Genomic DNA, 57,671 nt, shown 5'->3' with positions numbered 1-57,671 from the left:
TAAAAAACTCTGAAATATTGCTTGTAGATTGTCCAGTTAACCACTAAAATACGCCTCCACAATTTTGTATAACTACGTATGGTGCCAGACTTCGGGTTTGGAGAGCGATACGGCCTTAACTAGAGGTTGCTATGAAAGAAGGTATTCACCCTAATTACGAGACGATCACAGCATCGTGCTCTTGCGGTAACAAGTTCGAAACTCGTTCAACGCTTTGTAAAGATATTCACCTAGACGTATGTTCTGCGTGTCACCCGTTCTACACAGGTAAGCAGAAGATCCTTGATACAGGTGGCCGTGTTGATCGCTTCAACAAGCGTTTCGGTGCACTTAGCAGCAAGAAGTAATCTTGCTGGTCTAGTCGAAAAAAGCACCCTAGGGTGCTTTTTTTGTGCCTACGGTTCAATAGCAATTATAATAATGTATACAAATAGGCAGTGTTTGATTGCTTGTGCTTGGTACGCCCCCGCCTTTTAAATCTTAAAATCAACTGATTTGGCAGCAAATCTTTACTGTAACCTAGAATAGAGTAATAGCTCTATTTCGCATGTTAATATTGGCTATTAATGAGCTTAAGTTGTGCCTAGGCAGAAAACGAATATATTTAATTATATTACTAGACACTATGCTTCGTAGTGGTAAATCGTGCTTTGTGCTTCTAAATGTCTCAATTGTGCAGTTAAATTTAGTAATAATTATAAATATTGCTCTTTAGTCATGGTATTTTACGCTAGTGCTATTTTTCATCACTTTGACTTGTCTTTAACCTCTTACTTGCTTACTTTTGCAGGTCTAAATTGTGAAATTTTTCTTAAAATTGAAGAGAACGTCGAAGAAAATACGAATAAATACCGTGTAAGTGGATAGACCTGATTTTACTTGAATAATGAAGAAAACTCGGTATTGTGTGATGACGGTCGATTACCTATATGTCCTATTGACATCTGCTTAAAGCACTGTGCTTTTGAGTACTTTTATGTCGTCGCTCATATAGTTAATCGCACTGTTTGTGGTTGTAAATATGGAAGCAACCGACACTCAGAATGCGAATGTTTAGCACACTCTCACATTAACTTCGTAGGAAAATATCGCGCCATGACAGATTTTCGTCAACAAGCTCTAGATTATCACGAGAAGCCCGTTCCAGGTAAAATCAGCGTAGAGCTGACTAAGCCTGCCGAGACCGTAAAAGACCTAGCACTCGCATACAGCCCTGGTGTTGCCGAGCCAGTACGTGAAATCGCGGCAGATCCTGCGAATGCCTATCGTTATACAGGTAAAGGGAACATGGTAGCTGTGATCAGTAATGGTACTGCTATTTTAGGACTAGGTAATTTAGGTCCTTTGGCTTCGAAACCAGTTATGGAAGGTAAGGCTCTGTTATTTAAACGCTTTGCTGGACTGGACTCGATTGATATTGAAGTTAAACATAACACCACTGAAGACTTCATCAATACAGTAGCGAATATTGCAGATACTTTTGGCGGGATTAACCTTGAAGATATCAAAGCGCCTGAGTGCTTTGAAATTGAGCGCGCGCTTATTGAACGCTGTGATATACCCGTTTTCCATGATGATCAACACGGTACTGCAATTGTGACTGCGGCTGGTATGCTCAATGCACTTGAGATCCAAGGTAAAGATATTCATGATGCGATCATCGTGTGTTTAGGAGCTGGTGCCGCTGCAATAGCGTGTATGGAGCTACTTATAAAATGTGGTGCACAAAGAGAGCATATTTATATGCTAGACAGAAAAGGCGTGATCCATACTCGTCGTGACGATCTTAACGAATACAAAGAGCTGTTTGCAAATAATACGGATAAGCGCACGTTACAGGATGTGATTGCAGAGGCTGACGTATTTGTTGGCGTTTCAGGCCCAGATCTTCTATCTGCTGAAGATTTAAAATTAATGGCTGATAAGCCAGTTGTATTTGCATGTTCGAACCCAGATCCTGAGATCAGCCCCGATGTTGCACATGGTGCTCGTGATGATTTGATTATGGCAACAGGTCGTTCTGATTATCCAAACCAAGTGAACAATGTGCTATGTTTTCCGTTCATCTTCCGTGGTGCACTAGATGTACGTGCTACAGCGATCAATGACGAAATGAAGATTGCGGCAGTTGAGGCTATTAGAAGTATTGCAAAAGAGCCAGTACCTGCAGAGGTGTTAAAAGCAGCTGATGTCGACAGCCTTGAGTTTGGTCCGCAATACATTATCCCTAAACCGATGGATCCTCGCTTGTTACCTCGAATAGCAAAAGCGGTTGCTACTGCTGCGGTTGAATCTGGCGTAGCGCAAATCGAGATGCCCTTGGGTTATATGGAATAAAATAACCTAAACTGGGTTAATAATTTGTTCTCTAGCAGTTGTTATCCCTTACTTCTGCGGTAAATTTGTTTGTAATAGGCCAGCTATTGACGCACAAATTTGCCTTGTATTAAGAAATAACTGCTTGTAGCGATTCCAGCTTAAGTATGAAAAAAGCCTCGATTGAGGCTTTTTTGTGTCTTTATTTCCGTGAAAAATGAAGAGTCGATATTATACCAATTTGACTTAATACTTGCTCAATTTGAAGGAGTAAATCTGACGCTAACAGCGTTAAAAATTTCTCATTTAGAACAACTAAATAGCAAAATTTTTGCCTAGTTATCGACAAGATTTTCTCGCCTCAAAATAAACCACTTAATTAAGAAAATTGGTATTATTCTTCGTTTATTTCAGGGATCTCTAAACCACGCTCTTCCATTATTTGTCTTACTTCTAACGGAATACGTTCTGGGTTGTCTTTTCTCAGGTCTTCATCACTTGGAAGTGGTTGACCCGTGAAAGCATGTAAAAAGGCTTCACATAATAGCTCGCTGTTTGTTGCATGGCGCAAGTTATTTACTTGACGACGTGTACGTTCATCAGTAAGCACTTTGAGTACGTTCAAAGGGATACTCACTGTGATTTTTTTTACTTGCTCTGCTTTTTTACCGTGTTCTGCATATGGGTGAATATACTCACCATTCCATTTTGCCATAATTGTGTACTTGCCTCAGTTACATCAATGCCAATATGACTGGGTTCTGATTGATATTGTTCAGCTAAGCAGGTGGAGCAGGGAAATCTTTAAAGAGTAAAGATAAAACCTGAACTTGAATAGTTGAGCAAATTAATCCGCTATGGCGAGAACTATAGATCTCTGCCATAGTTTTCAATAACTCAGTCGTATTAGCAACGCCTTAAGTGGCGAAATTTTATCGGTTTAAAAAAGATAGTCAAATACTAGTTATTTAGCCATTTAGCAGTATAAATGTTTTGACTTCTAGTTGTCGTTGCTCTAACCTTTTAGACGTCTAAACATCCAACTATCTAGGTGACCCTATGAGTCAAATTAACAAATCGACGGTTGCAGTGCGTCACGGTATAGAAGCTGATAAAGCACATGGTGCAGTGGTTCCGCCCCTTTATCTGTCGACGACCTATTCATTTGCAGATTTTGATACCAAGCGTGATTATGACTATGGCCGCAGTGGTAACTTTAATCGTGATGTGTTGGCACAAGCGTTAACCGAACTTGAAGGAGGTCAACGTGGCATTATTACCGCAACAGGTATGTCGGCTATTCACCTAGTAACTCAATTATTAAACCATGACGACACTTTAGTGATCCCCCACGATTGCTATGGTGGCAGTTATCGTTTATTTACGTCATTGGCAAAGCGTGGGCTACTCAAAGTAGAAGTAGTGGATTTAACCCAGCCAGAAAGCCTTGAGAAACTAGAAAAAATCCAGCCTAAACTTGTGTGGATAGAAACACCAAGTAATCCAATTTTACGATTAACCGATATTGAAGCAGTTGTAACCGCTGCGCATGCGGTCGGTGCTTTAGTTGCGGCAGACAATACCTTCTTGTCACCAGCATTACAAAACCCTATCGCTTTTGGAGTCGATATTGTTGTTCACTCAACCACTAAATATATTAACGGTCACTCCGATGTGGTAGGTGGTGCAGTGATAGCGCGCACGCAAGAGCTAGGAGATGAGTTGGCTTGGTGGGCAAATAACATTGGTATTACGGGCGCGCCTTTTGATAGTTATCTGACATTGCGTGGACTGCGCACACTTAACGTACGCTTACGCCAACATCAAGAGAATGCGCAACAGATTGCTGAATACTTAGAGAAGTCGCCGTATGTGAGTCAAGTATACTATCCCGGTCTCAAGTCGCATCCACAGCATGAGCTAGCAAAAAAACAACAACTAGGCTTTGGTGGTATGGTGAGCTTTGATATTAAGGGTGATCTACAGACATCGGCTAAATTTTTAACTTCGTTAAAGCAGTTCTCGCTCGCCGAATCACTAGGTGGAGTTGAAAGTTTAATCTGCCATCCTGCGACCATGACACACGCAGGAATGGAACCTCAGGCACGTCTCGAAGCTGGGGTTGGCGATACCTTAATTCGCATTTCAGTGGGCATTGAAGATGTGCAAGACTTAATCGCAGATCTTGAAGCCGGATTTTCCAGTATTGATGACAGCCAGGCAAGTGATGACGCGAAGTCATTTAAGCTTACGCCTGCACATACCGTTGCGTTGTGGTGAGTAAATGGCAAAAGTAGTACATAAGTTTGGTGGTTCTAGTTTAAGCTCTGCAGAGCGCTATCAGGCTGTTGCTAAGATAATATTAGAGCAGTGTCAGTTAGGTGATAGCGTAGTGGTTTCAGCTGCGGGAAAAACAACCAATACTTTGGTGAAGCTATGGCAGAGTTTTGAGCAGCAAGATGTGCGCGCTTTTAACGACGTCTTGTTACAAGTTGAAAACCATCAACGTGAATTAATAGATGCGTTGTTTACCGGCGATAGGCATGCTGCTTTGCTCAAGCAGCTCGTGAACGAATTGCAGGCCCTTGCGCAAGCGCGTGAAGCACGCACACTTCACTATGCCAGTCTACTGGCGCATGGGGAGTTGTGGTCGGCTCGTGTCCTAGCCAATTACTTAAGCTCACAAGGTATTGAAGCTCGGGATATTGACGCTAGAAAACTATTTGTGCAACAGGATGGTGTATTATTACATGCGTTGAATAAAGAGGTGTGTTACAGCGCAATTGGTGACAATGCTGTGCATATTGTTACCGGCTTTATTGCAGCAGATAGTCAAGGTGAAACTGTGACTTTGGGGCGCAATGGAAGCGATTACAGTGCGACTTTACTGGCCAATTATATTGATGCCACTCAGGTATCGATTTGGACAGATACCACAGGCGTATTTAGTACCGATCCACGTAAAGTCAGTAGTGCAATAAAATACGCTAAAGTATGTCGAAGTCAGGCTGAATTATTAGCACGTTTGGGGAACCCTGTCCTGCATGCAAAAACACTCTCTCCCTTGAAAGGTACTGATATAAAACTACAAGTGCGAAGTAGTTTTGACTCAGACGCACTAGGCACTGAAATTGTTAAAGCAGGTTATAGTAAAGAGAAGCGCTTTATCACTACTTTTGGACAACTAGATTTACTGCGTGTTGAAAAATTAAATAGTGGTGAAGTAAAACAGCTTAGCCAACTAATACAGCATAGTATTCATCATTTTATCAAAGGTGGAGAGGCGCATTTATTGGTGCCATCCGAGTTTAGCCATCTGGTTATCAATGCCTTAGAGCCTCGTGCAAATATCATTGAATCACAAGTGCAAGGCTTTGCTGTCGTTGCGCCAAGCCAAGATATCGCAGGGTTACATCTGCAAGCTTTAGAATTGCTAGACGACAATGCGATAGTGACCCGTTTTGTATTACAAGCACAAAACTATAGTTTAGTGCTGACTGATCAGTCTATTGATAGTGATGTTTTGGCAGTATTACATGAACGGCTTGTCAATAAAGGCAGAGAGCTCGCGGTCATCGTTGCAGGTGTTGGCAATGTGGGTGAGGTTTTTATTGAGCAGTGTAAAGATCAGTTTGACAAACTGAGTGAGCACTTTGATCTGAAGTTGGTAGGATTGTTGCGCTCAAAACAAATGTTGTTTTGTCCAAGCGGATTAAACTTAGCCCAATGGCAGCAGCAATGGCAAAATGAAGCCATAGAATATAACGAAGCTGAATTATTTACTCGCATAAAAGAGCTTGATTACGAACATAAAGTAATTATTGATATTACCGCAAGCGAGCGCTTTAGTGCATTATATCCACAGTTTGTAGAACATGACTGTCATCTGATCAGCGCCAATAAATACGCTGGTACAGCGAAGCACAGCTGGTACACACAACTACGGCAAAAACTGCAAGAACGTAACTTATTATGGCGTTATAACACCAGTGTTGGAGCTGGGTTGCCTGTTAACTTTGCCTTAGCGGATCTGCAAAATAGCGGCGACGAAATTGTGAGAATCGAGGGGGTTTTCTCTGGTACTCTATCTTGGCTGTGCAGTCGTTATGACGGCTCTGAGGCTTTTTCTGAGTTAGTACTGGGCGCACAAGCGCTTGGGTTTACCGAACCTGATCCAAGAGAAGACCTGTCTGGTCGTGATATGCAGAGAAAGTTGCTAATTTTGGCAAGAGAGTTGGGTATTGAACTTGAGTTAGATGAGATTGAACTAGAACCATTAATGCCAGATAACCTGGCGCAAGGCTCGTGGTTACAATTTTTGGAAAATCGCCAACAGCTTGATGACTTTTACGCTGAACACGACGCCAAAGCCCGTGAAAATGACGCTGTACTACGTTACACAGGGGCGCTGGAAATTGCGAACAATGGTCATGTCTGTGCAAAAGTTGGGATTGCACATGTACCCAATGGTGCCGCCATTGCTAATTTAACGCCCGGTGACAATATTTTTGTGATCCACACAAAATGGTATGAGCAAAACCCGCTGGTGATCCAAGGCCCTGGTGCCGGTAAAGAAGTGACCGCTGCTGGGATCCATTCAGATTTATTCTGGTTGACGCAAAATTTGAAATAACCTGAACTTCAGCTAGTTATATCAATTTGCTTATTAAGTGGTCTATTTTCTCGTCTTATAATAGACCAATTGATTAAGATAGTTGGTTCTAAATGTAATCCGTCAGTCCACTCTGTATCCTGGTCTTAACTACTAACAAAAATGCCGATACAGGCATCGGCATTTTTTGTTTAGAACAATTCTTCGTGTGTTGGTAGCGGCGCACTATTGTCAAATGGTGTGCTGCTATCAGTATCTAACACGTACTTAGTGGGAGCTGTACCTTGCTCGAAATATTCAAAGCGAGAGGTATGATCGTTCTTGCGAGACAAAAGCCCAGTTTTTAAATCAATGCGGGTTGAAATAAGACCCGGTGGCGGCTCTATTGGTGCTAAAGGTTCATCTTTGAGTGCTTCGCGCATAAAGTTTATCCAAGCCGGCTGCGCTGAAATCGCCCCAGCTTCGGCACCAACGAGCTGGTTTTTACCCAGATTAGCATTATACGCAGCGCGACCTAGTGATTTGCTAGCATCATCAAATCCAACCCATACTGTGGTGAGAACATTTCGATTAAAGCCGGTAAACCATGTATCAACTGAGTCATTCGTTGTACCTGTTTTGCCTGCAAGATCACGGCGCTTTAGCCACTGACCACGCCAACCTGTACCACTCCATCCTGTCTTGTGTTTCCAGCTACCACCGCCCCAAATTGCACTGTGTAAGGCATCAGCAATCAAAAAAGCATTTTGTTCAGAAATAATTTGTGGCGCACAGCGCTCAGGCTGCTCTTCTAGTTGTTGCTCATCACAAACAATCAGTGGTACTGCAGAGCCTAATTCAGTTCCAAATGAATCTGTGATCTTATCAATAAAATACGGTTCAATCAGATGCCCACCGTTAGCAAAAGTTGCCATTCCTCTTGCCATTTCAATGGGAGTGAGTGCTGCGCTGCCGAGCGCTAACGACTCGCTACGATTAATATCAGCATCTTGAAACCCAAATTTGAGTAGATGGTCTGCGGCCGTATTGATCCCAACACCTTTGATGAGACGCACCGAGACAACGTTTTTGGATTGAGCCAAAGCACGGCGGATCCGAATAGGTCCATTGTAGACCTCCGGGCTATTTTTTGGTCTCCACGCGACACCAACACTCTTATCCCAATGGTTAATTGGCGCATCATTGATAATAGTAGCAAGAGTGTAGCCCTGCTCTAATGCTGACGAGTAGATAAAAGGTTTAATATTTGAGCCAACTTGTCGTTTAGCTTGGGTTGCTCGGTTGTATTGGCTAAGTTCAAAACTATAGCCACCGACGATGGCTTTTACACGGCCATCATTAGGGTCGAGCGATACAAGCGCACTGGAAGCTTGAGGCAACTGACTTAGCATCCAAAGATTGTCTTGCTTGCGCACAAATACTTGCATACCAGGTGCAAGAATATCCGCTGTCGTTTTTGGTGGTAAACTTTGTCGTGTCTCGCTGATGTATTGTCGTGCCCAGCTTAAGCCTGGCCATGTTAGAGTTATTTGTTCACCACTTTTAAGCAGGACTTCAGCGCTTTGTTCAGTAATACTTAACACCACCGCAGCTTTTAATGATCCGATTTCATTGACTTTTCTGAGGCGGCTTACAATTCCTCCATGGCTTAACGGTGATTCACTCTGTGCGTTCCAGTAAATGGCTTCTGGGCCTCGAAAGCCATGACGCATGTCATACGCATGTAAGTTGTCGACTAACGCATGCTGCGCTGCTAGTTGTACTTCTGATTCAACACTTGTGTACACTCTCATGCCCGAGTTATAGGCTTTGTCTGTCCCGTAGCGCTCTACCATGTACGCGCGAACCATCTCTGAAATATAAGGGGCATACAGCTCGATTTCTGCACCATGAAATTTTGCCGTGATAGGGGCTTGAGTCGCTGCATTATATTCTGCTTGGGTAATATATTTTTCAGCTAACATACGGCCTAGTACAACATTGCGACGACTTTTTGCGCGCTCTGGATTGCGAATAGGGTTCAGTGCCGAAGGTGCTTTGGGTAACCCTGCTATCATGGCCATTTCAGGTAGAGTTAGTTCAGAAAGTGTGCGGCCATAATAAACTTGGGCTGCCGCACCAATACCAAAAGCACGATTTCCCAGCTCGATTTTGTTCAAATACAGCTCGAAAATTTCATCTTTTGTTAATAACTGCTCAATATGCAACGCAATAAAGATTTCCTTAACTTTACGAATATAGGCTTTCTCTCGTGTTAAGAAAAAGTTTCTCGCAAGTTGCATGGTCAATGTGCTTGCCCCTTGTTTCTTTTGACCGGTTGTGATCAGTACTAATGCTGATCTGACAATTCCTATTGGGTCTATTCCGAAATGATCATAAAAACGGTTATCTTCTGTGGCCAAAAAAGCGTTACGCATCGGTTCAGGAACATCTTGTAGACGTACAGGTATTCTGCGCTTCTCACCGAATTGATTGATTAATTTGCCGTCCCGTGTGAAGACTTGCATAGGGGTTTGTAATTGAACATCCTTCAAAACCTCTACACTTGGTATGTCAGATTTGACATAATAATAAAGGCTGATAAGTGTCAATACGCCTAAAAGGGTACAAACAAAAGCGAATTGTAAAAATCTTTTCAATAATTTCACGGAATTATCCCTAGTTAGACTCCCAATTACAGGTAGACACTGCTAGTATATCTTGATTAAAAAACGATTAATATTTTTGTGTGCTAAATTTTTATAGAACACAAACTGAAAAGGAAACGAGCGCTTCACATGCTGAGCAAACTACTAAAAAAACAAGCACCTCTGATGATTGGGATCGACATTGGTTCTCATTGTGTCAAAGCGGTGTTGCTGTCTAAAACCAGTTCCAGCTATCGTGTCGAAGCCGTTGCCATTGAGCCTATTCCTAAAGGCGCAGTAAATGAAAGAGCCATTCAAGATATTGAGGCTATTGGCAATGCGATCACTAAAATGAAGCGGCGCATTCCAAAACTTACACAATCTGCTGCAGTTGCTGTATCTGGTCAGACTGTCATTACCAAAGTGATCTTTATGGACGTGTCATTAACTGATGCTGAACTTGAGTCTCAGATAGCAATTGAAGCAGATAGCTTAATTCCATACCCATTAGACGAAGTAAGTCTAGACTTTGAAAAGATAGGTGTAAACGAAGCGGATCCCTCTAAGGTAAATGTCTTGTTATCAGCAGCACGAACTGAGAGTGTGCAGGCACGAGTTGGTGCTTTGGAGGAGGCTGGATATAAAGCGAAAGTCGTGGACGTTGAAAACTATGCGTTGAGTCGAGCGATGGATGTAATTTACCCTGAGTTACCAAACGATGCTTTTGATAAAGTCGTGGCGATGATAGACATTGGTGCTGTACTTACGCTCATCAGCGTTATTCAATCAGGAAAAACGATTTATACCCGAGATCAAGTGTTTGGCGGAGAACAGTATACCAATAGTATCGTGGCTTATTATAATAAGACATACGATGAAGCTGAACTTGCGAAAACGACAGGGGATTTGCCTCCTAACTATACGTTCGAGGTTCTGGCCCCTTTTCAAACCTCATTACTTCAACAGATACGTCGCGCAGTTCAGATGTTTATGACCACTAGTGGTAAAGATCACATTGATTATATTGTGTTAACTGGGGGGACGGCGCTGGTGGAAGGGCTAGATAAACTATTGATCGATGAGTTAGGTATCCACACGATTGTGGCTGATCCATTCACAGAAATGGAGATCGCACCTAAAGTGGACAGGCATGTTCTACAAAAGCACAAGGCTCAATTTGCGTTGGCTACGGGCTTGGCACTACGGAGCTTTTCATCATGCCACATATAAATCTACTTCCCTGGCGAGAGCAACAAAGACAAGCATCTCAGCAGATCTTTTTGACCATTATTGCGGCGATTATTGCAACTTGTTTACTTTTTATGTATCTAGCCGGTAGCTTCTATGATGGTTTAAAAACAGGACAAGAAATAAAAAACCGTTATCTAGAAAGTGAAATATCATTATTGGATACGCGTATTGTAGAAATTAATGATCTAAACAAGCAAAAAGAAAACTTGCAACGCCGTATTAGACTAATCGAAGAGTTGCAGCTAAATCGCAGCTTAGGGACACAAATCATAGATGAAATTGCTCGGGTTGTGCCCGCTGGGGTCTACCTCACTAGTCTTGATAGGCAAGGTAATATGATTAAAGTGATAGGTCGCAGTGAGTCTAACAACCGTTTGTCACAAATGTTAAGACAAGTTGAATCATCATACTTGCTTGAACGGCCAGTGATCCAAGGGATTGTAGCTGGCGAGCAGAGTTCAAAACTATTAAGTGATTTTACGATGCACTTTTATGTCAAATCTCATGATGACATTAGCCTAGCTGATAAAGCGAAATAGGGTGGAGGGTAAGTAGATGAGCTTTGACTTAAATAGTTTAAAAGAAATAGATTGGAATGAATTAGAGCTTGATAATATCGGTCACTGGCCGTTTCCTGTTAAAGTTTTATGTTCTATTTTGGTGGTCATTTTGATGATCATTCTAGGGTATAACTTGATGGTCTCAAGCTCCATTGATCGATATGAACAAGCGCTGAAAAAAGAGCAAGAGCTTAGAACGAGTTATCGTATCAAGTATGCAAGAGCAAATAACTTAGAGTTATATAAACAGCAAATGATTGATATGGAGGCGCAATTTACTGAGTTGTTACGACGCTTACCAAGTTCAAATGAAACCCCAGGATTACTTGACGATTTAACTTATGTTGGCACTTCTAGCGGTTTAACGTTTTTAAAAATCGGCTGGATGCCTGAAATACGTAAAGAGTTTTACACCGAATTACCCATTAAATTAGAAGTTATTGGTAAATACCATGAGTTTGGTGAATTTGTCAGTAAAGTGTCAGAATTACCTCGAATTGTTAGCTTACATGACTTTAGAATTGAGAATGCTGGCAATGGGGAGCTGGTTTTTAGCGTGGTGGCTAAGACGTACCGCTATGAACAAGGAGGCCAGAGATGATCCGACTGTTGCTCTGTACATTGTCGGTGTTGTTCATGTCAGGATGCAACGATAGCACTGCTGAACAAAAGGAGTTTATCGACCAAGTTAAGGCCAGCTCGATACCAAAGATAGAGCCTATTCCTGAAATGCAAAACTACGAGCCTTTTAAATATAGTGCATCTCAATTACGTAGCCCATTTGTAGCGCCGCAACCAGAAGTGATTGAGAACAAGATGGTTCAGGTCAAAAACTGTTTACATCCAGATCCTGATAGAAATAGATACCCACTAGAAAAGTATCCTTTAGACAATTTAAGAATGAAAGGGATAATTGCAAAAGAGAATGGTCGTTGGGCGCTAATCGAAGCGGCAACACAAGGCTTATATAGAATACAGCGCGGTGAATATATGGGACTTTACCATGGTAAAGTGCTCAGTGTACAAGCGGATCATTTAGAGCTGTTAGAATTAATTCCTGATGGAACGGGATGTTGGAAAGAACGACTAACCAAAGTGGAAATGTTAGAGGCAGAACAAGGTGGCTCGAGTGAATACTAACAATAATCAAAGAACATTAACGTATAGAGGCACTCGAACGATAATTCAGTCAGTGCTAGGAGCTGCATTTGTTGGCCTGTCATCAATTGCTCAGGCTATTCCAATGTTATATGACATTCGCTATAACCCGGTTCCAACTGGGGAAACTCAGCTTCAGCTGGTATTTGATGAAAAGCTGAGCGGTGAACCGAGTGTGAGTGTTAATGGTGAAAACACAAGTCTTGAACTGTTCTTTCAGCAAGCTGAATTTGAAGAAAGCTTAAAGATGCTGGAAATTAACAAAGCAGGTATCAAAGGTATCACCAGTCAACTGCGCGATGGCGGATTTACTGTTGCGATTAATATGGACGAACTCAAGCTCTACAAGACGGAAGTGAAAAATAATTTGGTGATTGTAGAGGTTTCTGGTCAACCTATTGTTTCAGAGCAAGATCAAAGCGAAAAAGTAACCTCTTTTATCAATCAAATTCAAGCGATTGACTTTCGCCGTGGTGAACAAGGCGAAGGTAAAATTTTAGCTTTTCTTGAACATAATCAAGCCGCTATTGATGTCCAAGAGCGTGGTGGCAAAATTATCGCTGATTTCCATCATATTGATATTGCAGAGGATCTGTTATACGAACTAGATGTATTAGACTTCGGTACTGTGGTGTCGCGCATTGAGACTTTCAAAGAAGAGAATAAAAGCCGCATCGTCATTGAACCAAATGCGGCATTTAAGTTCTCATATCAGCAGCTTGATAATATCTTTACATTGGCCGTAGAAAAAGATGAAGGTAACAAAACGTTTGGAGATCAGAAAGAGTATAAAGGTCAACCTATTACTTTGAATTTTCAAGATATTCCTATTCGTTCTGTGCTACAAATTATCGCCGACACTAATAACTTTAACTTAGTCACCAGTGATACTGTTTCTGGGAACATCACACTGCGCTTAGATGGGGTACCATGGGACCAGGCGCTTGATGTGGTGTTGCGGGTAAAAGGGTTAGATAAACGCATGGACGGCTCGATCTTAATGGTGGCACCATCGGAAGAGCTAGCTGCGAGAGAGGCGAAAGAGTTACAAGCACGTCAGCAAGTTGAAGAGCTGGAGCCATTATATAGCGAATATATTCAGCTCAATTACGCAAAAGCGGAAGAATTTGCTGATTTGCTGAAAACCGACATTAACTCTATTATTAGCCATCGAGGCAGTGTCTCTGTGGATAAGCGTACCAACACCCTATTGATAAAAGACACATCGCGTAGTATTGAAAGCATCCGCCGTATGGTTGAAACTCTGGATGTACCTGTGAAGCAAGTGCGGATTGAATCGCGAATGGTGACGGTGGATGATACCGTACAAGAAGATTTAGGCGTACGTTGGGGGTTCAGCGATCAGCAAGGGAGTGATGCTATCTCCGGTACACTCGAAGGGGCCAACTCACTTTCTAATGGTATTATTCCTTCGTTAGATAACCGCCTAAATGTAAACTTGGGGGTTAAGGGGGTACCTGCAGGTAGTATCGGTATGCATATCGCAAAGCTTGCTGATGGCACCTTGATTGATTTAGAGCTGTCAGCCCTAGAACAAGAAAATAAAGGTGAGATAATCGCAACCCCAAGCATTACAACGGCGAACCAGAAAAAAGCGCGGATTGAGCAGGGAACAGAAATACCCTATGTGGAGGCATCTTCTAGTGGAGCGACCACGGTTAGCTTTAAAAAAGCGGTACTCAGCTTAGAGGTGACACCACAAATTACCCCTGATAACAAAATAATTCTCGACTTAGTGATTACACAAGATACTAAAGGTGATACTGTGCAGACGCCAAATGGCCCAGCAACAGCAATCAATACCCAAGAGATCCAAACACAAGTTCTGGTTGAAAATGGTCAAACTATCGTTCTTGGTGGTATTTATCAGCAAGAGGTAAAAACAGCAGTAAGTAAGATCCCGGTGTTGGGCGATATTCCATATTTAGGTCTATTGTTTAAGAACTCTCGTGATATTAACGAGAAGCGGGAACTGTTGATATTTGTAACACCTAAGATCATTCAAGACAGTTTATAGGCCCGTAACAATAAAAGTATTGCGCTTTTTGCGCAGTTTGACTTGAAATTGTTCACGGATTACTGAGATAATCCCCTCCTTAATTTTGGGGCCAGGTCGTTAGGCGGGGTTTTATTTCAAATTTTAGAGTTCGTTTGTACTAAAAAGATATGGCTGAGAAACGTAATATATTTCTAGTAGGCCCGATGGGGGCTGGTAAAAGCACGATTGGTCGTCACATTGCAGATCAATTACACCTTGAATTTTTCGATTCAGATCAGGAGATAGAGCGTCGTACTGGTGCAGATATTTCTTGGGTTTTTGATATCGAAGGTGAAGAAGGGTTCCGCAAGCGTGAAGAAAGCGTCATCTCTGATCTGACAGAAATGCAAGGCATTGTGTTAGCGACAGGTGGCGGTTCAGTGATCAGCAAAGAAGTGCGCAACAAATTGTCTGCGCGTGGTATTGTTGTTTACCTAGAAACGCCAATCGAAAAACAGGTAGCTCGTACTCAGCGTGATAAGCGTCGTCCATTACTACAAACCAGTGAAGACTCACGTGACGTACTAGAGCGCTTAGCCGATGAGCGTGAACCACTTTATAGAGAAGTGGCCGATCACGTTGTTCGAACGGATGAGCAAAGCGCGAAAGTAGTTGCAAACCAAATTATTGAAAAGTTAGATTTCTAATTAAAACACCGTAGGAGGGGAAGCCATGCTTGAATTAAAGGTTGATTTAAACGAGCGCAGCTACCCCATCTTTATTGGTGAACATCTCTTATCTGACGAAGTGCGACTTAAGCAATATGTCGGTCAAAATCGTCCTGTTATTATCACTAACTCTACTGTTGCTCCTATATATTTGGACAAGCTACTTGGTGTTTTTGATACACAATCTCCGCTGCACTTTATTATTCCGGATGGCGAGCAGTTTAAATCGCTTGAGTGGTTTGAAAAGATTTCCGCTTTTTTACTCGAGCACAATTGTGGACGAGATACGTGTTTAATTGCACTCGGTGGTGGTGTCGTTGGTGATTTAACGGGCTTTGTTGCCGCTTGTTATCAGCGTGGAGTCGCGTTTATACAAATACCAACGACGTTATTATCACAAGTCGACTCTTCTGTCGGTGGCAAAACAGCAGTAAACCATCCTCTTGGTAAAAATATGATTGGCGCTTTCTATCAGCCAAAAGCTGTTTTTATTGATACCAAGACGTTATCTACTTTGCCTGCAAGAGAATTTGCTGCGGGTATGGCTGAAGTCATCAAATATGCGTTGATTTACGATGCTGCGTTTCTTGATACGTTAGCTGCGCAGCATAGCCAGTTAAACGCATTGGATACAGAAACCCTACAGCAAGTGATTTATAAATGCTGTGCAATAAAAGCTGAAATTGTAGCCAAAGATGAAACAGAGGCAGGGCTTCGCGCATTACTAAACTTAGGTCATACCTTCGGTCATGCGATTGAAGCGCAAATGGGTTATGGAAAATGGTTACATGGCGAAGCGGTTGCTGCAGGCATGATGATAGCTTCACGATTGGCATGTAGACGAGACTGGTTGAACAGTGAAGAGGTAGAAAAAGTCGCTCAGGTCATTGCCTTATATCAGTTGCCAATAGAGCCACCAAGCGAAATGACCGCAGAGCAGTTTTTACTCCACATGCGTAAAGATAAGAAGAATAAACAAGGTAAAATTCGCTTTATACTGCCAACACAGCTGGGACAATGCGCTTTGGTTGATGACGTAAGCGATGAAGATGTGGTCACTCTGATAGGGCGTTAAATGCAGTCGCAAATTTTACCAAGCAGATCTGCGTTGGTAGATAGAATTGCTATGCAGTTCGATTATGGGCAAAACCTGATAACCTTAGTCGGGTCGTCTGGTCTTGGCAAAAGCTATCTTGCTGAGTCATTTCTTACTGATAAATACCCAGAGTTTAATAAAGCTTTTGTAAAACTCTCTGCCAATACCAAAGAGTTTGATGTTATACATCAGCTACTTGAGCATAGTTTTCGCAGTCCTCTTATCGATCAAAAACTTTCTCTTAGCGAAAACTTTATGTTGCTTCATGACGAGCAGCCTTGTGGGCCATGCTTATGGGTTTTAGACAATGCTCGGCATTTGACTGAAGAGTTGGCGCTACAGTTACAAAAACTAGCAACAACAGCCCGAGAAACTATTTATATTTTAGCGACAGCACAGCAACCACAACTCCTTCCAGGTAGCCTAGACATTCATATAGAGCCACTTTCATTACTTGAGAGTAAGCGCCTGATGACGATGTTTTACAAAGATCTTCCACCTGATGAAGATCCTATTTTCAACACCTTTGTAGCAGAAGCACGGGGTAACCCCAGTGTTTTGTTATCGTGGCAACCGGAATCGCAGCGTTTGGATCTACGTGAGACGGGGTCAAAAGATCGCGTAAAAACACAGTGGCAGTGGTATATCATCGCACTATGCTTAGTGTTGACAGCTTCTATGGTCGCTTTGGTCTATCAACAAGAAATAAAGCAATATTGGGCACCGACGCAAACGAACACGCAAAGCGTCGCAACAGCGCTCAATGCACAATCTGTTTTTGAACCGTCGAATACGTCTCAAAAGGAAAGTGAAGTGCCAGGCACGACATTACAGGAGCAACCACCGGCTGCCCTTAATACTGATGAAGGGGAAATCGCTGCCGTTGGGAGTATATTGTCGGCGTTAATGGAAGCTGAGAAGAAAGAGAAAAAAATGCTACACAATGAGGCGCAAGTTAACCAAAGTATGGAGCCTCAAGACGATGAGCTCAAGGTTGGCACCTCTGAAAATACCACCGCTATTGTTAGTGCTGAGCGCCAACCGGTAGCATCTGAGCCTATTTCAGGTAATGAATGGTATAGCAATCGAACGGATGAAGAGTGGGTCATACAACTACTTGCAGTGACTGAGGTTGGGATAGCCGCTGCATTCATGGCGGAGCATAATGATGTGGTTATGCGGCAGTTTTCAGTGATAAGAAATGGGCGAACTTGGTTTGTTGTTACATCAGATGTGTATCCTAATTTAGATATGGCAAAGCAAGCGAAGGCTGAATTGCCCGAAGCATTGCGTAAAGGGCAGCCGTTTTTTAAAAGAGTCAGTAAAATTAAGCAAGAAATTGCTCAGTCTCTCGGTAATTAGCCACATTTAGTGTAAAATCGCGCAACCACTCACGACATAGAACGAGCATGCAACAAAAGACTAGAGCCTTCTTAAAATGGGCAGGCGGAAAATACAGCTTAGTAGAAGATATTTCTAAGCGCTTACAATTAGCCAGTTATGAAGCTGATACACTAGTTGAGCCTTTTGTTGGAGCGGGATCTGTTTTTTTGAATACGCAGTTTAAACACTATGTACTCAACGACATTAACGCAGATCTGATAAATCTCTATAAAGAGTTAAAGCGAATTCCTGATGAGTTTATTGCTGATGCTAAACGTTTATTTGTCGATCTAAATAATCATCCAGATGCGTATTACGCCTATCGTCAACAGTTCAACGAAAGCATTGATGTATATGAGCGTGCAATCTTATTTTTGTATATGAATCGCCATGGCTATAATGGTTTGTGCCGCTATAACCTTAAAGGTATTTTTAACGTACCCTTTGGTAAGTATAAAAAACCTTATTTTCCAGAGCATGAATTATACGTGTTTGCTGAGAAGGCGCAGCGTGCGACTTTTACTTGTAAGAGCTACAGTCAAGTATTTGAGAATATACCCAAAAATGCGGTAGTGTATTGTGATCCCCCGTATGTTCCATTGAGTAAGACGGCTTCTTTTACGAGTTACGCAAAAGGTGGATTTAATTTGGACGATCAGGCTGAGCTTGCAAACTTAGCGGAAACTGCGGCTTTTGAGCAGCAAACGCCTGTGCTCATATCAAATCATGATACAGTGTGGACTCGGAAGATTTATAATCAGGCCAGTTTAGATGTGATTAAAGTAAAACGAACCATTAGCCCCAAAGGCAATGGGCGTAATAAGGTCAACGAGCTAATGGCGCTGTATCACCAACCAAAAAAATAAGCCGGTCAGCTAGGCTAAAACCACGCCATTAACAAACCAAATAAGACCTACCACAAACAAAAAGACAAACAAAACACCAGCCAAAGCAAATGGCCAAAAGCGCTTTTTACTAAAGTCATACTCTTGTTTTTGGCCACTCTGCACACCAAACATTGCTGCGCATACACTTTGGACTAGTGCGAGTTTATTAGTAGAAGAAGCCATAGTGTTTACCTCTCAGACCAATGGTCGATTAATAAGGAGATGAAACTTTACTACTGCTTTGATTGTCCTTAGAACCAATTAATAGCTCTAACAGATCTAAGTAATGAAATTGACCATTGGCACTGCCACCTGTCAGCCACGCAGCCCAACTTGTATGTGCTTCACGTTGACACTCTAAAGCACTAACACGTTGGCTTAAACTATTTGAATTACATACACATGCGTTGTAGTTGGTGGCAAACTCTTGGCTATTATCAAAAGAAAGTACCCCTGCTGATACGGCGAGCACTGCCGACAGCAGAGCAATCCGTGCTTTATATCTAGAAACCATAACCCTATCCCCAGAAAATAGATATCGGATAATAATACACAATGTTCGTTTATTGCACAATCTTAAAAGGTCGTAATTCGCAGACTTTCTAGCCAATTTACGGTACAGTATCGGGGTCTTACGTTTAGGGGTAAAGTATGTCTGATTTTTTAATTGCACCGTCGATTCTATCCGCAGATTTTGCAAGGCTTGGAGAGGATGTTGAAAAGGTATTGGCAGCAGGCGCTGATGTTGTCCATTTTGATGTGATGGATAACCACTATGTACCTAACTTAACTTTTGGTCCAATGATTTGTGAGGCACTGAGAAATTACGGTGTGACTGCGCCAATTGATGTGCACTTGATGATTAAACCTGTCGACAGTTTGATCCCTGAGTTTGCCAAAGCAGGTGCAAGTATTATCACTTTTCATCCTGAAGCAAGTGATCATATTGATCGCAGCCTAGCATTGATCAAAGAATCTGGATGTAAAGCGGGGTTGGTGTTTAACCCAGGTACGCCGCTTCATTATCTCGATCATGTTATGGATAAAATAGATCAGATCTTATTGATGTCGGTAAATCCAGGTTTTGGTGGGCAAAGCTTTATCCCGCACACGCTAGAAAAGTTAAAAGAAGCGAGGGCACGTATCGAGTCTTCTGGTCGTGATATTCGTCTTGAAGTTGATGGTGGCATTAAAGTCGATAACATTGCTGAGGTTGCGGCTGCAGGTGCTGACATGTTTGTTGCTGGTTCTGCGATTTTTAACCAGCCCGACTATAAAGCCGTTATCGATGCAATGCGTCAAGAACTGGCAAAGGTAAAATAATGCGTTTTGAGGGGATTCTATTTGATCTCGATGGCACACTAGTTGATAGCGTCGAGGATATGTACATGGCGCTCAATTTAACGCTTTCTGAGCTTGCCCATCCTATTGTCAGCCATGCGCTGGTTCGTGAATGGGTCGGTAATGGTATCGATATGTTGGTAAAAAGAGGTCTCAGCGGTAGTAATGAGGTCAGTGAAAACTTATCGGAAAGTTTGGTGCACACCGCCGTTGAGCGTTTTAAAGTACACTATGATGAATTAGTGGGTCAGTATGCTGGATTATATCCACATGTTGAAACGGGACTATCTGCATTTGCGAATGTGCCAAAAGTCGTAGTGACCAATAAAAATCGCGCATTTACATTAAAACTGCTGGATAAATTAAACCTCACATCGCACTTTACTTGTATTGTGTGTGGTGATGATACAGACAAAAAGCCCTCACCAGCACCATTAATGCTGGCAGCAGAACGCTTAGGGATACCGACAGATAAGTTGATTATGGTAGGCGATTCCAAAAGCGATATTTTAGCGGCACAGGGGGCCAACATACCTGTGATTGCGCTTAATTATGGGTATAATCAAGGATTCGATTTGAAAGAGTTCAATCCACAGTACCTTTGTGATGGATTCTTAGATATTATTCCCATTATCAATCAACGTTAATTCAATGAAAAAATAAAGGAACGACATGAGTAAACCTGTAGTATTAAGTGGTATTCAGCCAACCGGTGGTATGACAATAGGCAATTACGTAGGTGCCATAAACCAGTGGCTTAAACTACAAAATGACCATGATTGTCACTTTATGCTAGTTGATTTACATGCTATTACTGTGCGTCAAGACCCAGCTCAATTACGCGAGCGTGTACTTGATGGTGTTGCGCTTTATACTGCATGTGGAATAGATCCAGATAAATCAGCGCTGTTCGTACAGTCACAGGTACCAGAACATGCGCAGTTGGGTTGGGTGTTAAACTGCTATGCCCAGATGGGCGAGTTAAACCGCATGACGCAGTTTAAAGATAAGTCAGCAAAACACTCAAACAACGTTAATGTGGGATTATTTGCATATCCTGTTCTACAAGCTGCAGATATTTTATTGTATCAAGCTGATCAAGTGCCTGTGGGCGAGGATCAAAAGCAACATCTTGAACTGACACGTGATATTGCGACGCGCTTTAATAATCTATACGGTGATGTATTTAAGGTACCTGAACCTTATATTCCTGAGGTTGGCGCGCGAGTGATGAGCCTGCAAGATCCGTTGAAAAAGATGTCAAAATCGGACGATAATCCAAACGCTTTTGTGATGCTGCTTGATGAGCCGAAAAAAATTGAGAAAAAGCTGAAAAAGGCTGTCACCGATTCTGATGAACAAGCGCGTATCTACTTTGATCGTGCTGAAAAGCCGGGCGTATCTAATTTATTAACTTTACTGAGCGTTGCAACTAAGCGTTCGGTTGATGAGTTAGTGCCGGAGTACGAAGACAAAATGTATGGACACTTGAAAAAAGATACAGCAGAAGCAGTTGTAAATATGCTAAACCCAATACAAGCCCGCTTTAAAGAAATCCGTGAAGATCGTGCTTTATTGGACGAAATTATGCGTAAAGGTGCTGAGAAAGCAGGCGCTCGTGCGGAGAAAACGTTAAAAGCGGTATATAACGCAGTCGGGTTTATTCCAAGAGGCTAAACCTATTTTCACAATGGTGTGATTGGTATTGAGAGAAGCTAGGGTCTGCTTAATGTAGGGCTTACTGTACATGAGGGTACAATTCTACTGCAATACCAATCATATACTACCTTGTATGCTTAGTGCATTTACATTTACTATATTTAATCAATACTTGTTTGTTGTTTTAGTTGTAGGGGGGCTTGCGACTAACAATGAAATAGTAAACTTACCCTCATCAAGAATTATTCTAAAAAAAGACATAAAATCACCTGTAAAGGACTAAATCCTTAATTCTTTATTAACTTTTAATTTTTATTAAAAATTAAAATAATTTGAAATTTTGTATTTTTAATAATGTCTATTAGCAATAAGTCTTATATAAATTTATGGTTTTTATATAGTGACAATCTTATCCTTTCAATTATAAAAATTTATATTACATAGCTATTTTTATTCTTTTATACAATAAAAGTATATCAACAAGTTCTTATCCTTTTCTATCAGGCTATGGCTAAAGAAGTTCGCTATACTCTATGGCCGACAATACGAAATCCCCAAAGTGCACTTGCAGCATAGCTCCTCTTGCCTTTTCAATTGATATTCACGTGCAGCCACTCTATCAAATTAATAAAAACTCAAAAAGCAAATAATAATTATTACTAATTGAGGCTTGTTTAGTCTTTTTTAGAAAGCGCTGTATAACCTGAGAAATAAATACTCTGGATTAATAAAGTATTCCAAATTTTACCTCATGTACCAGAAATATTTCACTATGTACTACTTTTGGTACATTACTGAGAGGGGTATGAATAATTTGCTATCTACAACGTGAGGAAATTTTAAAAAATGCTAATAAAGTCTTAAGAGTGACTCTTAAAGTTAATAGAGTAAGGTGGTCATTTATGTCGGATTTCATAAGTAATTCAATATTTAAATAGATAAATTTTCTCCGTGAAGAATGAATAATAGCTAACAAAAATTAGTTTTTTATTTACATGGCGTGGTTTTTGCTGCGGCGAGGTTGGTTTTAACCAAAAATAAGGAAAATTCAGAATGAATTTAAAATCTCTAGCATTAATCGGACTAATCTCAACTTCTGCTTCAGCAGCAACTCAGTTAGTCGAAAATAAATATCCAGTAACAAACCCTGAAGTATTCGGGAAGCAAGTCTTCGATGATGGCATGCATACTCTACGAGTATATGGTGAAGTGATGCACCTTGGTGGTGGTACTGTTAATACATGGATTTCTCTTGCAGCAGGTGGATACTATAAAATTGGTATGACTTTCTCACCAGAAATTCTTGATATTAATAATCTGCCTACTGAAGCGACGCACCATGATGCTTACTTAGACTTCCCTCGTCTAGCTGGAAGCCCATTCAAGCATTCTTATTTCTCATGGAATCCAGCGGGTCACGCGCCAACCAACATCTATGACATTGCACACTTTGATATCCACTTATCATTCTTTGAAAAAGAAGAGTTAGCGGCTATTCAGTTTGCAGATCCGGAAGGTCAAATTCTGCCTCCAGCAGAATACATGCCACCAACATCAATTGCGCAAACTTTCCCTGACGGCAGCTATATCAACGTGCCAAGTCAAGGTGTTCACTGGTATTACGAAGATACACCTGAATACAACGGTGGCGTATTTACAGAAACTATGTTGTGGGGTTCGTACAACGGCAAGCTTAGCTTTGTTGAGCCAATGATCACGTTCGACACAATTATGACTGAAACGTTCTTTGAAAAAGAGATCGATATGCCATTGTGTGTAGAAGCTACAGGCTTCTATCCAAAAGTGTACGGTTGGCAGCATAAGCAAAATGCGGAAGGACAAACATACATTGACGTGTATATGAAGGACTTCGTATTTATGCGTGCTAACGCACCTGGTTGTAGATAATAGGTGTAAAGGTGGCCGTTAGGTCACCTATTTTCACTTCAATGTTCCATCTTGATTAAAGTGCAGTTTTTATGAACAAAATATTCCATTGGATAGTCGTGATCTTAGTATTTATTTTAATAATGAGTACTTCATTCTTAGTTTATGCTTTTTATTCCGATACTTCAGATATTGATGAGACACTATCTACTCCAAAAGTTGCTAATAACGTTGTAACAAAGCAACCCGTGTATATCTGTCCGATGCACAGTCACATAATAAAAAACCATCAAGGTGAATGCCCGGTATGCGGCATGAAGCTAGAAGCTGTAACTCATCAACACGCAGAGGCTGATGCAAAAGCTGAAATTACCCTCTCAGGTTTAATGCAAGCCAATGTTTCTCTCTCTACCTCCAGTGTAGAACGTTCCACTCTATGGAAATATATCGAGACACTTGGTCAGGTGGATTATGACCGCAATCGTGTACTTGACCTACACACTAAAGCGAAAGGTTGGATTGAAGCTTTAGCAGTAAACACAGCGGGGGAGAGAGTTTCCAAAGGACAGTTGCTGTATAAAATCTATTCGCCCGATTTAGTGGCTGCTCAGGATTATTATCTCGGTATTTTTAATAGTACCCGAATGAATAAGAAGCTACTTGAGCGCGCGTATTCTCGTCTGCTTTTATTGGGGATCACTGAAGATATAATCAAAGAAATAGAAAAGCTTGGTGACTCTATCGATATTTTACCGTTTTATGCGCCTTTTGACGGTGTCGTTTCTTCAATGAATATGCAAGAAGGCTCTTACGTTGTCCCAGAACAAAAAATGATGACACTCTCTGATGCCTCAAATGTATGGGTAGTCGCTAATGTCTACGAACATCAAATCGACTGGGTGCGCTCAGGCAAGTGGGCAGAGGTTGACATACCAGCGTTAGGTATCGAAAAGCTAGAAGCTAAAATTGAGCACATCTATCCTGAATTAGACCCTGTTACTCGAACACTGCGTGTGCACCTCTCGTTGGATAACGCCGAAAATATTATCAAAAAAAATATGATAGCGAATGTTCGTATCTATGGCGGTGGTAAAAAAGACGCAATCCATATTCCTGAAAGTGCCGTGATCCGAACTGAGCATGAAAATAGAGTCATTGTTAAAGAAGGTAATAATCGTTTCATTCCCAAAGTCGTTAAAGTTGGCATTAGTACCCAAGGAAGAGTAGAGATATTACATGGGTTACAAGAGGGAGAAAAAGTCGTTACCTCAGGACAGTTTTTAATTGACTCGGAGTCTAGTATCAAAGAAGCCATATTACAAATGGCTCAAAGAGACGATTTAAGTAGTAACGAGAACTAACATGTTAGCGCAAATAATAATTCAAAGTTTAAAAAATAAATTTCTTGTTATGCTGGTGTTTTTGGGGCTGGGCTTAATGGGCTTTCGTGCACTAGATAAAATCCCATTGGACGCAATCCCTGACCTTACTGATGTTCAAGTCATCATTAAAACTTCTTACCCAGGTCAAGCTTCCGAAATTGTTGAGCAACAAGTGACTTATCCACTGTCAACTTGGTTACTGTCTGTGGCTAAAGTGAAGGCTGTGAGGGGATGGTCATTCTTCGGTGACTCCTATGTCTATGTGATCTTTGAAGATGGAACGGATCCTTATTGGGCAAGAACGCGGGTACAGGAATATTTAAGCCGTGCAGAAACCATTTTACCTGACGCTGCAAAACCTAGTATGGGGCCTGATGCTTCAGGTGTAGGTTGGATCTTTCAGTATGTACTAAAAGACACAACACACTCTCGTGACCTTAGTGAAATGAGAGAGTTGCAAGATTGGTTTTTAAAATTTGAACTGCAATCTGTGCCTGGTGTAAGTGAAGTTGCCACCGTTGGTGGCATGGAAAAGACCTATCAAGTTGTGCTTGATCCACTTAAATTGATGCAATATGGGCTCACCATAGCGCAAGTAAGAAGTGCAATTCATAATGCCAACAGTGAGCAGGGTGGCTCTGTGATGGAGATCGCTGAGGCGGAATACATGATCCGCGGCCGAGGATATTTAAGCACATTAGATGATTTTGATAACATTGCATTGGGCATTGTAAATGATGAAGGTATGCCGCTGACTTTGAAGCATGTGGCCACGATAAAAACAGGCCCACAGTTGCGCAGAGGAATTGCAGATCTTAACGGGTTAGGAGAAGTGGTTGGTGGTATTGTTATCATGCGAGATGGTGAAAATGCCTTAACGACCATCAATCATGTAAAAGCAAAGCTTGCACAGTTAAGCTCAGCGTTACCTGATGGGGTTGAGTTTGAAGTGGTGTATGACAGAAGTAAGTTAATCACAGCCTCGGTTGACAATTTACAATCCAAAATACTCATTGAAATGGCTGTAGTCGCGGTTGTTTGTTTTGCCTTTTTACTACACATCCGCTCGACTTTAGTGGTTGTGCTGTCTATCCCCTTTTCGTTATTAATTGGCTTTTTAGCGATGCAGTGGTCAGGATTAAATGCAAATATCATGAGCCTTGGCGGGATCGCGATTGCCGTGGGTGCCTTGGTCGATTCGGCCATTGTGATGGTTGAAAATGTGAATAGACACCTATTAAATCATCAAAAACGTACAGGCATACAACCTTCAAATCGAGAGAAATACAAAATAATTGAAACCGCAGCGACAGAAGTTGGGCCTGTTTTATTTATTTCACTGCTGATCATTACAATTGGTTTTTTCCCGGTTTTTGCCTTAGAAGGTCAAGAGGGAAAGCTATTTACGCCATTGGCACTGACGAAAACATTTGTGATGGCAGCAACCGCATTGCTCAGCGTCACTTTAGTGCCGGTATTAATGAGCTTATTGATCAAAGGGCAGATCCCAGATGAAACTCGCAATCCACTGAATGCCATACTGATCCGCGGTTATACGCCGTTTATTAATTTTGCTTTGGCATCTCCTAAGCTCGTGATGTTTATTGGCGGAATAGTAGCAGTATCAATGGTATACCCATTGATGAAAATGGATAGCGAATTTATGCCTGATCTATACGAGGGAGACTTGCTGTATATGCCCTCGACATTACCGGGGGTATCTATCGCCGAAGCGGGATCTATCTTACAAAAAACAGATCAACTGATAAAAACTGTTCCTGAGGTTGAGTCTGTTTTCGGTAAAGTTGGCCGTGCCGATACCGCAACCGATCCTGCACCACTCACTATGCTAGAAACGACAATTCAACTAAAACCTGTAGAGCAATGGCGTGCAGGTATGACACTTGAAAAGATCATTGCAGAGCTGGAGAGTAAAGTTAAGTTGCCTGGCGTGACAAACACTTGGGTACAACCGATTAAAACTAGAATTGATATGTTGTCTACTGGCGTAAAAACTCAGCTTGGTATAAAAATATCCGGTGAGAGTTTGACCGAGCTTACCGCGCTTGGTGAGCAGATAGAAGGGCTACTCAATCAGCTTGAAAGCACAGGATCTGTGTATGCAGAACGTACTCAATCTGGCAGGTATATAGATATTGAGCCAAATAGAGTCGAAGCTGCGAAATATGGCTTAATGATCTCAGATATTCAAGATGTCGTTAAATTTGCCTTAGGAGGCGCGAATGTTTCAGAAGTAGTCGATGGACGCACGCGTTTTCCAATTAATCTGAGATACCCAAGAGTCTATAGAGATAATATAGATGCCTTAGAAACGGTGCCATTTCTGACTCCAACAGGGGCTTGGGTGACTCTCGGTCAAGTTGCAAGCATCGAAATCAAAGACGGACCTGCGGTAATAAAAAGTGAAAACGGCTTAATGAGCGCATGGGTGTTTATTTCTGTTACCCCTGACGTTGCTATTAGCGATTATGTCGATGAAGCAAGTGCTCTATTGGCAAGTAACATTGATTTGCCTGAGCGTTATACATATACGTTTACAGGCCAATACGAGCACATTGAACGACTAGAGAAAAAGTTACTAGAAGTTATCCCACTGACGGTATTGGTTATCTTTGTGTTGCTTTACATTGCGTTTCGTTCGAGCGCGCAGGCTTTGCTGGTGCTCTGTACATTGCCTATCGCAATTTCAGGTGCACTTTGGTTTGTTTACTTTTGTGGTTATCCAATATCTGGCGCGGTCGTTGTCGGAATGATTGCACTAGGCGGTGTTGCAGCTGAGTTTGGTGTGGTGATCACCTTGTATTTAAATCAGGCTCGCGCCGAGCAAAGTAACCTGGTTGAAGCTGTTAGAGAAGGTGCATTATTGCGCATACGGCCAAAAGCGATGACTGTTTTCACTATTGTTGCAGGGTTGATCCCCATTATGTTTAGTATGGGAAGTGGGGATCAAATTATGCAGAAAATTGCTGCGCCAATGATAGGTGGAATGTTGGTCAGCCCAATCATGTCTATGTTGGTTATTCCTGCGGGATACCTAGTTTTATATAGATATAAACAAAGGAAATTGGAGGAATAAATGAAACTAAAAGACTTTGCATTGGCGATTCTCGTTACCGCGATTTGGGGCTGGAACTTTTCCATTATTAAGTTGGGACTAGACACTTTAGACCCGTTCATGCTGGCAGGACTGAGGTTTTTATTTTGTGCTATCCCATTGATTTTTTTCATTGAAAGACCGAATACCTCAATAAAGGCCATTGCTTTTTATGGGCTGTTATTTGGCACCGGCGTTTGGGGAATGGTGAATCTAGGGGTTTACCTTGGCGTCTCGGCAGGTGTTGCTTCATTGTTGTTACAGTTTAGTGCTTTCTTTACGGTCTTCTTTGGGATGATCTTTTTTAAAGAAAAAGTTGGATTACAACAATGGATAGGTTTCTCGTTAGCAATGCTAGGTTTGCTGTTGGTATTAAACTTGACCGATGGCAGTGTTTCATACCTTGGTGTCGCTTTTGTGTTACTGGGTGCGCTGTGTTGGGCGTTAACGAATGTAGTGGTGAAGCAAGTGAAACCGAACAATGTGTTTTCATTTGTAGTGTGGGCGTGTCTGTTTTCTGCTTTCCCGCTATTTTTGTTAGGTTATTTTGTCAATGGTGCAGAGGCAATGCTATTAATGACCAAAAATATCAATAGCATGGCGCTATTTTCTATTTTCTTCCAAATATATCCAGCCACGCTGTTTAGCTTCTGGATCTGGAGTTCATTAATGAAACAATATCCTATTTCTACGGTTGCACCGATCTCTTTGGTTGTACCTTTATTTGGATTGATGGGGTCAATGGTGATCTTTAATGAAGAGATAAATGCGAAAAAGATCATCGCATTTGCCTTGATCTTGACAGGATTGATCGTTGGACTATTCGGTAACAAGTTTTATCGCATGTTGGTGCCAGCACCAAAACAAGCATAAGCTTCACCTTCACTTTGAAAGAAGCTTTCACACTATGAAAAACCTTTGAAACAGCATGCTAGGCAGCTTAAATAAGGTTTTCAAGCTACCTTTTAAAAGCCATTGATCCGATAAGCATCAATGGCTTTTTAGTTTTTATTAATTCGTACTTTATCGTTGCTGGCGCGAATGACCCCGTACTCGCGTAGTCTTCACTCGATAAAAGTGGGTATCGGGTAATCATGAGCATGCGCTGAGTTTAACTGGCTGATCTTGCCTAAATCTAAGCGAACTTTTCTTTACAAGTAGGGGGGGAATGACCTCTAAAAGTTGTAACTCCCCCAAAAATGAAACGGTTCATAAGTAGAATTTTCTATTACCTAATATAAGAAAGAGCCGGGAATTCAACTCCGAAGTACACCCCCGTTAAAGCAGGCTGTCTGAGAGTATCAATTATCCGATGCTCAGGTTTTATAGGTGCAGGTACTTTAGTGAATGTAGGTTCGGCTTAAAGGCTGATATTATAAGCGAAAAAGCCACAACAAAGAGTAGGCTTTGTTGTGGCTCCAGCAGTTAGAACTCAAAATTAAATAAAGACTTTTATTTCACTTTGGTCGTCATGACGAAGTACACGTTTAAGTACTTTGCCAGTTACCCCTTCTGGCGCATAGGCATTAGCGTTGGATACCACTGAGATGCTGTTGAGTGATATCACGTTGTGCGCTTGTAACCAGGCATTTATTTGGGTTAATAAATCATACAAGTATGATTCTTGCGTATTTTCAGTGACCAAATCAACTCTGATAGCGACCTTCGTTGCTTGTTTATCATCTAAGTATGTATAGATTGAGCAGTCAAAGATCTCATCAAAACGTTTGAGGATCAGCTCTTCTGTTAATAAGCTATACAGTGTTCCGTCTTGCGTTTCAATTTTGTCGGTGATCCTATCTAAATGATAGAAATAGCCAAGTGTATCCTTACGCACCAGATCGCCCGTGATCCAGTAGCCATTGACACGTGATTTCTCACTGATCAACGAGCTATTCCAATACCCAGGAGTAAGCGAAGGAGATTTAATACCAAGCCGGCCAACTTGACCTGCGGGAAGTAAATTACCATCGTCATCTAATACCTGAGCGTCAACCCAAGGTTGTGGCTTGCCAACGCAACGATCATAGTCGCGCTTACCGCGGTAATGATTTACGGTGAAAAGGGAAGATCCCATTTCTGATGAACCCAAACCGTCAATGTAAACAGAGCCAGGCTTGCGCTCTGCATTGTTAAAGTGGCTGCCCCATTCAGTTAAATGCTTCACATGTCTCTCATGTGCAGCATCTCCTGTACTGCGCCAGTAATTAACGCTTTGTAGCAACTCTGGGTTGGGCTCATCTCTTACTAGTTCAACGAAAATCTTTGGAAATGCAACAACAAAGTTTGGCTTAAAGCTATCAATTTGCGCCGCTAAGCTCTTTGGTGATTTATCGCTCAGTACCAAAGTTGGACAACCGCGCATGCTGGCTTCCATTAGGTATGCCAATCCCGAGTTATGGGAATGTGGCAACGCCGTTAAGTAACGGTCCAAATTGTCGATTGGATTACCCAACCTGAATCGAATACCATGAAAATATGGCTTATGTGCAGCGATAACAGCCTTTGGAATACCAGTCGTACCTGAGGTATGAGTTAGGAGTACAGGATCTAACGCATTGTGTACAAAAGGATAAACCGTAGGCAATTGTGTTGTCGCTTTTTGTTTGACTACTTCATCAATGATGAAAAACTGAATATCATCATGTTTATCAACAGCTGTGAGCTCTGATAATCGATTCTCAGTAGTTAACACAAGTTTTGCTTCAATATGTTGAATGTATTGAATGGCAATACTTGGTGCAAGCTTACTGTTGATCAGTGCTGGAACCGCACCTAAGCTTGATAGCGCAATAAACTGGACAAAATAGTCTATCGTATCATCAATAAATACCGCAATTACATCTTTAGCAGTAACCCCTTGTGCATGATAAAAAGCAGACCACTGCTTTGCAGTATTAAGCAAACTCTGATGTGAGAAGCTAAAAATTTGCGTATTATCAAAACCAATAATTGGTCGCTCTAAAAAGATATAATCATGATCTTTATAGCTGTTTTCTCGCAGTAAATAGTGCAGGAAATTACCTGCACCTAACTGATCATTTTGAAGTAATTTGCAAAGTTCAAAAGGATCTATTTGGCTCATTGATTACTCCTTAACCGGCATAACTAACAGGCTCTTGCTCATCCACAACGCTCATAGATGGTTGTGAAGCGCAAGGAGTGTTACGCAATACTTTTGCGAGGCGAGAGAGTAAAAAGTCTTTGTTATCGCTTTGGAATACACCTCTACCAATACATAGACCTTTCGCACCATATTCCATCGCTGATTGTGCCTTATGCAATAGAATATTTTCGTCACCTTTCTCGCCGCCTGCAAAAAATATTGGCGTGCCATCGTCAGAAGCACTCAGAAGATCAGGAAGGTACTCATCTTTCTCAGGAAAGCCAATTTTGAGTGCATCACTACCAAGCTCAACACCCATGCGGATAAATGAGCGCATGCGATCAACAGCCTCAATACCTTGAGCATTTGCTTTGTCATATACCATGCTTAGCAAAGGGATCCCAAGGGCGTGTGCTTTATCAGCAACAGCGCCGAGTAATCGCGTATTATGTGCAGCGTTGCTTTCGGTAAAGTTAACCTGGATTGATACCGCATCTGCTCCCAATTGAACCGCATAGGCCAAATCAGTAACTAGTTGCTTAGTATCAGCATCCTCAAATAGGCTATTCATACCATTCAAGTGAACCATCACTCCTGTTGAGGAGGGGATTGCATCCGCTAAGATTAGCTTCTCAATCATCCCTTTATGCGCGATGATTGCACTAATATTTGCATTGCTTACCCAGCTTTGAATTGCTTGAGTAGACTCAATTCCTTTGATAGGACCTACAGTAAGGCCGTGATCAATGGGCACAATAAGCCCCGCAGATTGCTCTGGATAGAGCAGTCTGCTTAAACGTAACTTTCTTCCAAAATAACTCATATTGACTAATCCTTTGAGTTGAGCTGTGATTACTTCTCTATGATGTTTTCATCTATTTTGATACCAACGTGACGACCAACTTCAGTGGTGTAGCCCAGTACTTTGTCACCAGCTTTTAGTTCAGAAATGTTCAGTGGTTTAGCATCTGCAGAGAAGATACGAACATGCCAGTCATCCTGCATGATGACGTTCACTTGTTCACCATTAGGGAACTCGACTTCAATGATACGTAGTGGGCGTTTTTCAATTTTTACACGACCTACAGGTGCTGTTCTTACGCGACCTTTAGAGTTTACTAGCATGACATTAGAGCCTGCTTTTAGCTCTGACATGTAATCAGTTCTGTCGTTGGTGTTATAGACATAGCTGTGTACGGCACCAGCATTAACTCTAAATGGACGTAGCTCCATATATGGTAGGAAGTAAACTTCAGGGCAACATAGAATACCGCCTTGAGATGTTGAGCCAACTAACATACCTTCATCATCATCAAATAACGTACCAGTGTCGATACATGCGCGGTAACCCATACCTACCGGGTAGCTGGCTTTTACAGTACCAACTTGGATAGGTAGATTATCTTGCTCACGATGTTCAATACGAGAGATAAACTCATCTAAATAGGAGTGCTCTTCAGGTGAATAAATAACACCTTCTGCACCGTATTCCATTACACCTAATGTAACAATTGCGTCATCAACATCTCTTGGCGATGAGATTTGCTTCATTAGAATAGTGTTGGTTTTTTGCAAAGATGCGATCACAAGCTCGAGTGGAATATTCGTTGGATCTTTAAATAGGATACTTAAATAATCTGCCTTTAAACCATCATATACTGAACTGTGTAGGCTATCGTTGTCATCTACATAACAGTGATAACATACTGAAAAACCCTCTTCTTTTAGAGGTAGAATCATCTGGTTATCAGTGTAGCTAACGACCAATCTTTTTGACTTATCTTCTTTAAACTGTTTACAAAGCTTGCTCTTCTTAAATTGCTCAAGCTCTTTTTTATCAGATAGCTTTAAGATAACTAACATTCTGTTAGGAATGTACTTAATTAAATTCTCGATATTATTTAAATAGGTAATAATACCTGAATACTGTAAATTAATTATTCTTGCAAACATGTCATCATCCGGAGACTGTTGCTTTAGATTTTTTGTATCAAACCAGATGATAGGTCCATTCAGCTCGGCTCTTTTATCATTTTTACCTTCGCCGATATTGCTTAATTTAATCGCATTACGGCGATTAATATTTTCAGCTGTTTCATACTGTTCAGTTACCTGTTCATCTTTTTTGACGGTAGCTTCCATTTTCTTGTCCTTAAATTATTGAGTAGTTGATTTGGTCGACATAGGTAGAGCAAGAAACGAACCACAATAAAACTTCTTTTAAATCATGCGCTTGATTGTTCGTCTAATAGGGGCGGGATAGAAAAAAGTACATGGTGTATTTTTTTTGTTACTGATCTATTAGATAATTTACAACGTAACATATTGTTAAAGGTTTTTAGTTGATTTAGCAGTCTGGATGGTTGCTTATATATGTAAATTTTGTGTTTCTTTTGTTTTTAAGTGGTATATGTATTTAGTGTTTTACATATATGTATACAAATGTATTGTTTTTGTTTTGTTTGAAGTGGTGTATCTTCCTCAGTTAGGAATGGATAACAACAGGTGGTAGTAATGCTGAAAAAGGTATCGACATTTTTAAAAGTCGTAGAGTGTGGAAGTTTTAGTAAAGCAGCCGATGTATTAGGAGTTAGCCCTTCATCTATTTCACGTCAGATCAGTCAACTTGAGGATCAAGTAAAAGGTAAACTACTTAAAAGGACTGCAAGGTCTATCGCATTAACAGAAGTAGGAAGAGAGTATTATAAACAGGCTGCTAAAATCATTCAGGACATTGAAAGTTTAAATTCAATAGGTCAATCTCAGTGTTCTGAGGTTGAGGGTACGCTTAATATATCAGTATTTGAATCATTTGGTCTCAAGTATATCGCTCCATTATTACCTAAGTTTTTACAACAGCATCCTAATTTATCTGTGGAGTTAGACCTGAGTAATGATGTCGTCGATTTATATCGAGAACGTTTTGATGTAGGTATTCGTTTGGGCGTGCCAAAAGACTCTCGTCTTGTTGTTAGGCCGTTGCTCAAAAATAATATGGTGTTGTGTGCATCACCTGAATACCTAAAACAGCACGGTACCATTAAACATCCTAACGAGTTGACGCTACACAATTGTTTGTCACTATGTCGCAATGGTAAGGGCGTAAAATGGAGTTTTTGCCATGAAGGAGAAAAAATTAATGTTGATGTAAAAGGAAACCTTATTTCTGCTGGTGGCCAGGTGTTAATTGAAGCGGCTAAGCAGGGGCTTGGGTATGTTCTATTGCCTGAATGGGCATTACTAAAAGATTTACAAAGTGGTAATTTAGTTCAGTGTTTAGATAACTGGGAAGCGGATATTGGTCGAACACAAATTTATGTGTTTTATTTAAAAGATAATTTTACTCAAAATAATATTCAGGCGTTTTTTAATTTCCTCAAACAAGAATTACCAAGTCAATTTATCATTTAACCTGCTAACCTATTACACATAAATTTGACGTAGTAGTAAGGGATAACCGTCGCTAGAGAGCAAGTTATTATCTTTAGTTCAGGTTATTTAATCTACACCACATATTGGAAGCAGGAGCAATTGCCCCTGCTTTTATGGCTACTATAGCTGAGTCACGCTTTCTGTGGCGATAGCCAGATGCAGCTCTTGTAGCAGTGCCAACAAGTGTTGAGGTTCGACGACAAAGCTCATCACGCTCTCATGACCAAGGCCAAAGGTTCTAATCACTGGGTGCTCATCAAGCAAGTTAGTTACGTAGGTGGTAAAGCGGCTGGCTTGATTTAATTGACTACCCACGATAGAAGCTAAAGATAAGTCTTGTTCACATTGGATCAAAATATCTTCAAAACCGTTAGAGATCAGGTATTGATCAATTTCATTGAGGCGTGCTTCGTCCATATTTTGGGTGATCAACACAATGCTATTTGCATGTAACTCGCAGACTTGAAAATGAAGTCCCAATTGTGTGATCAATGCAAGTAGTAATTGGATCCGTGTTAGCTCTGCAAGACCGCTTTGATTGATCGTTAACAATGATACATTATTCAAATAAGTGACAGAGTATGCACCTGTTGGTTCATTGATATTATGGATCAACGTATGCTTCCCTGAGGGTTTAAAAGTAGAAGCTACTTTAATAGGAATACATCCTTGCATTGCCGGTTCAATAGACTTTCTGTGAAGCACTTTTGCTCCCAAGTTTGCCAGCATAGCAGTAGCACGATAGCTCAACTCCTCAATCGCAAACGTATCAGCAATAATACGCGGATCTCCTGAATATACACCTTCGACATCAGTCCAAATTTGTAACTCTGTTGCTTGGCTTGCTTGGGCGATGATTGCTGCACTAAAATCACTGCCGCCACGACCCAAAGTAACGAGTTCGTCAGTCTCGATGTGTTTTGCAATAAATCCCTGAGTAACGATAAGTTGCTCTGAAGGAAGTAACTCAAGTTGTTGCTGACAAGCTTGAGTGCACAATGCAATATCGACTTGATAGTCATCATACTCATCACCGCTAACAGAAATGAGTTCTAACGCACTGCGCTCTTGATTTTGCAAGCGACAGCTGGCAAAAATCATTGAGACTAGCTTTGAGGAAATGATTTCGCCCATCGAAATAATCGTGTGATAGTCGCTGTTATTTCGAGTGTGAAAGAAGCGGGAGGCTTTCCTTGCCAATTGTTCAAGCCATATTGAGATCGCTTCATTACATACCTGTTGCAGTGGTAAGCCGTACATTGGTAGTGTGAAGTTTTCATAAAATTGGGTGATCTCAGAATGGATCAAGCTGATGTGCTCTAAAGAACGAGAACGGGTCAAAGCAACCAGTTTTTCAGTGATCCCTGCTTGGGCACTGACTACAACCACTTTCACTGATTTATCATTTTTGACTATATTGGCGCACTGCAAAATAGATTCAAAAGAAGCTACACTTGTTCCGCCGAATTTCGCAACCTTTAAAGCACTCATGGAATTATCCTTATACGTTATATGTTCCTGCAACAGTTCCAATTGACAATACCAAGCGGTTCCAGCTATTGATACCGATCACAGCCAAGCTTAGCTCACCAATTTCACTGTTTGAGAAATAGGCTCTGACTTCTTCATACACGTGGTTTGGTACCTGTTCTGTTGAGATGTTAGTGAGCGTTTCTGTCCATAATAAAACCGCACGCTCTTTCTCATCAAAGTAAGGCGTTTCTCTCCAATTTTGCACATTGATTAATTCATGAACATCAAGCCCATCTTTTTGCGCATTTTTGAAGTGCATATCAACACAAAATGCACAACCGTTAATCTGCGAAGCATACAATTTGATCAGGTGTAGTAATTTCTTATCAATTGAGCTTGACTGGATATTCTGCTCCATATTCATAAGAGAATTGAAGACAAACTCAGGCATATCTTTATAAGTCATTCTTTCTTTCACGGTTGTTCTCCTTACATTTAGTATGTTAACCAGAATGAACAAGGCAAAATTTAAGCCAAGGTTAATTTGTTTTTTTAATATTATGATATTTATAGGTTTTTTGTTGGTTTTTGCTGGGAGGCATGGTTCCAGCATGGAGAAAGATGAAATTATGTTTTGCTCTGAGTACCCAATGTAATCAATCTAGTACTTCGCGCCACTGAATAGCTAAGTGAAAGTTTAAAAATCTATATTTATCAATATGTTGGATGTTTGGCATGGAATTTGGTTATTACCCTGTAACACGAGAGGATTTGAATTTTATTTGAGGGTGTGGCCATGTCACAAGACGATTTAGAAAAAGCGAAAAGGATTATACGATTTTTTCATCCGGAAAAACGTTTCAGTTTTATGTCGGGTGCGAATGACCCTGCGGTATTAGCAGCAATGTTTGGTGTACCCCAAGACACCTACCTTGCGATCCGAAACGAGTTTGAACTTAACGTCAACCTTGCTGCGCGAGAGCTGCTTAATGAACCTGATTACCTAAAAAGCATTCAACAGATCCCGCTTGTAGATAATGCCACTATTGCAGTGATCGGTGATAGTTTGACGGATGATTATCAATCTTGGTTTGAAATCTTGCAAAAAAGTTTTCAGATTGCCCGTCCTGAAGCCAATATCACTTGGGTAAACACGGCATTGTCTGGTGATACCACAATGCAGCTATTTTCAACATTAACTCAAATAGAAGCGGTAAAACCTGATTACCTATTTTGCTTGATTGGTACCAACGATGGCCGAGTTCATGGTGATGGCAAAAAGTCATGCACAGGATTTAGAGAGGTGATTGATAACCTGTCTGAAATCGCTACGCGTGCTGAATCTTGTGTGCAAAAAGAGTTTATCTGGATCACTCCTGTAGGTGTTCAAGAAGATTGGATCAAAGAAGATTGGCTACTGAATAAGTTTAACGCTTCTTGGAGTCATCAACAGATCTTACAAACCGCTGAGCTGATCCGTACTCGCCCAGAAAAACACATCGATATTACCGAGATTTTTGCAGGTGAAAGGCGTGACGCCATGTTCCTTGAAGATGGCTTACATTGGAGCCTACAAGGACAGAAATCGGTAGCTAGAAGTGTTGTCACAGGTTTCCATCGCATTTTGATGCAGCGCTAAGGAGTGCCCGTGAGTATTAACATAAAAGTAGCTAGCCTCGAAGACAATGCCCAAGTTGCAAACTTGTTTGATTTATATCGTCAGTTTTATAAACAAGATAGCGATCTAGATGGTGCTGCGAGCTTTATTCATCAGCGCTTGATGAAAAAAGACTCAACTATTTTTCTCGCAACGTCAGAGGAAAGCGAACTAGGATTCCTACAGGTTTATCCAACATTTTCTTCCATTTCAATGGCTAATGTATGGCTTATTAATGATCTGTATGTATGCAGTCGTGCTCGAGGCCAGGGAGTTGCAAAACAGTTATTGCAGCAATGTGTTGAACAAGCTGAGCAACTGCAAGTGAAGTTAATTCGCATCTCAACTGAGTTTAGCAATACCGCAGCGGCGAAGCTATACGAGCAATTTGGCTTCGAAAAAGATACTCGCTTTCAACATTATAACTATTTCTTAAAAGGATAATGAGATGGATAGACAAGAAACGTTACATCAGCTTATTAGCGCTGCTTTTCTAGCGCCAACGTCTTTCAACTTGCAGCACTTTAGGTTTATTGATGTGCAAGATAAAGATAAGCAACAAACACTACTTAGTGCAGCTGCTAACTGGGCTGATGAAGGTGAACCTGAGTTTGTTATTGCACTTTGTGGTGATAACAACAGTTGGCAAGAGGCAGCGAATTTTGCCAAGCACGTAAGTGATGAATTTGTCGAAATGTCGCAGCAAAAAGCCACTATGGTTTATAGCAGCAACGAAGTAACACGACGTGATGAAGTTAACCGCACCAATGGCTTTGCATTTACCAACATGTTGGTGAAAGCACATCAATTGGGGTTAGGTTCTCGTGTACTTGAGATAGACAGTCCATCTTCAGTCACTGATTTATTGAATATATCTGACGCCTATTCGCTGTCGGCTGTGGTGGTGTTTGACAAAGCATTAGCCAAGCCACTACTTAAATGCCAACCGGATTTAAACCTAATCTCTGAAGATGGATTTTAATTATGAATATGTTTTCTAACGAAAGACTGGCTGTTGCCATGCGTGAGCGCCGCGCAATCAAGCACTTTGAACCAAGCTTTGTTATTCCTGAAGGTGATAGAAAGCACATCCTTTCATTCGCTACGGAGTTAGACCTTGGCTTTAATATGCCACCACTTAGGATCTGTCGTGTATCAGACATGGCATTAAGAGAGCAAATTAAAGAAGTCGGCTTTCAGCAGCCACAACACACCGGTGCAAGTGAGCTTTGGGTTGTATGTATTGATACTAAAGCGCTTTCAACTAAAGAAGCAGAGCACGCAAGAACGCAAGCGATGTTTTATGGTGCTGCATATTCACAAGCCTTGATGCTTGGCGCAGCTAGCTTAGGTTATGACTCATGCCCAATGATAGGTTTCCAGTTTGGCCCTGTTGGTGAGTTGATCTCGCTGCCAGAGTCTTACGTGCTGTGTAACTTTGTGGTGATGGGTAAGCGTAAAAAAGCCCCGCTTACACGCGGCTCAAAACTCGCTATCGAAGATGTTTTATTTACTGATGAATTAGTGTAAGGCGGCAGTAAGATGGCTTTATCCTCGTTAAGTTTTCCAGTTTCAGCTGAACTACAACCGGTAGCTAGTACAGGTTTTGTAGCCGCATTGGCGCAAATATTACAACGTGTACTAAAAGTAGAACAGTTGGCGATTACACTAGATGAGTGTTATCGGTTGATAGCGCTCAATGCAGAAAGTGAACGTCGCGATATTGAGCTGCAACTTAACGAGGTATTTACGGATCAAAACTGCTTTTCTCAGCTAACGATTGAGCCGCGGACAGCTGAGCATGGTGGTGCGACAGCACAGTTAGTTTTGGCGCTAGGCGACGGGCAAATCAACATTACATTTGATGACTCGATTTTTTCAGAAGCGCTACTTAACACCATACTTGAAAGCGCCTTAACCCAGTTAATGGACGCTCAAACAAGAGCCACGGCTGCGCTACATATGCAGCGTCAACATTTTTCGGGTACTGAAGCGGCATGCTTAGCTGATATTAATCAGCAGTTTCTGCATATAGTTGATCAATATCCAATGCGACTAGCCATTACTGATGGTGATATTTGCCTCACTTATGGTGAGCTAGCGCAACAAGTAAGCATACTTGCATCTCGCTTGGCTAACCTTTCAGTGCAAGGTAAACGAGTTGCAGTGGTATTGCCTCGCGGCCATAAAACCGTTATTTCAATGCTTGCAATTAGCTTTGTTGGGGCAACGTATGTCCCGATAGAGACGTTAAACCCAGTTTCTTATATTTGCGAGCAGATCAATCATATTGCAGCGGCGGTGGTTATCTGTGATAAGACTGATGATAGTTATCAAGACTTACCAAATAGCCATCATTGGGACTCACTGATTGCCTCAGCTGGTACAGAGTTTGTTCCAGAGGTGATGCACCCAGACAGGGAATTTACGGTGTTGTTCACCTCTGGATCAACCGGTAAATCTAAAGCTGTGGTTCATGCAGAGCGCTCTTTTTTAGCCCGATTTGATTGGCAATGGCAAGTCTCGCCAATTACCGCTGAGGATGTTGTCGGACAAAGAACTAATGTTGGCTTTGGGCCACACATTTGGGAAATCTTAGGAGCCATCTTAAAGGGGGCGCACCTGGTTATCTTGACTGATGCTATTGTGGCAAATCCAAAGCAATTAATTAGTTATATTCAGCAATATGAAATAACTCGGCTTGCTCTAGTGCCTTCGATAGCGAAATTGTTGGTTGAGACCAAAGGGGTGCAAGCAAATTGTCGCTCTTTACAAGTTTGCTCGTTAGCGGGTGAAGAATTTGGCATGCAGTTAGTTGAAAAACTAAGGAACACATTTGTAGGTTGTCAGATATTTAATGACTTCGGTTCTACTGAGTGTAATTGCATGTTCTTCCATCCAATCAGCAATGAAGTCACCTTGGGTAGACCTTCTAGTGCCGCATCGTTAACTATCATCAATGATGCTGGTGAGCCTTGTTTACCATTTGAAGCCGGCATGCTGCATGTAAATGGAAAGACGTTGGCCAAAGGGTATGTCAACGAGCAAGGAGAAATTACCGAGCTGCCACAATCACAATATGGGTATGTCACAGGAGACAATGTTTTTTTTGACGAAAAAGGCTATTTGTATTCTCAAGGACGCAAGAATAATGTGGTTAAAGTGCGGGGAATGCGTGTCGACATCGTGAATGTTGAACAGCAATTACAAACATTATTAGAGATAGACAAACTCAAGTTAGTCGCTCGCAAAAAGTCAGATGGTGAAACCCAGCTGATCGCTTTTTACCAGTCTTCGCATCTTGCTGTTGAATTGCTACGACGTTGTAAAGATAAATTACCAGTGCACTACTGTCCGGCATTTTTCTTTTCAGTCAGCTCTTTTCCGCGTTTACCAAACGGCAAGTTAGACCGAATGCAGCTGTTGAAGAAATTACAAACGCACGCTGACCATAACCAAAGTACAGCCAAAGATAAGCTTATCAAGATCCTTGCCGATATTACGGAGCTGCCATTATCAAGTCTTGATATTGAAGCTTATTCACTGGTTGAACTAGGCGTGGATTCATTAGGACTAGTGAAAGTCGCGCATGCTATAGAATCGGTGTTTTCGCGCTCTGTTTCTTTGGCGCAGGTGGCTGCAATTACTTGCTTTTCTGAGCTAGTGGAGTTAGCGCAAGGGCGCTTTGTCACACCAACACAGAAATTAGTACATCAAGATGTAGATCATTTATTGACTTACTTTACGACGTTGCAGCCACAGTCTAACCCCGCAGGTAACAGTGTATTGCTCACCGGTGCCAGTGGGTTTATCGGGGCATTTATGCTAGCCGAATTAACTAAGCATCATATCGTTTATTGCCCGGTTAGAGCGCAAAACTCACAGCATGCACAAGCCAAAGTTCAGCAAAATCTACAAAAATATGGTTTATCGGTTGAAATACCTGAAAACCTTCGCGTAGTGGCTGGTGATATTACCAAACCCAACTTTGCCTTATCAAAAGTACACTTTGAGCAACTCATTGACGAGGTTGGCACTGTGTATCACTTAGCGGCAAATGTGAACCATGTACAAAGTTATGCAAACTTACGTATTGAAGTGCTGCAAACATGGGAAAACTTACTGCCATTTATCAACCGTGCTGGTAGTCAGTTTCATTTTTTCTCCTCAATTGCGGTATGTAAATTAATTGATGGGCATTGGCGTGATGAGGCTGTGCCTGAAAACCCAGACTCGATAGCTTCTGGCTACGGTCAAAGTAAGTGGCTCGCAGAGCAGTTACTTACAAGCTGCCAAGCTGCAGCATCCATCAACATTTATCGACTTGGTGAAATAGGTGGCTGTCGAACGACAGGGCAAGGCCGAAGCGACGACTTTGTACATAATTTATTGGCTGTGATGTCGGCTATTCCTTTTTACCCAGCAGAATTGGCGGAGTCGACTCTGGTGGTGGATGTGTTGCCTGTGGATTGGTTGGTGCAATTTACTCAGCTGGCGATGGCGCAACAAAAAGTGACCTTGTTTAATTTGCAAAACCCAAGTCCTACGCCGCTTAGTCGCGTATTGGACGATTTGGGGTGTAAGCCATCAACAGAGGTCAGCTGGCAACAATGGCTAACAGAAATTCACCAATGCGTAATCGACAACGCCGATAGTTTACTAAATGTTTTACCTTTTTATACCACACCTAATGATCCTAGTTGGCTCAATTACTTTTCATCTTTGGAAATGGACTGTAGTGCAATGACGCAGATCTTAGGTGATCGTCTAGGAACACCTGAGATCGCTCAATTGCAGTGGCGCGAGTATGCGCAAAATTGGCGTAAACACGGATTAGATTTTAACAAAAACAAAGGAGCACAGTTCTAATGAACGGAGCAGACAATACCATAGTGATTCTGGGTGGGGGGCTTGCAGGATCAACATTAGCTAAACAGCTGATCATGATGTATCCCAACTTAGATATTAAGATCTTAGAGTTTAACTCTTACCCAGTACCACTGGCTAAATTTAAAGTTGGTGAGTCAACTGTAGATATGGCAGGGCACTATCTTAGAAATGTATTGCAACTTGAAACACATTTAGAACAAGAGCAATTACCTAAATATGGGTTACGGTTTTTCTTACCTGATGGTGACAATACGGATATTACCACTCGCGTAGAAGTTGGTAATGGTCAGCGTCCTTTATCCAAAAGCTACCAGCTAGATCGCGGTAAATTTGAAAACTTTATGCATGCGACGTTGCTTGAGCAAGGCGTTGATTTTATTGACTCTGCAAAAGTGGTCAACATTGCTATCAATGAATCATCTCACCGTGTCACCTATGTTAAGGACAGTGGTTCAGAACATACGATAGAAGCTCGTTGGGTGTTAGACGCAAGTGGTGGTGCGCGACTATTGCAAAAAACACTTAACCTTGAAGCGGTGCATACCAAAAGTCACCACTCAGCATGGTTTAGGGTTGCTGGCAAAGTGGAGATCAACGATCTATCCACCGATCCACAATGGTTAGCACGAGTTCCTGAAGTTGCTCGTCAATTATGTACTAACCACCTGATTGGCAAAGGTTACTGGGTGTGGATCATTCCACTATCAGGAGATAACACCAGTATTGGTGTGGTGGTTGACCCTGAGTACCACGATGTGGAACAGCTTAAGACATTAGAGTCTACGCACGCTTGGTTAAGCCAGCACGAGCCACAACTGGCAGCGCTATTACAAGCTAAACAGTTTGAGGTTATGGATTACAAAGCGATGGGCAACTTTACTTATCGTTGTGAATCATTGTTTAGTCCAAATCGCTGGGCGTTGACCGGTATTTGTGGTTCGTTCACAGATCCATTCTATTCACCAGGCACTGACTTTATTGCCATTGCAAACACACTGATTTGTAAATTGGTTGGTGAAGATCTTGCTGGAAACGATCTTAAAGCGCCATGTATGGCTTCCGAGCAGATGTACTTTGCTGGCTACGACTCATTAATCAGCACAGTAGAGAATCAATACGGCATCTTTGCACATAATTTGGCAACCAGCTGTAAGCTGTTGTGGGATGGCACATTAGCGTGGTCAGGCGCAGGCTTGATGTTTTGTAATGACCGATTTACAGATGCAAAAATTGCCATGGAAGTATCAGATGAACTGATGCTAATGGGCAAACTGCATACCACAATGCAGCAAGTATTCCGTCGCTGGAGTACCTCAATTCCTGACCGCGAGCTGCGCAAAGACATTATTGTCGACCAGCTAGATAATTTTGGCCAACGAGCACAAAGAGCGTTAGTGCAAGATTATTCAGATGAAGCGTTAGTGGCGCAGGTCAAACAGAACTTCAATACGTTGTGCACATTGGCTGTCGCAATGTTCAAACTAGTAGAAGATAAACCCGTTACAGATTCAGAAGTGGCTTTATTGGTATCCGGTTACCGTCATGAGCCTGAGGTAGAGACTGAGCTGAACAATTTACTTTTCAATCATTAATATTAAATAATAAAACTTGGAGTATATCATGCAAGGAACAGTAACTAGCGTATCAAAAGCTCGAGTTGGTGAGCGTTTTGAAGAACTAGTCTCAAAACATCCACTGTGGCAAAACCCACTTCTAGTGGCATGTTCTAAGAACGAATTAAGTCTTAAAGACTATGGCTACTTAATTGCTCAACACTTTTACTATTCAAGAGGGTTTACACGACTATTGTCAGCCCTAATGATGCAGTGTGACGATGATAAGTTCAGAGCTGAGCTTTCTCATAACTTATGGGAAGAAGCTGGCGAAGAAAATATGGAAGAGCGCCATTCAAATTTACTACGTAAAATGATGAATGATGTTTTTGATATTGCAAATCCAGACGGAACCGATTTTAAAACCTACACCGTGACGTATTTTGACGAGTGCCTACGTTTTCTTAAAAACACGAATAGCATCGGTGCTGCGGCATTCCTTGGTTGGGGTACTGAAGGGGTTGTTGCCAATATTTATGAATATTGGTTCGAAGGCCTAAAAGGTTTAGGTGTAGAAGAAGAAGCGCTACGTTATCTAAGTCTACACATGGAGTGTGATGATGAGCACGCAGAAGTTATCGAAAATATCGCACTATCACAGTGCAATGATGATGTGTCTTCACATGCACAAGAGATTGAGGCAGCGATCAACAAAGCGCTCGATTTACGTGACGAGTATTTCCGCGCAATCTACCAAGATATTACGACAGCGAAAATTGAACCGCTAGTATCGGCTATTTGTGGTAAGCAACCGTACTATAAAGTTGAAGATGTGCCTTTGTTTAGTAGCTCATTAACGCAAAATAGCGGTGTGAAGTTATATAGCAACCAACAACAAGATGATGGCATTAACTTTGAAGTAAGCCGTTTTAATATTGGTTGTGAAGTGATGGATCCAAGGTTACTTGAGATCCCTGAAGGCTGTCGCAACGAGTGTCATAAGCATGCTCACGAATCAATGTTCTATGTTGTATCAGGCGAGGGTCGAGTGCATATTGCTGATGAGCATATTGAAGTGTCAGCAGGTCAACTTATTTACGTACCACGCTGGGTTGATCACTATAGTGAGAACACCGGAGAGGGTAAACTGACTATTCTTGCAATCACCGACTTTGGTTTGACTAAACACTTTTCAAATAACACTGACTTTAGCTATAGAAAAAAGCAACAAGAACAAGTTGCTTAATTATTCCAAGTTCTGGTTAGTTAGGCTCAGAGTCAAGGGTGCTTGCACTCTGAGCTACTCATCCTTTCGTTTTTTGACTATTTATTACTGTTGACTTGCAGTTTTTTCAACTTCTCACTCATTCAAGTACATATATAACGTTGCACGTTGTTTGTAGCTTTTTGATTATTATTAGTTTTTTCTTTTTTTCTTCACATTCTCATGACTTTTTTTAGCGTACAATTAAGGTTGCATCTGATGCAATCATAGTTTGACGTATTTTGTATTTTAATCATTGTTAAACTGGTTAATAATGTGTTTTAAGGAATGTTCATAATGTTACAACAAGGTTGCATTTAGCTATTTTATCTTATGGTTTTCTCTATTTTATTGAGTATTTTGAAACACTCAATAGGTGGTAAATAGCAGCGTAAAACCCCGTGTAATAACTAATACCAACAGTTCTTTATAAGGCAAAAAACGAAATAACAAAGTAAGGAGATGTTTTTGTTATTACTTTTTTACCTTTCTCGTCACACAAAGAAAGTTGGAGCCATGGTGCACTGGGTGGGCAATACCATTGCAGTAAATGATTAATGAGCGTTTTCCTGTAGTAAGTTGCGTCGGATGTTCATAAAGAGGGGAAGTATGGATAAGTATAATAAAGTACTAAACGGGGTCGGAGCTGAAAATCTAATTATTGATAGAGATGAAGACTTCAAAGCCTGCATCTTAGCTAAAAATGAAGAGCTTGCGAGTATTATTCAAGGTGAAACGGGAACAGGTAAAGAAGAGTTTGCTAAATTAGTGCATCGCAAACGTATTTATCTGCAAGGAGAAGAGGTTCCTTTCGTTTCTGTTAACTGTGCAAACTTTAATAACGAATTATCGTTATCGCTTTTATTTGGTCATGTGAAAGGTGCCTTCTCAGGGGCTGAAAAGAGCACAGATGGCTTTATCGCAGAAGCAAACGGTGGGATTTTATTTTTAGACGAGATCCACACCTTGTCTATCGAGACCCAGCAAAAATTACTGCGGGTACTCAATGATGGTTCTTATAGCCGTCTAGGAGATACCAAAACGCTCTACTCTAAATTCCAAGTTATCGCTGCGACGACTAAAGACTTGGATGAAGAAGTTGAAAAGGGCACTTTTTTAATGGATTTAAGGTTTCGGTTACTGGGCATCGAGTTAACCATGAAGCCACTGCGTGAACGCAAAGACGATATTCCTAAACTGATTGATGTTTTCCTTAAAAATAAGGACATTATGCTCAGTCCTGCACAATATACTGAGTTAGTCAGCTTATGTAAGAAGTATTATTGGCAAGGCAACATTAGACAGCTTTTTGGGGTTTTGAACGCCTGGATTGCGATGTGCGATGGTAAAGTGAATATTGCTTATTTTCCACAATATAACAACATGCTAAAACCATCAGCAGTGTCTAAAAGTGACAAAGGTGGGTATGGCAAAGTCATGTCGGTATTAGAGCGTGCTATTAGCCTAGATATCTCCTTTTCTGAAGCAATAGAAGAAGTTGAATGCTTCATTATCGAAGAAGCAATGGGTCTCAATCCCAGCGTTTCTGACGTTTATCAAGGTTTACAGCTAAGTAGAAATAATTTTTACGTAAAAAGACGAAAGTACGGCTTAACGTAATAAAAGACCAATCAGCCTTAATACTTGCTCAATTTGAAGGAGTAAATCTGACGCTAACAGCGTGCTCGACAAGATTTTCTCGCCTCAAAATAGACTACTTACTTAAGACAATTGGTATAAATCACTTTCTGAGGTGGCAGACAGTTACGCCGCCTCTGCACTTCTTTATAACCGCTGTTCTTTGGCTTAAATACGCGCTATCACTTTTACCAAATTCGTTTTAAGGCTGCTGTATCTTTGCAGTCCGTGCTACACTCCTGCCGTTTGTAATTTGGCCGTCGTGATTTGCCCATCATCGTACTGAGTGAGTTTTACTCATTATCTCGATGTACAAAGTCGATGCTCAAATTTAAGAGCCTGATATTCGTATAATGAACGCTAACCCATTTTGTCTGATGCTTGCTCAACTTGAGGGCGTAAAATAGTCGCTAATGATGTAAAAAGTTGCTTATTTGGCATAACCAAATAGTCAAACTTTTGCTGTGTTATCGATAAAATTGTCTTACCTCAAAATAGAGCAGTTAATGAGGCAAATTGGCATAAGCTATGGTGTGGAGTAAAGCTTATATGCTGTTAATGATCGATAACTACGATTCTTTTACGTACAATTTAGTACAGTACTTTCAACGTTTGAATATTGAAGTATTGGTTAAGCGTAATGATGAACTTAGCATCGCTCAAATTAAGCAGCTTCGACCAAAGTATCTAGTGTTGTCTCCAGGACCTTGTACGCCGAATGAGGCAGGTATATCACTGCAAGTAGTGGAACAGCTTCAGGGCAGTTTGCCTATTCTGGGGATCTGTTTAGGTCATCAGACAATTGCGCAAGCGCTAGGAGGTAATGTGCGCCGTGCCAGACAAGTCATGCACGGTAAAACTTCTCTTGTATATCACAATAATAAAGGGGCATTTAACGGGCTTCCTTCGCCTTATGAAGTCTGCCGATACCATTCACTTATTGTAGAAAAAAACGCCTTGCCAGCAACGCTTGAAGTGAGCGCATGGACACAGTCCCCAGAAGGTAAGTTTGATGAAATTATGGGACTTGTCGCACCAGATAGGGCGCTTGAAGGAATACAATTTCATCCTGAAGCAATCTTGACCGAGCATGGGTTGGCATTACTTGATAACTTCCTAAAACGCTTCTAAAGTTTAAACAAAACCAGCTCTGTTTTGTAATTGTGCAAATAATCTGCACGCTTGAGGTCGTGTGGGTATAATACCAATTTGACTTAATACTTGCTCAATTTGAAGGAGTAAATCTGACGCTAACAGCGTTAAAAATTTCTTATTTAGAACAACTAAATAGCAAAATTTTTGCCTTGTTATCGACAAGATTTTCTCGCCTCAAAATAGACCACTTAATTAAGAAAATTGGTATAAGCTTGGAGATGATGTTTCTGTCAGTGCTTTAAGATACGCACAATAAAACTTTAATATTGCCTTTAGTGGTATAATATCGAACAATACGACTGTCTGTTGAGTGCTAAACTCATTGTTTCCTTTAGATAAGTAGCATGCATGACGCAAGAAAATAAGCAAATTAGAATGGCACAAGCGCTTTCTGAGCGCGCCCATGACCTTCTTATCAGCCTTAACTTTGCCCAAAAGCAAATCGGCTATATCCATACTTTTGATATTAGTTATGGAGAAAATATTGCCCAGCGTACCATGCTTGAGGTGGAGATTGCTGCGGCTGCAAAACGACAGGAAAGCAGTACGACTCATCATAAATACATAGCTAAAGCAAGTAAGCACTTACATTCAGTTATTGAAGAGGCAATTGCAAAACAATTACATGATCTTGATACCATTTACCATGAAGTGGTTGGCATTCAAGATTCGGTTCCTGCCATTTTTGATATTTTGGCCGTGCGTTCAGCGTCAGTAGGGCGATTAGAGCCACTCGTAAATGATCTCAGTTGGTTAGGGCGAGAGCTTGTATCTTTGGTGAATTTGCCGCAGTATCGCAAGAAAAATAGCAAAGGCACATCGATTAAAGTCGATACCCCCGCGCTGGCACTGAGGTATTTGGGCTTAGAAAACCTGCAAATGGTGATCCCGACGATGGCGGTGAGGCATTGGATGCCCCATGCAACAGAACCGTTTGGCTTAATGAAGCGTAAAATGCGGGAGCTAAGTATGAGCACTGCAATTGCAGCAAAGGAGCTTGCCCCATTTTTTGGTGTTAAAGAACAACATGCCTTTACCTTGGGAATGTTACTTGAACTGGGCAAAATTGCGTTAGTCAGACTGTATTTACGTACTTTTGAAAGAGTATGGCAAGCCAAAGTACAAATCGCCCGTGATAAAAAGCAAAAAGATCTACATACCGCGCTAATGGAGCTATCTCCAGATCCCCTATTTTTGCGTAACTTGCTGTTAGAACACTCCGCAGATATATCTCGAAAACTAATAGAGAAAATGGAGCTGCGTTACCTTCCCTTTAATGCGGTAATGGAAGAGTATTCGCAAACTTATTTACCAAAATCGCATAAAAAAATAGTGGATCCGTTACCACTGACACAAGTGATGCAAAAAGCCTATGGCTATGCTCAAATGCTTGTTCTAAAAGACAGTCAGTTGATAGAAGATGACGAAGCTGAGATTTTACTCAGTCATCTAGAACTCACTGAAGAAATGCGTCAGCAATTGGCAAAATGTGCATTCCATAACCTTCAGTTGACGATTTTGTAAAAAAAAAACGGAATTTTTTTTGCGACTATTCATTCAGAACCTAACCTTTAATGATCAGTGCAAGGCTGCATCATGCTTGCTTTGCCCTGAATATCAGCCCTAAATAGTTATTCACTTGAGTTGAGAATATATGTTAAACCCTTGAATGCAAAGGGCTGGGAACATGCTATAAGTGAGACAAATGGCGCTTTTTCTGAAATAATGAGCGTATGAATTTTGTGCCATCAAGGGGCGGGTCAAAATACATAGCACCTAATTGGTGTGAATAAATATCCTATCAAGCGGTGGCAATACGCCAACCTTCAAACGGAATGACTCCTTGTTTGCACTTTCACTCACCAAATATGAGGAAATAAAATGACTATCAATCGTGAATTGTTTGACGACGTAATGGTACCTAACTACGCACCTTCTGCTGTGATCCCAGTAAAAGGCGAGGGCTCTCGCGTGTGGGATCAAGAAGGTCGTGAATACATCGACTTTGCTGGTGGTATCGCAGTTAACTGTTTAGGTCATTGTCACCCAGCTTTGGTGGGCGCATTAAAAGAGCAAGGCGAAAAAATCTGGCATTTGTCTAATGTAATGACTAATGAGCCTGCACTACGTCTTGCGAAAAAGCTTACTGATGCAACATTTGCAGAAAAGGTCTACTTCGCCAACTCTGGCGCAGAAGCGAACGAAGCGGCACTAAAACTTGCGCGCCGTTGGGCACTTGACAAGTTCGGTGCTGAAAAATCGCAAATCATTTCATTTAATCAAGGTTTCCACGGCCGTACATTCTTTACGGTTACTGTGGGTGGTCAAGCTGCGTATTCGGATGGTTTTGGTCCAAAGCCTGGCGATGTAGTTCACACAAACTACAACGACTTAGCAGCGTTTGAAGCTCTTATCTCTGACAATACTTGTGCAGTGATGATGGAGCCGCTACAAGGTGAAGGTGGCATTATTTCACCAACCGCTGAGTTTGTTAAAGGTGTGCGTGAACTATGTGATAAACACAACGCGCTACTTATTTTTGACGAAGTACAAACTGGTGTTGGTCGTACAGGTGAACTATACGCATACCAAGGCTTAGGGGTAACACCAGACATTCTAACCACAGCTAAAGCACTAGGTGGTGGCTTCCCTATCGGGGCAATGATCACGACCACTGAAATTGCAGCGCACCTAAAAGTAGGTACTCACGGTTCAACATACGGTGGTAACCCATTAGCTTGTGCGGTTGCTGAAGCTGCATTTGATACCGTTAACACAACAGAAGTGCTTGACGGTGTAAAAGCAAAAGAACAGCTTTTCCGTGAATTACTTAATGACATCAACGAAAAGTACAACGTATTTAGTGAAGTACGTGGTAAAGGTCTATTGCTTGGTGGCGTAGTTACTGAAAAGTATCAAGGCAAAGCAAAAGAGTTCTTGGTTGAAGGTATCAAACAAGGCGTGATGTCACTTGTGGCTGGTGCAAACGTGGTACGTTTTACTCCATCTTTAGTTATTCCTGATGCTGACATTCGCGAAGGAATGGCACGCTTTGAAAAAGCGGTTGCTGCGGTAGTTGCTAACAACGCCTAATACTGATTGCAAGGTCACCTTTTGGTGGCCTTGTTGTTATCCACATTTTTGAGGAGTAAGCGGGCTCATGATGATCCTTCGCCCAATCCAAGAAAGCGATTATCCAGCGCTTTTAAACATTGCTCATGAATCAGGCCACGGTTTTACCTCTTTGCCTGTTAACGAAGAGCTATTACAGAAGAAGATTGCACGTTCAGTTGCTTCATTTGGTAAGCAAGCAGACAAGCCTTTTGATGAAGGGTATTTATTTGTATTAGAAGATACAGAAACTGGCGAGGTGGTTGGTACCAGTGGTATCGAAGCTGCGGTTGGTTTGGATGATGCGTTTTATCATTACCATCTGAGCAAAGTGATCCACTCTTCTCGCACGCTGAATGTTTACAAAGCAGTGGATATTTTAACGCTATGTAATGATTACACTGGCGCAACGGAACTATGCACGCTGTTCTTAAAGGATGGTTATCGTAAGGGAAGCAACGGCAAACTCTTATCTCGCTCTCGCTTTATGTTTATTAATCAACATCGTGCGCGCTTTGCCGAAACCGTGATTGCAGAAATGCGCGGCGTGTCGAATGAACAAGGTGAAAGTCCATTTTGGCAGTGGCTTGAAGAGCATTTCTTCTCTATGGACTTCCCAACTGCTGATTACCTCACGGGTATTGGCCAAAAGGTCTTTATTGCAGAGCTAATGCCAAAATACCCAATCTACGTCAACCTGCTCAGTGAAGAAGCACAAGCGGTGATTGGTGAGGTACATGACAATACTCGCCCTGCGATTGAGCTATTAAAGAGTGAAGGTTTCACCTTTAACGGTTACGTTGATATTTTTGACGCAGGCCCTACTGTTGAAGCCAAAGTGAGCAATATTCGCACGGTATGCAATAGCGAAAAGCGCACAGTGAAAATAGGCGATAGTCAAGGTGGATTCCCTGTTATGGTCGCAAATGATAAACTTGTGGACTATCGCGCAGCGGTCATAGAGTTAACTTTGTCTGATGACAATGAGATAACGCTTGCTCCACATGTTGCTGCGGCGCTAAAAGTAGAAGAAGGCGATCAAGTAAGCCTAGTGAAGATTTAAGATTGGGAACAGATTATGACAACACATGCAGCACAACTAATTAACGGTGAGTGGATTGCAGGACAAGGCGAAAGCTTTAGCTCTGTAAACCCAGCAAACAACGACGTAATTTGGACAGCAAACGCAGCAACAGCAGCGCAAGTTGATAGCGCAGTAAAAGCAGCACGTGAAGCTTTCTATTCATGGAGCGACATGAGCTTTGCAGCGCGCTTAGAAATTGTTAAGCGTTTTGCTGAAGTACTAAAAGAAAATAGCGAAGAGTTGGCTATCGCAATTGCTAAAGAAACGGGCAAACCACTTTGGGAAACTCGCACCGAAGCGGGCGCTATGGTAGGTAAAATCGCAATTTCTGAGAAAGCTTATCAAGAGCGTACTGGCGTGGTTGAAAATCCAATGCCTGTTGGTCGTGCAGTTATTCGTCATAAAGCGCACGGCGTGGTTGCGGTGTTTGGCCCATATAACTTCCCAGGCCATCTACCTAATGGTCACATTGTACCTGCGCTACTGGCTGGTAACACGGTTATTTTCAAGCCGTCTGAACTCACACCATACGTTGCTGAGTTAACACTTAAGTACTGGCAACAAGCAGGTCTTCCTGCGGGCGTGATTAACTTAGTTCAAGGTGAAGTTGAAACTGGTAAGGCACTTGCGTCACATGCTGGTATCGATGGCTTATTCTTTACTGGTTCTTCTCGTACTGGTCATTTATTACATGAGCAATATGCAGGCCAACCAGGTAAGATCTTAGCGCTTGAAATGGGGGGCAATAACCCACTCATCGTAAAAGACGTAGCGGATACCAAAGCGGCAGTGCATGACATTATTCAATCAGCGTTTATTTCAAGCGGTCAGCGTTGTACTTGTGCTCGTAAGCTATTTCTTCCGGCAGGTGAGCAAGGTGACATCATCCTTGAGCAACTGATCAAAGCGACTAAAGCGATTAAGGTTGGCAACTTTGATGATGCAGAACAACCATTTATGGGTTCAATGATCTCAAATGCAGCTGCAGCCGGTATGGTAAAAGCACAGCAACAGCTTGTTGAGTTAGGTGGTGAGTCGCTTATTGAGCTGACGCACACAGAAGGCACAGGCTTTGTGACGCCAGGTATCATCGAATGTACTAACATTGCAGACTTCCCTGATGAAGAACACTTTGGCCCGTTATTAAAAGTATTCCGCTACACAGACTTTGACGCGGCAATTGAAAAAGCAAATGAAACAAGCTTTGGTCTTTCAGCGGGTCTACTCGGTGACAACGAAGCGGATTACGACCGCTTCTTACGCCGTATTCGCGCTGGTATTGTTAACTGGAACCGTCCAATCACAGGTGCGTCAAGCGCTGCGCCATTTGGTGGTATTGGTGCTTCAGGTAACCACCGTGCAAGTGCTTATTATGCAGCAGATTACTGTGCATACCCAGTTGCTTCAGTAGAATTAGAGAAGGTAACATTACCTGCAAGCTTGAGCCCAGGTTTATCTTTAGATTAAAATAGCACTATCAATTTTATTGATAAAAAAGCAGCTTCGGCTGCTTTTTTGTGTCTAGTTGTCTACAAAAGTAGCAATCGAAAAAACTTTCTGCTTAAATCAATAGGAGATGTCTTTGATAGGTTCAGGTGAGCAAAGTATGGTTTTAGATAAACAAGGATATGATGATTTAGTCATGTATTTGACGCAAAATTTAGCCTTGTTTGAGAAGTCCGGGACGGTAGAGCCTGGTGCTCCAACAGTCTTGGAATTGATCGAAGATGTGATTGCTGAAAATGTTATCCGTATTTGCGAGCAACACAGTGAGCTTTCTACAGAGCAGCGTAGCATGATTGTGCGCGAGGTAGATGGCATTGTGTATGACTTGCAAGAAGTACTGTCGAGCGTTGTTGATAGACGTGTCACCATAGAGCAAAAAGAGTTTATTGAGGAATTTGCCGGCTTGGTGAAAAACCTGTTTGACTCAGCGGTATAGGTTGGCACAATTATCGTTAATAGAACCACACTACACTGTAAAGTGAAAAGTGGAATATAAAATACACCGCCTCGTGGCGGTGTTATTGCTTTTATAAAGGATAACTATGTTAGCTTGCGTTAAATGGGTTGAAGGCGATACCTTCATTGGGCGCTCAGCGTCAGGGCACAATGTGGTATTTGATACCGGCGCCGACAGTGCCGCACCAAGCCCAATGGAAATGGTATTGATGTCAGCTGGCTGCTGCTCGTCGGTTGATGTGGTCAGTATTTTACAAAAAGCGCGTCAGGATGTTACTGACGTCGAGGTAAAGCTTACCGCAGAGCGCGCTCCGAGTGCGCCACGGGTTTTTACAAAAATTAATTTACACTTTGTGGTAACGGGACGAAATGTCTCTGAAAAACACCTAGTAAGAGCCATTAGTTTGTCAGCTGAAAAGTACTGCTCCGTGGCTTTAATGCTTGAAAAAGCAGTAGAAATTACGCATAGCCATGAAGTGATTGAAATTGACGCAAAATAACGCTTTTTCATGGCGTTATTTTCGTATAAAATCCGCGAACTTTTGTTTCTGCAACGCAGATTTTTTGTATTAAGGTGGGTCTATCGTGAACAAGCCCTTTGATAAAATTAAACTCCATGGCTTTAACAACTTAACTAAGAGTTTAAGCTTTAGCATTTACGATATTTGCTACGCCAAGACCGAGCAGCAACGTAAAGAGTATCTAGAATATATTGATGAGCAATACAGTGCTGATCGTTTGACGGATATTCTCAAAGACGTGACAGATATTATTGGTGCAAACGTATTAAATATTGCACGTCAAGACTATGAGCCACAAGGGGCAAGTGTGACGATTCTAGTATCAGAAGAGCCTGTTGAACAACAGACTTTTGATAGCAACGAAGCACCAGGTCCTTTACCTGATTCGGTGGTTGCACACTTAGATAAGAGCCACATTTGTGTGCATACTTATCCTGAAGCACACCCTCATGATGGTATTTGTACGTTCCGAGCGGATATTGAAGTATCAACGTGCGGTATTATTTCACCACTTAAAGCACTGAACTTCTTGATTCACTCGCTAGAGTCAGACGTAGTAACAATCGATTACCGCGTACGTGGTTTTACTCGTGACGTAAATGGCGTGAAGCACTATATTGACCACGCTATTCACTCTATCCAGAATTACATGACGGAAGATACTAAAGATGCCTACCACATGGTAGATGTAAACGTGTATCAAGAGAACTTATTCCACACTAAGATGATGCTTAAGGAAACAGATTTAAATGCGTATCTGTTTGGATTGAGCACCGATGATTTAGACCAAGACGAAGAAGAAGAAATTCGCCAAAAGCTAAATCGTGAAATTCAGGAAGTGTTCTACGGTCGTAATTTACCTGAGACGGAATAATCCGTAGTATCAGGATAAGTAACAGTAAAAGGCGCCTTGGCGCCTTTTTTAATGTCTGAAATTCCTTGTTAAGTCATCATATAAGCGCATAGAGCACGACTGTGCCCGCTTTTATAAGGAATCACTAAGATTCGCTTTCTAATTCCTCATCTGGCGTATCAGGACGCTGACGTTCAACAAAGGCGGTGGCTAGAATCGTTGTTAACACAAGAGCACATAGGATTGATTTCAGAATTTCGTAGTTTTTATATACCCAAGCCCAACTCCAAAAGGGCTTAGATGTTTCTTCTGATACACCGAAGATTAGATCCATATTTCTAATGAGATTCTCACCAAAAGCTGCAAGGTCAACTATCATGTAAGCAAAGAAAATACCGTATAGAATAGGGTCGGCATGTGTTAAATAAACGCTACGCCAGTTTTTTGGGTTAGTAAGGCGGACAAAACGAAGTGACCAATATACTCTGTGTTTTAGTAAAACAAAAATCATAAGATCCAATAGAAAGTGAGCAGCAAAAATAAAGAAATTTACAAAGTGCGGGGGCAACACTGAGGTGCGCAAGCTAATAATATATTGTACGAGCATGTATTCGATTATAGTGACGATGAATAGGGTTACACTAATATGCTGCAAGTTCACTAGCTGTCGTGACGTAAAAGTCACGATAGCTAGCAATGCCATGATATGAACCATATAGGCAAAATCAGTGAAATAATGAAGAGCTGAGAACCCAATAGTCATTAAAATTGCTAGTAGCAAAAAGTACCAAGAATTTTTCATTGATTCCCCACTGGTAATGGCCAATAAATCATTGTTCTTGCTGAAGAGCCTTTCTCTCCTCTGGGGTCTTTGGTTTTACCGCCCAGAGTTCCCCCTGATACTTGTTCAATCAAATTCTGTGTTAGTGGAGTTGAGCGTGTAGGCTGGCTTGGCGTATTTTTTATTGAAAAGCGCATAATGATATCCTTTCTAAGTTAAGTTTTAAGGTGCTCTGATTACACCCTACTTTACTCCTTAATAAACAAGTTGAAAACATCATGTAGTCAATATGCGTGATACGTAACGTGATTGTTTGATATGTGTGATGGCACGGATAAAAGGTTTGGGCATTCATTTGCGGCTACCTTCTTTACTTGGTTTGTTACGTGGGGTTGGGGACTTACGCCAAAGCTTAGCATCATCAATTTTATCTCTAAGCGCTAAAATTTGCTCCCTTAATGGGTTTAGGTTAATCCCACAAGCGTCACACCACACTTCAAAATACTCGTAAGGGAATTTACTCACTCCCTTTTCATAGTTTTCATAAGTGCCGCGCTCTACACCGACTAATTTAGCCATTTCGAGTGTTGTTTTACCGGCCACTTTACGCATACGGCGCAAGTCATCTGCGGTAAAGCGCTTGTCAAATTTACCCACCAACTCAATCCTTTTTGTTTGCCGCTTGTGCGTTACAAATAGCGCAATGTACTTTTGCGCTGATTGGTTATATTTATTAGCTTAACCAGGTTGCATTTTTGTATCTAAACAGTAAACGCGAGTTTATCTTAGAAAATTTATTTTTCAAGCTTTGTCAGACCAAAAATGTATATTTTGTTTCACTGTTATTTGCTTCGCATAATTTTTTGTGCGAAGCACACAAATGTTATTTTAATTCAGCACCGCTATGTTGTTATTTATCTTGTGTGTTTACTGATAAATTTAACAGTAAATTTAAAAAATTTTGCTTCGCGCAGATTTTTGCTCAAAGCTTTTGTTACTTTAGTGTGAAATAAAGTGAACATGTTGGAGAGCAATATGGATTATCTACGCCAATATCATGACTCGCGAATTCAACTCCGAAGTGCACCACTCGCTAAATTAAGCTGCTTTACGTACTTTGCGTAATTTATTGAATACAACAGCAGGCTGTTTATACCCTAAACACTTTCTCGGTCTGGCATTTAATGCCC

49 protein-coding genes are annotated in these 57,671 nt (G+C 41.5%); 37 read left to right on the top strand and 12 right to left on the bottom strand.

The features are described 5' to 3' along the window. Positions 1 to 131: 131 nt before the first annotated feature. Positions 132 to 347, top strand: coding sequence for a 50S ribosomal protein L31 (rpmE, locus tag F9Y84_RS15015; RefSeq protein ID WP_010607053.1), 216 nt, complete (start codon positions 132 to 134; stop codon positions 345 to 347). Between the two features lie 748 nt (positions 348 to 1,095). Then, the gene (locus F9Y84_RS15010; RefSeq protein WP_125252319.1) at positions 1,096 to 2,337 is read left to right on the top strand and encodes a malic enzyme-like NAD(P)-binding protein; all 1,242 of its coding nucleotides are present in this window, start codon (positions 1,096 to 1,098) and stop codon (positions 2,335 to 2,337) included. Positions 2,338 to 2,710: 373 nt separating this feature from the next. Here F9Y84_RS15010 and metJ read toward each other — a convergent pair whose 3' ends face one another. Further along, the gene (metJ, locus tag F9Y84_RS15005; protein ID WP_010368921.1) at positions 2,711 to 3,031 is read right to left on the bottom strand and encodes a met regulon transcriptional regulator MetJ; all 321 of its coding nucleotides are present in this window, start codon (positions 3,029 to 3,031) and stop codon (positions 2,711 to 2,713) included. 344 nt (positions 3,032 to 3,375) lie between these two features. Between metJ and metB the strand changes: the two genes are divergently transcribed. After that, positions 3,376 to 4,596: a cystathionine gamma-synthase gene (gene metB / locus F9Y84_RS15000; protein WP_147389375.1), complete on the top strand. Its 1,221-nt coding sequence runs from the start codon at positions 3,376 to 3,378 to the stop codon at positions 4,594 to 4,596. Positions 4,597 to 4,600: 4 nt separating this feature from the next. Next, positions 4,601 to 6,949 (top strand): bifunctional aspartate kinase/homoserine dehydrogenase II, encoded by a 2,349-nt coding sequence (gene metL / locus F9Y84_RS14995; protein ID WP_147389376.1) that lies wholly within the window; start codon positions 4,601 to 4,603, stop codon positions 6,947 to 6,949. 170 nt (positions 6,950 to 7,119) lie between these two features. Here the strand turns inward: metL and F9Y84_RS14990 are convergent, their stop codons facing one another. Continuing rightward, entirely contained in the window at positions 7,120 to 9,576 is a 2,457-nt protein-coding gene (locus F9Y84_RS14990) for a penicillin-binding protein 1A (protein ID WP_147389377.1), read from the bottom strand. 129 nt (positions 9,577 to 9,705) lie between these two features. Between F9Y84_RS14990 and F9Y84_RS14985 the strand changes: the two genes are divergently transcribed. From F9Y84_RS14985 to F9Y84_RS14945, 9 genes are all read left to right on the top strand, one after another. Continuing rightward, the gene (locus F9Y84_RS14985) at positions 9,706 to 10,785 is read left to right on the top strand and encodes a pilus assembly protein PilM (protein WP_125252296.1); all 1,080 of its coding nucleotides are present in this window, start codon (positions 9,706 to 9,708) and stop codon (positions 10,783 to 10,785) included. Continuing rightward, positions 10,773 to 11,345, top strand: coding sequence for a PilN domain-containing protein (locus F9Y84_RS14980; RefSeq protein ID WP_125252295.1), 573 nt, complete (start codon positions 10,773 to 10,775; stop codon positions 11,343 to 11,345). The genes F9Y84_RS14985 and F9Y84_RS14980 overlap by 13 nt, the downstream gene beginning before the upstream one ends. A gap of 16 nt (positions 11,346 to 11,361) precedes the next feature. After that, positions 11,362 to 11,967, top strand: a complete 606-nt coding sequence (locus tag F9Y84_RS14975; protein ID WP_125252294.1) for a type IV pilus inner membrane component PilO — start codon at positions 11,362 to 11,364, stop codon at positions 11,965 to 11,967. Beyond that, entirely contained in the window at positions 11,964 to 12,506 is a 543-nt protein-coding gene (locus tag F9Y84_RS14970) for a pilus assembly protein PilP (protein WP_125252293.1), read from the top strand. The genes F9Y84_RS14975 and F9Y84_RS14970 overlap by 4 nt, the downstream gene beginning before the upstream one ends. Beyond that, complete coding sequence (locus tag F9Y84_RS14965; RefSeq protein WP_125252292.1) at positions 12,496 to 14,562, top strand: type IV pilus secretin PilQ; 2,067 nt, start codon at positions 12,496 to 12,498, stop codon at positions 14,560 to 14,562. Before F9Y84_RS14970 ends, F9Y84_RS14965 begins: the two co-directional genes overlap by 11 nt. Positions 14,563 to 14,711: 149 nt before the next feature. Continuing rightward, positions 14,712 to 15,230, top strand: coding sequence for a shikimate kinase AroK (gene aroK, locus F9Y84_RS14960; protein WP_010607062.1), 519 nt, complete (start codon positions 14,712 to 14,714; stop codon positions 15,228 to 15,230). 25 nt (positions 15,231 to 15,255) lie between these two features. Beyond that, positions 15,256 to 16,326, top strand: a complete 1,071-nt coding sequence (gene aroB, locus F9Y84_RS14955) for a 3-dehydroquinate synthase (protein ID WP_125252291.1) — start codon at positions 15,256 to 15,258, stop codon at positions 16,324 to 16,326. Further along, the gene (locus F9Y84_RS14950) at positions 16,327 to 17,709 is read left to right on the top strand and encodes an AAA family ATPase (RefSeq protein ID WP_147389378.1); all 1,383 of its coding nucleotides are present in this window, start codon (positions 16,327 to 16,329) and stop codon (positions 17,707 to 17,709) included. A 47-nt stretch (positions 17,710 to 17,756) separates the two neighbouring features. Next, positions 17,757 to 18,596, top strand: a complete 840-nt coding sequence (locus tag F9Y84_RS14945; RefSeq protein ID WP_125252289.1) for a Dam family site-specific DNA-(adenine-N6)-methyltransferase — start codon at positions 17,757 to 17,759, stop codon at positions 18,594 to 18,596. A gap of 9 nt (positions 18,597 to 18,605) precedes the next feature. Here the strand turns inward: F9Y84_RS14945 and F9Y84_RS14940 are convergent, their stop codons facing one another. Both F9Y84_RS14940 and F9Y84_RS14935 read right to left on the bottom strand, forming a co-directional pair. Next, positions 18,606 to 18,800: a DUF2970 domain-containing protein gene (locus F9Y84_RS14940; RefSeq protein WP_125252288.1), complete on the bottom strand. Its 195-nt coding sequence runs from the start codon at positions 18,798 to 18,800 to the stop codon at positions 18,606 to 18,608. Positions 18,801 to 18,828: 28 nt separating this feature from the next. After that, entirely contained in the window at positions 18,829 to 19,131 is a 303-nt protein-coding gene (locus tag F9Y84_RS14935; RefSeq protein WP_147389379.1) for a hypothetical protein, read from the bottom strand. Between the two features lie 137 nt (positions 19,132 to 19,268). On the opposite strand from F9Y84_RS14935, the gene rpe reads away from it, so the two are divergent. From rpe to F9Y84_RS14900, 7 genes are all read left to right on the top strand, one after another. Further along, positions 19,269 to 19,940 carry a ribulose-phosphate 3-epimerase gene (gene rpe / locus F9Y84_RS14930; RefSeq protein ID WP_125252286.1) on the top strand — a complete coding sequence of 224 codons (672 nt, stop codon included), beginning with the start codon at positions 19,269 to 19,271 and terminating at the stop codon, positions 19,938 to 19,940. Beyond that, on the top strand, positions 19,940 to 20,605 hold the full coding sequence (locus F9Y84_RS14925; RefSeq protein ID WP_147389380.1) for an HAD-IA family hydrolase: 666 nt from the start codon (positions 19,940 to 19,942) through the stop codon (positions 20,603 to 20,605). The genes rpe and F9Y84_RS14925 overlap by 1 nt, the downstream gene beginning before the upstream one ends. A 25-nt stretch (positions 20,606 to 20,630) precedes the next feature. Then, a complete protein-coding gene (trpS, locus tag F9Y84_RS14920; RefSeq protein WP_147389381.1) occupies positions 20,631 to 21,635 on the top strand; it encodes a tryptophan--tRNA ligase in 1,005 nt (334 codons plus the stop codon). Between the two features lie 1,035 nt (positions 21,636 to 22,670). Next, the gene (locus F9Y84_RS14915) at positions 22,671 to 23,525 is read left to right on the top strand and encodes a hypothetical protein (protein WP_125252283.1); all 855 of its coding nucleotides are present in this window, start codon (positions 22,671 to 22,673) and stop codon (positions 23,523 to 23,525) included. 71 nt (positions 23,526 to 23,596) lie between these two features. Continuing rightward, the gene (locus tag F9Y84_RS14910; protein WP_211091652.1) at positions 23,597 to 24,865 is read left to right on the top strand and encodes an efflux RND transporter periplasmic adaptor subunit; all 1,269 of its coding nucleotides are present in this window, start codon (positions 23,597 to 23,599) and stop codon (positions 24,863 to 24,865) included. Position 24,866: 1 nt separating this feature from the next. After that, positions 24,867 to 27,983 (top strand): efflux RND transporter permease subunit, encoded by a 3,117-nt coding sequence (locus F9Y84_RS14905; RefSeq protein WP_147389382.1) that lies wholly within the window; start codon positions 24,867 to 24,869, stop codon positions 27,981 to 27,983. After that, a complete protein-coding gene (locus F9Y84_RS14900) occupies positions 27,984 to 28,874 on the top strand; it encodes an EamA family transporter (RefSeq protein ID WP_147389383.1) in 891 nt (296 codons plus the stop codon). 565 nt (positions 28,875 to 29,439) lie between these two features. Here the strand turns inward: F9Y84_RS14900 and F9Y84_RS14895 are convergent. The 3 genes from F9Y84_RS14895 to F9Y84_RS14885 are packed head-to-tail and all read right to left on the bottom strand — an operon-like array spanning position 29,440 to position 33,249. Further along, a complete protein-coding gene (locus F9Y84_RS14895; protein WP_147389384.1) occupies positions 29,440 to 31,086 on the bottom strand; it encodes a class I adenylate-forming enzyme family protein in 1,647 nt (548 codons plus the stop codon). Between the two features lie 10 nt (positions 31,087 to 31,096). Continuing rightward, entirely contained in the window at positions 31,097 to 31,930 is an 834-nt protein-coding gene (locus tag F9Y84_RS14890) for a class I fructose-bisphosphate aldolase (protein ID WP_147389385.1), read from the bottom strand. Between the two features lie 29 nt (positions 31,931 to 31,959). Then, entirely contained in the window at positions 31,960 to 33,249 is a 1,290-nt protein-coding gene (locus F9Y84_RS14885; protein ID WP_147389386.1) for a 3-dehydroquinate synthase II domain-containing protein, read from the bottom strand. 372 nt (positions 33,250 to 33,621) lie between these two features. On the opposite strand from F9Y84_RS14885, the gene F9Y84_RS14880 reads away from it, so the two are divergent. Beyond that, complete coding sequence (locus F9Y84_RS14880) at positions 33,622 to 34,518, top strand: LysR family transcriptional regulator (RefSeq protein WP_125252277.1); 897 nt, start codon at positions 33,622 to 33,624, stop codon at positions 34,516 to 34,518. A gap of 141 nt (positions 34,519 to 34,659) precedes the next feature. Here the strand turns inward: F9Y84_RS14880 and F9Y84_RS14875 are convergent, their stop codons facing one another. Further along, complete coding sequence (locus F9Y84_RS14875) at positions 34,660 to 36,030, bottom strand: aspartate kinase (RefSeq protein WP_128732298.1); 1,371 nt, start codon at positions 36,028 to 36,030, stop codon at positions 34,660 to 34,662. A 10-nt stretch (positions 36,031 to 36,040) separates the two neighbouring features. Beyond that, positions 36,041 to 36,490, bottom strand: a complete 450-nt coding sequence (locus tag F9Y84_RS14870; RefSeq protein ID WP_125252275.1) for a carboxymuconolactone decarboxylase family protein — start codon at positions 36,488 to 36,490, stop codon at positions 36,041 to 36,043. Positions 36,491 to 36,808: 318 nt separating this feature from the next. Here F9Y84_RS14870 and F9Y84_RS14865 point away from each other — a divergent pair, with 318 nt between their 5' ends. From F9Y84_RS14865 to speD, 16 genes are all read left to right on the top strand, one after another. After that, the gene (locus F9Y84_RS14865; protein WP_147389388.1) at positions 36,809 to 37,651 is read left to right on the top strand and encodes an SGNH/GDSL hydrolase family protein; all 843 of its coding nucleotides are present in this window, start codon (positions 36,809 to 36,811) and stop codon (positions 37,649 to 37,651) included. A 9-nt stretch (positions 37,652 to 37,660) separates the two neighbouring features. Next, positions 37,661 to 38,113: a GNAT family N-acetyltransferase gene (locus F9Y84_RS14860; protein WP_208723404.1), complete on the top strand. Its 453-nt coding sequence runs from the start codon at positions 37,661 to 37,663 to the stop codon at positions 38,111 to 38,113. A gap of 4 nt (positions 38,114 to 38,117) precedes the next feature. After that, on the top strand, positions 38,118 to 38,651 hold the full coding sequence (locus tag F9Y84_RS14855) for a nitroreductase family protein (protein WP_128732296.1): 534 nt from the start codon (positions 38,118 to 38,120) through the stop codon (positions 38,649 to 38,651). A gap of 2 nt (positions 38,652 to 38,653) precedes the next feature. Further along, on the top strand, positions 38,654 to 39,199 hold the full coding sequence (locus tag F9Y84_RS14850) for a nitroreductase family protein (protein ID WP_125252272.1): 546 nt from the start codon (positions 38,654 to 38,656) through the stop codon (positions 39,197 to 39,199). Between the two features lie 12 nt (positions 39,200 to 39,211). Further along, on the top strand, positions 39,212 to 42,538 hold the full coding sequence (locus F9Y84_RS14845; protein ID WP_147389389.1) for a non-ribosomal peptide synthetase: 3,327 nt from the start codon (positions 39,212 to 39,214) through the stop codon (positions 42,536 to 42,538). After that, positions 42,538 to 44,151, top strand: coding sequence for an NAD(P)/FAD-dependent oxidoreductase (locus F9Y84_RS14840; RefSeq protein ID WP_147389390.1), 1,614 nt, complete (start codon positions 42,538 to 42,540; stop codon positions 44,149 to 44,151). The genes F9Y84_RS14845 and F9Y84_RS14840 overlap by 1 nt, the downstream gene beginning before the upstream one ends. Before the next feature lie 28 nt (positions 44,152 to 44,179). Next, positions 44,180 to 45,358: an iron-containing redox enzyme family protein gene (locus F9Y84_RS14835; protein WP_147389391.1), complete on the top strand. Its 1,179-nt coding sequence runs from the start codon at positions 44,180 to 44,182 to the stop codon at positions 45,356 to 45,358. Positions 45,359 to 45,985: 627 nt separating this feature from the next. Further along, positions 45,986 to 46,996, top strand: a complete 1,011-nt coding sequence (locus F9Y84_RS14830) for a sigma-54-dependent transcriptional regulator (protein ID WP_161972763.1) — start codon at positions 45,986 to 45,988, stop codon at positions 46,994 to 46,996. Between the two features lie 567 nt (positions 46,997 to 47,563). Beyond that, the gene (locus tag F9Y84_RS14825; RefSeq protein ID WP_128732293.1) at positions 47,564 to 48,145 is read left to right on the top strand and encodes an anthranilate synthase component II; all 582 of its coding nucleotides are present in this window, start codon (positions 47,564 to 47,566) and stop codon (positions 48,143 to 48,145) included. Positions 48,146 to 48,517: 372 nt separating this feature from the next. Next, entirely contained in the window at positions 48,518 to 49,693 is a 1,176-nt protein-coding gene (locus F9Y84_RS14820) for an HDOD domain-containing protein (RefSeq protein WP_147391181.1), read from the top strand. Between the two features lie 357 nt (positions 49,694 to 50,050). After that, positions 50,051 to 51,262, top strand: coding sequence for an aspartate aminotransferase family protein (locus F9Y84_RS14815; RefSeq protein WP_125252264.1), 1,212 nt, complete (start codon positions 50,051 to 50,053; stop codon positions 51,260 to 51,262). 67 nt (positions 51,263 to 51,329) lie between these two features. After that, positions 51,330 to 52,343: an arginine N-succinyltransferase gene (gene astA, locus F9Y84_RS14810; RefSeq protein ID WP_147391182.1), complete on the top strand. Its 1,014-nt coding sequence runs from the start codon at positions 51,330 to 51,332 to the stop codon at positions 52,341 to 52,343. 15 nt (positions 52,344 to 52,358) lie between these two features. Then, positions 52,359 to 53,831, top strand: a complete 1,473-nt coding sequence (gene astD / locus F9Y84_RS14805; RefSeq protein WP_147391183.1) for a succinylglutamate-semialdehyde dehydrogenase — start codon at positions 52,359 to 52,361, stop codon at positions 53,829 to 53,831. Positions 53,832 to 53,970: 139 nt separating this feature from the next. Further along, positions 53,971 to 54,306, top strand: a complete 336-nt coding sequence (locus tag F9Y84_RS14800; protein WP_176032459.1) for a DUF3802 family protein — start codon at positions 53,971 to 53,973, stop codon at positions 54,304 to 54,306. Between the two features lie 106 nt (positions 54,307 to 54,412). Beyond that, positions 54,413 to 54,826, top strand: coding sequence for an OsmC family protein (locus F9Y84_RS14795; protein ID WP_147391185.1), 414 nt, complete (start codon positions 54,413 to 54,415; stop codon positions 54,824 to 54,826). Positions 54,827 to 54,911: 85 nt separating this feature from the next. Continuing rightward, a complete protein-coding gene (gene speD, locus F9Y84_RS14790; RefSeq protein WP_125252259.1) occupies positions 54,912 to 55,721 on the top strand; it encodes an adenosylmethionine decarboxylase in 810 nt (269 codons plus the stop codon). Positions 55,722 to 55,845: 124 nt separating this feature from the next. On the opposite strand, the gene F9Y84_RS14785 is transcribed toward speD, so the two are convergent. The 3 genes from F9Y84_RS14785 to F9Y84_RS14775 all read right to left on the bottom strand — a co-directional run bounded on the left by F9Y84_RS14785 (position 55,846) and on the right by F9Y84_RS14775 (position 57,138). Further along, positions 55,846 to 56,502: a hypothetical protein gene (locus F9Y84_RS14785; RefSeq protein ID WP_147391186.1), complete on the bottom strand. Its 657-nt coding sequence runs from the start codon at positions 56,500 to 56,502 to the stop codon at positions 55,846 to 55,848. Beyond that, positions 56,499 to 56,678, bottom strand: a complete 180-nt coding sequence (locus F9Y84_RS14780; protein ID WP_147391187.1) for a hypothetical protein — start codon at positions 56,676 to 56,678, stop codon at positions 56,499 to 56,501. The genes F9Y84_RS14785 and F9Y84_RS14780 overlap by 4 nt, the downstream gene beginning before the upstream one ends. Before the next feature lie 154 nt (positions 56,679 to 56,832). Further along, positions 56,833 to 57,138, bottom strand: a complete 306-nt coding sequence (locus F9Y84_RS14775; RefSeq protein ID WP_241651636.1) for a helix-turn-helix domain-containing protein — start codon at positions 57,136 to 57,138, stop codon at positions 56,833 to 56,835. Positions 57,139 to 57,671 lie beyond the last annotated feature (533 nt).

The organism is Pseudoalteromonas peptidolytica, from assembly GCF_012641745.1.
In the GTDB taxonomy this organism is placed as follows: Bacteria; Pseudomonadota; Gammaproteobacteria; order Enterobacterales; family Alteromonadaceae; genus Pseudoalteromonas; species Pseudoalteromonas peptidolytica.
The sequence above is the reverse complement of the archived record's forward strand: the minus strand, read 5'-3'. Positions and strand labels throughout refer to the sequence as shown.

Bases quoted from the DNA above. Each gene is read 5' to 3' on its own strand.
- F9Y84_RS14800 (WP_176032459.1), top strand. From the start codon at position 53,971: ATGGTTTTAGATAAACAAGGATATGATGATTTAGTCATGTATTTGACG.
- astD (WP_147391183.1), top strand. From the start codon at position 52,359: ATGACAACACATGCAGCACAACTAATTAACGGTGAGTGGATTGCAGGA.
- F9Y84_RS14780 (WP_147391187.1), bottom strand. From the start codon at position 56,678: ATGCGCTTTTCAATAAAAAATACGCCAAGCCAGCCTACACGCTCAACT.
- F9Y84_RS14905 (WP_147389382.1), top strand. From the start codon at position 24,867: ATGTTAGCGCAAATAATAATTCAAAGTTTAAAAAATAAATTTCTTGTT.
- F9Y84_RS14975 (WP_125252294.1), top strand. From the start codon at position 11,362: ATGAGCTTTGACTTAAATAGTTTAAAAGAAATAGATTGGAATGAATTA.
- metL (WP_147389376.1), top strand. From the start codon at position 4,601: ATGGCAAAAGTAGTACATAAGTTTGGTGGTTCTAGTTTAAGCTCTGCA.
- F9Y84_RS14825 (WP_128732293.1), top strand. From the start codon at position 47,564: ATGCTGTTAATGATCGATAACTACGATTCTTTTACGTACAATTTAGTA.
- rpmE (WP_010607053.1), top strand. From the start codon at position 132: ATGAAAGAAGGTATTCACCCTAATTACGAGACGATCACAGCATCGTGC.
- F9Y84_RS14885 (WP_147389386.1), bottom strand. From the start codon at position 33,249: ATGGAAGCTACCGTCAAAAAAGATGAACAGGTAACTGAACAGTATGAA.
- F9Y84_RS14880 (WP_125252277.1), top strand. From the start codon at position 33,622: ATGCTGAAAAAGGTATCGACATTTTTAAAAGTCGTAGAGTGTGGAAGT.
- F9Y84_RS14895 (WP_147389384.1), bottom strand. From the start codon at position 31,086: ATGAGCCAAATAGATCCTTTTGAACTTTGCAAATTACTTCAAAATGAT.
- F9Y84_RS14875 (WP_128732298.1), bottom strand. From the start codon at position 36,030: ATGAGTGCTTTAAAGGTTGCGAAATTCGGCGGAACAAGTGTAGCTTCT.
- F9Y84_RS14840 (WP_147389390.1), top strand. From the start codon at position 42,538: ATGAACGGAGCAGACAATACCATAGTGATTCTGGGTGGGGGGCTTGCA.
- F9Y84_RS14845 (WP_147389389.1), top strand. From the start codon at position 39,212: ATGGCTTTATCCTCGTTAAGTTTTCCAGTTTCAGCTGAACTACAACCG.
- F9Y84_RS14890 (WP_147389385.1), bottom strand. From the start codon at position 31,930: ATGAGTTATTTTGGAAGAAAGTTACGTTTAAGCAGACTGCTCTATCCA.
- F9Y84_RS14945 (WP_125252289.1), top strand. From the start codon at position 17,757: ATGCAACAAAAGACTAGAGCCTTCTTAAAATGGGCAGGCGGAAAATAC.
- F9Y84_RS14925 (WP_147389380.1), top strand. From the start codon at position 19,940: ATGCGTTTTGAGGGGATTCTATTTGATCTCGATGGCACACTAGTTGAT.
- F9Y84_RS14940 (WP_125252288.1), bottom strand. From the start codon at position 18,800: ATGGCTTCTTCTACTAATAAACTCGCACTAGTCCAAAGTGTATGCGCA.
- F9Y84_RS14935 (WP_147389379.1), bottom strand. From the start codon at position 19,131: ATGGTTTCTAGATATAAAGCACGGATTGCTCTGCTGTCGGCAGTGCTC.
- rpe (WP_125252286.1), top strand. From the start codon at position 19,269: ATGTCTGATTTTTTAATTGCACCGTCGATTCTATCCGCAGATTTTGCA.
- F9Y84_RS14785 (WP_147391186.1), bottom strand. From the start codon at position 56,502: ATGAAAAATTCTTGGTACTTTTTGCTACTAGCAATTTTAATGACTATT.
- aroB (WP_125252291.1), top strand. From the start codon at position 15,256: ATGCTTGAATTAAAGGTTGATTTAAACGAGCGCAGCTACCCCATCTTT.
- astA (WP_147391182.1), top strand. From the start codon at position 51,330: ATGATGATCCTTCGCCCAATCCAAGAAAGCGATTATCCAGCGCTTTTA.
- F9Y84_RS14970 (WP_125252293.1), top strand. From the start codon at position 11,964: ATGATCCGACTGTTGCTCTGTACATTGTCGGTGTTGTTCATGTCAGGA.
- trpS (WP_147389381.1), top strand. From the start codon at position 20,631: ATGAGTAAACCTGTAGTATTAAGTGGTATTCAGCCAACCGGTGGTATG.
- F9Y84_RS14950 (WP_147389378.1), top strand. From the start codon at position 16,327: ATGCAGTCGCAAATTTTACCAAGCAGATCTGCGTTGGTAGATAGAATT.
- F9Y84_RS14865 (WP_147389388.1), top strand. From the start codon at position 36,809: ATGTCACAAGACGATTTAGAAAAAGCGAAAAGGATTATACGATTTTTT.
- F9Y84_RS14910 (WP_211091652.1), top strand. From the start codon at position 23,597: ATGAACAAAATATTCCATTGGATAGTCGTGATCTTAGTATTTATTTTA.
- F9Y84_RS14795 (WP_147391185.1), top strand. From the start codon at position 54,413: ATGTTAGCTTGCGTTAAATGGGTTGAAGGCGATACCTTCATTGGGCGC.
- F9Y84_RS14980 (WP_125252295.1), top strand. From the start codon at position 10,773: ATGCCACATATAAATCTACTTCCCTGGCGAGAGCAACAAAGACAAGCA.
- F9Y84_RS14855 (WP_128732296.1), top strand. From the start codon at position 38,118: ATGGATAGACAAGAAACGTTACATCAGCTTATTAGCGCTGCTTTTCTA.
- F9Y84_RS14815 (WP_125252264.1), top strand. From the start codon at position 50,051: ATGACTATCAATCGTGAATTGTTTGACGACGTAATGGTACCTAACTAC.
- metB (WP_147389375.1), top strand. From the start codon at position 3,376: ATGAGTCAAATTAACAAATCGACGGTTGCAGTGCGTCACGGTATAGAA.
- F9Y84_RS14835 (WP_147389391.1), top strand. From the start codon at position 44,180: ATGCAAGGAACAGTAACTAGCGTATCAAAAGCTCGAGTTGGTGAGCGT.
- F9Y84_RS15010 (WP_125252319.1), top strand. From the start codon at position 1,096: ATGACAGATTTTCGTCAACAAGCTCTAGATTATCACGAGAAGCCCGTT.
- F9Y84_RS14900 (WP_147389383.1), top strand. From the start codon at position 27,984: ATGAAACTAAAAGACTTTGCATTGGCGATTCTCGTTACCGCGATTTGG.
- F9Y84_RS14850 (WP_125252272.1), top strand. From the start codon at position 38,654: ATGAATATGTTTTCTAACGAAAGACTGGCTGTTGCCATGCGTGAGCGC.
- aroK (WP_010607062.1), top strand. From the start codon at position 14,712: ATGGCTGAGAAACGTAATATATTTCTAGTAGGCCCGATGGGGGCTGGT.
- F9Y84_RS14820 (WP_147391181.1), top strand. From the start codon at position 48,518: ATGACGCAAGAAAATAAGCAAATTAGAATGGCACAAGCGCTTTCTGAG.
- F9Y84_RS14985 (WP_125252296.1), top strand. From the start codon at position 9,706: ATGCTGAGCAAACTACTAAAAAAACAAGCACCTCTGATGATTGGGATC.
- F9Y84_RS14915 (WP_125252283.1), top strand. From the start codon at position 22,671: ATGAATTTAAAATCTCTAGCATTAATCGGACTAATCTCAACTTCTGCT.
- metJ (WP_010368921.1), bottom strand. From the start codon at position 3,031: ATGGCAAAATGGAATGGTGAGTATATTCACCCATATGCAGAACACGGT.
- F9Y84_RS14830 (WP_161972763.1), top strand. From the start codon at position 45,986: ATGGATAAGTATAATAAAGTACTAAACGGGGTCGGAGCTGAAAATCTA.